Origin of the sequence: Methanothermobacter sp., assembly GCA_030055615.1 — an archaeon.
Lineage (GTDB): Archaea > Methanobacteriota > Methanobacteria > Methanobacteriales > DSM-23052 > Methanothermobacter_A.
The window spans coordinates 135,453-184,369 of the sequence record JASFYN010000004.1 but is presented as its reverse complement, the minus strand read 5'-3'; the positions used below and the strand labels follow the sequence as shown (position 1 = coordinate 184,369).

At 40.4% G+C, this 48,917-nt stretch carries 47 protein-coding genes (1 of these 47 only partly in view); 27 read left to right on the top strand and 20 right to left on the bottom strand.

Going from position 1 to position 48,917, the window contains the following annotated elements:
• A partial coding sequence (locus QFX38_07835) for a pseudomurein-binding repeat-containing protein (protein MDI9624778.1) occupies positions 1-848 on the top strand: 848 nt, incomplete at its 5' end.
• Between the two features lie 58 nt (positions 849-906).
• Complete coding sequence (locus tag QFX38_07830) at positions 907-6,999, top strand: cobaltochelatase subunit CobN (GenBank protein ID MDI9624777.1); 6,093 nt, start codon at positions 907-909, stop codon at positions 6,997-6,999.
• Between the two features lie 7 nt (positions 7,000-7,006).
• Here QFX38_07830 and QFX38_07825 read toward each other — a convergent pair whose 3' ends face one another.
• Positions 7,007-8,038 (bottom strand): SPOUT family RNA methylase, encoded by a 1,032-nt coding sequence (locus QFX38_07825; protein ID MDI9624776.1) that lies wholly within the window; start codon positions 8,036-8,038, stop codon positions 7,007-7,009.
• Between the two features lie 150 nt (positions 8,039-8,188).
• Here QFX38_07825 and QFX38_07820 point away from each other — a divergent pair, with 150 nt between their 5' ends.
• From QFX38_07820 to QFX38_07800, 5 genes are read left to right on the top strand one after another with little or no spacing between them, the layout of a single operon-like run.
• A complete protein-coding gene (locus tag QFX38_07820) occupies positions 8,189-8,908 on the top strand; it encodes a DUF2162 domain-containing protein (protein ID MDI9624775.1) in 720 nt (239 codons plus the stop codon).
• Between the two features lie 17 nt (positions 8,909-8,925).
• The gene (locus QFX38_07815) at positions 8,926-9,606 is read left to right on the top strand and encodes a MotA/TolQ/ExbB proton channel family protein (protein ID MDI9624774.1); all 681 of its coding nucleotides are present in this window, start codon (positions 8,926-8,928) and stop codon (positions 9,604-9,606) included.
• Positions 9,563-9,904: a DUF2149 domain-containing protein gene (locus tag QFX38_07810; protein MDI9624773.1), complete on the top strand. Its 342-nt coding sequence runs from the start codon at positions 9,563-9,565 to the stop codon at positions 9,902-9,904. The genes QFX38_07815 and QFX38_07810 overlap by 44 nt, the downstream gene beginning before the upstream one ends.
• A 4-nt stretch (positions 9,905-9,908) precedes the next feature.
• A complete protein-coding gene (locus QFX38_07805; protein MDI9624772.1) occupies positions 9,909-10,595 on the top strand; it encodes a HisA/HisF family protein in 687 nt (228 codons plus the stop codon).
• 6 nt (positions 10,596-10,601) lie between these two features.
• Entirely contained in the window at positions 10,602-11,426 is an 825-nt protein-coding gene (locus tag QFX38_07800; protein MDI9624771.1) for a PfkB family carbohydrate kinase, read from the top strand.
• Here the strand turns inward: QFX38_07800 and QFX38_07795 are convergent.
• Positions 11,415-11,618, bottom strand: a complete 204-nt coding sequence (locus tag QFX38_07795) for a hypothetical protein (GenBank protein MDI9624770.1) — start codon at positions 11,616-11,618, stop codon at positions 11,415-11,417. The two genes, QFX38_07800 and QFX38_07795, sit on opposite strands and share 12 nt — an antisense overlap.
• 139 nt (positions 11,619-11,757) lie before the next feature.
• On the opposite strand from QFX38_07795, the gene pdxS reads away from it, so the two are divergent.
• Positions 11,758-12,639 (top strand): pyridoxal 5'-phosphate synthase lyase subunit PdxS, encoded by an 882-nt coding sequence (gene pdxS / locus QFX38_07790; GenBank protein MDI9624769.1) that lies wholly within the window; start codon positions 11,758-11,760, stop codon positions 12,637-12,639.
• 64 nt (positions 12,640-12,703) lie between these two features.
• On the opposite strand, the gene QFX38_07785 is transcribed toward pdxS, so the two are convergent.
• The 3 genes from QFX38_07785 to QFX38_07775 form a co-directional block, all read right to left on the bottom strand.
• Complete coding sequence (locus QFX38_07785) at positions 12,704-13,042, bottom strand: P-II family nitrogen regulator (GenBank protein MDI9624768.1); 339 nt, start codon at positions 13,040-13,042, stop codon at positions 12,704-12,706.
• 13 nt (positions 13,043-13,055) lie between these two features.
• Positions 13,056-14,279: an ammonium transporter gene (locus tag QFX38_07780; GenBank protein MDI9624767.1), complete on the bottom strand. Its 1,224-nt coding sequence runs from the start codon at positions 14,277-14,279 to the stop codon at positions 13,056-13,058.
• Positions 14,280-14,387: 108 nt separating this feature from the next.
• Positions 14,388-15,260, bottom strand: coding sequence for a 4Fe-4S binding protein (locus QFX38_07775; protein ID MDI9624766.1), 873 nt, complete (start codon positions 15,258-15,260; stop codon positions 14,388-14,390).
• Positions 15,261-15,342: 82 nt separating this feature from the next.
• Here QFX38_07775 and QFX38_07770 point away from each other — a divergent pair, with 82 nt between their 5' ends.
• From QFX38_07770 to priS, 3 genes are all read left to right on the top strand, one after another.
• On the top strand, positions 15,343-15,609 hold the full coding sequence (locus QFX38_07770; GenBank protein ID MDI9624765.1) for a hypothetical protein: 267 nt from the start codon (positions 15,343-15,345) through the stop codon (positions 15,607-15,609).
• Between the two features lie 100 nt (positions 15,610-15,709).
• Complete coding sequence (locus QFX38_07765; GenBank protein ID MDI9624764.1) at positions 15,710-17,005, top strand: DNA primase; 1,296 nt, start codon at positions 15,710-15,712, stop codon at positions 17,003-17,005.
• Positions 16,977-17,942, top strand: a complete 966-nt coding sequence (priS, locus tag QFX38_07760; GenBank protein ID MDI9624763.1) for a DNA primase catalytic subunit PriS — start codon at positions 16,977-16,979, stop codon at positions 17,940-17,942. The genes QFX38_07765 and priS overlap by 29 nt, the downstream gene beginning before the upstream one ends.
• On the opposite strand, the gene cca is transcribed toward priS, so the two are convergent.
• The 7 genes from cca to QFX38_07725 all read right to left on the bottom strand — a co-directional run bounded on the left by cca (position 17,939) and on the right by QFX38_07725 (position 24,619).
• Positions 17,939-19,315, bottom strand: coding sequence for a CCA tRNA nucleotidyltransferase (cca, locus tag QFX38_07755; GenBank protein MDI9624762.1), 1,377 nt, complete (start codon positions 19,313-19,315; stop codon positions 17,939-17,941). The genes priS and cca overlap by 4 nt on opposite strands.
• Positions 19,312-19,869, bottom strand: coding sequence for an RNA 2',3'-cyclic phosphodiesterase (gene thpR, locus QFX38_07750; GenBank protein ID MDI9624761.1), 558 nt, complete (start codon positions 19,867-19,869; stop codon positions 19,312-19,314). Before thpR ends, cca begins: the two co-directional genes overlap by 4 nt.
• Before the next feature lie 10 nt (positions 19,870-19,879).
• Entirely contained in the window at positions 19,880-20,800 is a 921-nt protein-coding gene (locus QFX38_07745; protein ID MDI9624760.1) for a hypothetical protein, read from the bottom strand.
• Between the two features lie 23 nt (positions 20,801-20,823).
• Entirely contained in the window at positions 20,824-21,948 is a 1,125-nt protein-coding gene (locus tag QFX38_07740) for a 3-dehydroquinate synthase II (protein ID MDI9624759.1), read from the bottom strand.
• Between the two features lie 244 nt (positions 21,949-22,192).
• Entirely contained in the window at positions 22,193-22,981 is a 789-nt protein-coding gene (locus tag QFX38_07735) for a 2-amino-3,7-dideoxy-D-threo-hept-6-ulosonate synthase (protein ID MDI9624758.1), read from the bottom strand.
• Positions 22,982-23,006: 25 nt separating this feature from the next.
• Entirely contained in the window at positions 23,007-23,537 is a 531-nt protein-coding gene (locus tag QFX38_07730; protein ID MDI9624757.1) for an SAM-dependent methyltransferase, read from the bottom strand.
• Positions 23,538-23,761: 224 nt separating this feature from the next.
• Positions 23,762-24,619 carry a pantoate kinase gene (locus QFX38_07725; GenBank protein MDI9624756.1) on the bottom strand — a complete coding sequence of 286 codons (858 nt, stop codon included), beginning with the start codon at positions 24,617-24,619 and terminating at the stop codon, positions 23,762-23,764.
• 119 nt (positions 24,620-24,738) lie between these two features.
• Here QFX38_07725 and QFX38_07720 point away from each other — a divergent pair, with 119 nt between their 5' ends.
• Together QFX38_07720 and QFX38_07715 are read left to right on the top strand one after the other, a co-directional pair.
• Complete coding sequence (locus QFX38_07720) at positions 24,739-25,404, top strand: histidinol phosphate phosphatase domain-containing protein (protein ID MDI9624755.1); 666 nt, start codon at positions 24,739-24,741, stop codon at positions 25,402-25,404.
• Positions 25,405-25,496: 92 nt separating this feature from the next.
• The gene (locus tag QFX38_07715; GenBank protein ID MDI9624754.1) at positions 25,497-26,450 is read left to right on the top strand and encodes a zinc metalloprotease HtpX; all 954 of its coding nucleotides are present in this window, start codon (positions 25,497-25,499) and stop codon (positions 26,448-26,450) included.
• Here the strand turns inward: QFX38_07715 and QFX38_07710 are convergent.
• Positions 26,443-27,057: a S24/S26 family peptidase gene (locus QFX38_07710; GenBank protein ID MDI9624753.1), complete on the bottom strand. Its 615-nt coding sequence runs from the start codon at positions 27,055-27,057 to the stop codon at positions 26,443-26,445. The genes QFX38_07715 and QFX38_07710 overlap by 8 nt on opposite strands.
• A gap of 2 nt (positions 27,058-27,059) precedes the next feature.
• On the bottom strand, positions 27,060-27,725 hold the full coding sequence (aroD, locus tag QFX38_07705; GenBank protein MDI9624752.1) for a type I 3-dehydroquinate dehydratase: 666 nt from the start codon (positions 27,723-27,725) through the stop codon (positions 27,060-27,062).
• A 98-nt stretch (positions 27,726-27,823) separates the two neighbouring features.
• On the opposite strand from aroD, the gene QFX38_07700 reads away from it, so the two are divergent.
• The 4 genes from QFX38_07700 to QFX38_07685 are packed head-to-tail and all read left to right on the top strand — an operon-like array spanning position 27,824 to position 31,226.
• Positions 27,824-28,552, top strand: coding sequence for a hypothetical protein (locus QFX38_07700; protein ID MDI9624751.1), 729 nt, complete (start codon positions 27,824-27,826; stop codon positions 28,550-28,552).
• A 21-nt stretch (positions 28,553-28,573) separates the two neighbouring features.
• Positions 28,574-29,431 carry a succinate--CoA ligase subunit alpha gene (gene sucD, locus QFX38_07695; GenBank protein ID MDI9624750.1) on the top strand — a complete coding sequence of 286 codons (858 nt, stop codon included), beginning with the start codon at positions 28,574-28,576 and terminating at the stop codon, positions 29,429-29,431.
• Between the two features lie 9 nt (positions 29,432-29,440).
• Positions 29,441-30,646, top strand: a complete 1,206-nt coding sequence (gene hmgA, locus QFX38_07690) for a hydroxymethylglutaryl-CoA reductase (NADPH) (protein MDI9624749.1) — start codon at positions 29,441-29,443, stop codon at positions 30,644-30,646.
• A 1-nt stretch (position 30,647) separates the two neighbouring features.
• Positions 30,648-31,226, top strand: coding sequence for a TIGR00267 family protein (locus tag QFX38_07685; protein MDI9624748.1), 579 nt, complete (start codon positions 30,648-30,650; stop codon positions 31,224-31,226).
• On the opposite strand, the gene QFX38_07680 is transcribed toward QFX38_07685, so the two are convergent.
• Both QFX38_07680 and QFX38_07675 read right to left on the bottom strand, forming a co-directional pair.
• A complete protein-coding gene (locus QFX38_07680) occupies positions 31,218-32,054 on the bottom strand; it encodes a TatD family hydrolase (protein ID MDI9624747.1) in 837 nt (278 codons plus the stop codon). The two genes, QFX38_07685 and QFX38_07680, sit on opposite strands and share 9 nt — an antisense overlap.
• Positions 32,039-32,725, bottom strand: coding sequence for a DUF116 domain-containing protein (locus QFX38_07675; protein ID MDI9624746.1), 687 nt, complete (start codon positions 32,723-32,725; stop codon positions 32,039-32,041). Before QFX38_07675 ends, QFX38_07680 begins: the two co-directional genes overlap by 16 nt.
• Before the next feature lie 776 nt (positions 32,726-33,501).
• On the opposite strand from QFX38_07675, the gene QFX38_07670 reads away from it, so the two are divergent.
• A complete protein-coding gene (locus tag QFX38_07670; GenBank protein ID MDI9624745.1) occupies positions 33,502-36,912 on the top strand; it encodes an SBBP repeat-containing protein in 3,411 nt (1,136 codons plus the stop codon).
• Positions 36,913-36,949: 37 nt separating this feature from the next.
• On the opposite strand, the gene QFX38_07665 is transcribed toward QFX38_07670, so the two are convergent.
• From QFX38_07665 to QFX38_07655, 3 genes are read right to left on the bottom strand one after another with little or no spacing between them, the layout of a single operon-like run.
• Positions 36,950-37,441 (bottom strand): hypothetical protein, encoded by a 492-nt coding sequence (locus QFX38_07665; GenBank protein ID MDI9624744.1) that lies wholly within the window; start codon positions 37,439-37,441, stop codon positions 36,950-36,952.
• On the bottom strand, positions 37,408-37,563 hold the full coding sequence (locus QFX38_07660) for a hypothetical protein (protein MDI9624743.1): 156 nt from the start codon (positions 37,561-37,563) through the stop codon (positions 37,408-37,410). The genes QFX38_07665 and QFX38_07660 overlap by 34 nt, the downstream gene beginning before the upstream one ends.
• A gap of 12 nt (positions 37,564-37,575) precedes the next feature.
• Positions 37,576-37,710, bottom strand: coding sequence for a hypothetical protein (locus QFX38_07655; GenBank protein MDI9624742.1), 135 nt, complete (start codon positions 37,708-37,710; stop codon positions 37,576-37,578).
• Between the two features lie 179 nt (positions 37,711-37,889).
• Here QFX38_07655 and QFX38_07650 point away from each other — a divergent pair, with 179 nt between their 5' ends.
• From QFX38_07650 to polX, 5 genes are read left to right on the top strand one after another with little or no spacing between them, the layout of a single operon-like run.
• Positions 37,890-39,866, top strand: a complete 1,977-nt coding sequence (locus QFX38_07650; protein ID MDI9624741.1) for a VWA domain-containing protein — start codon at positions 37,890-37,892, stop codon at positions 39,864-39,866.
• 8 nt (positions 39,867-39,874) lie between these two features.
• A complete protein-coding gene (locus QFX38_07645; protein MDI9624740.1) occupies positions 39,875-40,384 on the top strand; it encodes a DUF367 family protein in 510 nt (169 codons plus the stop codon).
• Between the two features lie 5 nt (positions 40,385-40,389).
• Positions 40,390-40,536 (top strand): 50S ribosomal protein L40e, encoded by a 147-nt coding sequence (locus QFX38_07640; GenBank protein ID MDI9624739.1) that lies wholly within the window; start codon positions 40,390-40,392, stop codon positions 40,534-40,536.
• Between the two features lie 25 nt (positions 40,537-40,561).
• Complete coding sequence (locus QFX38_07635; protein ID MDI9624738.1) at positions 40,562-41,299, top strand: geranylgeranylglyceryl/heptaprenylglyceryl phosphate synthase; 738 nt, start codon at positions 40,562-40,564, stop codon at positions 41,297-41,299.
• Between the two features lie 35 nt (positions 41,300-41,334).
• A complete protein-coding gene (gene polX, locus QFX38_07630) occupies positions 41,335-43,023 on the top strand; it encodes a DNA polymerase/3'-5' exonuclease PolX (GenBank protein MDI9624737.1) in 1,689 nt (562 codons plus the stop codon).
• 560 nt (positions 43,024-43,583) lie between these two features.
• Here polX and QFX38_07625 read toward each other — a convergent pair.
• Positions 43,584-44,969, bottom strand: coding sequence for an amino acid permease (locus QFX38_07625; protein MDI9624736.1), 1,386 nt, complete (start codon positions 44,967-44,969; stop codon positions 43,584-43,586).
• 364 nt (positions 44,970-45,333) lie between these two features.
• On the opposite strand from QFX38_07625, the gene QFX38_07620 reads away from it, so the two are divergent.
• The 4 genes in view from QFX38_07620 to QFX38_07605 are tightly spaced (at most 33 nt apart) and all read left to right on the top strand, a layout consistent with a single transcriptional unit that may run on beyond the window.
• Positions 45,334-45,654, top strand: coding sequence for a heavy metal-binding domain-containing protein (locus tag QFX38_07620; GenBank protein MDI9624735.1), 321 nt, complete (start codon positions 45,334-45,336; stop codon positions 45,652-45,654).
• Positions 45,655-45,687: 33 nt separating this feature from the next.
• On the top strand, positions 45,688-46,764 hold the full coding sequence (locus QFX38_07615) for a DNA double-strand break repair nuclease NurA (GenBank protein MDI9624734.1): 1,077 nt from the start codon (positions 45,688-45,690) through the stop codon (positions 46,762-46,764).
• Positions 46,765-46,777: 13 nt separating this feature from the next.
• Positions 46,778-48,343, top strand: a complete 1,566-nt coding sequence (locus tag QFX38_07610; GenBank protein ID MDI9624733.1) for an ATP-binding protein — start codon at positions 46,778-46,780, stop codon at positions 48,341-48,343.
• A 12-nt stretch (positions 48,344-48,355) separates the two neighbouring features.
• Positions 48,356-48,917: the 5' portion of a DNA repair exonuclease gene (locus QFX38_07605; GenBank protein MDI9624732.1), read on the top strand. The gene runs 689 nt beyond the window's last position; the window shows 562 of its 1,251 coding nt (coding positions 1-562); the start codon lies at positions 48,356-48,358; the stop codon falls past the right edge of the window.

Below are 48,917 nucleotides of genomic sequence, written 5' to 3'. Positions count from 1 at the left end.
AACTTAAAGTGAACAACCAGGTAGTGGATGAGAAAACCGTTACAATAGGACCCGGAGCAACAGTGACGGTGGAATTCACAAGGACGTTGCAAACTGGAACTTATAATGTGACAGTTGACAACATGGCACCTGTGACGGTTACAGTCCAGAAACCGGCTACATTCGAACTTAGCAACTTAACAGTCACACCAGAATCTGGCTTGGCACCATTAAGTATTATAGTGAGGGTTAATGTCACGAACAGTGGTGATGTTGCAGGTGATTACACAGTCCAACTTAAAGTGAACAACCAGGTAGTGGATGAGAAAACCGTTACAATAGGACCCGGAGCAACAGTGACGGTGGAATTCACAAGGACGTTGCAAACTGGAACTTATAATGTGACAGTTGACAACATGGCACCCAGAATTATCAGTGTTAAGAGCGGTATTAGTTTGGTACAGCTTGTTAATGCTGCAACTAGAGTTAAAGCATACTATAACCGTTATGGTAGGCTACCTTCTACTGTTATTATCAATGGACAGAGATATACCATGAGTCAACTTCTCTATCTGCTCTGCATGGCCACAGTGAATATAAACAAGGGGGATTTGGGTCCTATCACCCTAAAGAATGTGAAGTCTCCTCTGAATCCAAGTGGAAGCTACAGACATGGCAGACTTTACAGGTCAAGTTATGTGCAGGTTGCCAACAACATCCTAACATTCATTAAGAGATACAATCGAGCGCCAAATTATGCAAGAACTATCCTTGGTAGGATACCATTCCAACGTTTAGTCTACATGTACAGTAAGATCATAGCATTTTACGGGACAAACAACAGATTACCGAGGTATGTCATGATCTAATTTAAATTTTTTTAATTTTTTTATATTAGGGTTAAATGGGGTTTAAAGGGGGAGGAAAATGAAAAAGTTTCAGAAACTAGTAAGTTTCATCACCCTAACGGTTGTAATATTCACATTAATTTCTTCATCTTACGCTGACCCATATTGTGGAGGCTTAAAACTTAAAACAATCAAAAACGGAACCGTAAGTGGCGGACTTTATATTGACACTTACCTCGGGACAAACGGATCGGCAGATTATAGCGTGAACGAACCTGGTAATTCCAGTGTATTATATACTTTCAAGGATCTGCCCAATAATGCAAGTGTTTCATGGGCCCAACTTTACGTACTCGTATACCAAGGCCATATGCAGAATGATTATCCACTTAATGTGAACATTACATATAATGGTCATCTACTAGAAAGCACACACCTATCTTCACGGTACGATTTTCCCCTCCTAGATGAAGAAGCTCCCCAATATCTTCAGATAAACGATCATATTGTGAGGGTTACAAGTGACTATCTACTATGGTATGATGTGACCAATATTACCAAGACTAGAAACTGGGCTAATGTAACAACCTTTAATTGCACCACAGATGGTCGTATAAAGCTTATAACCCTCGTAGTAGCTTATGATTTCCCAGGAAGCACTGATACTATTGCCTATTGGGTTAACATGGGCCATGATGTCGACAATTACTTTTACACAAGAGATACTGGGAAAAATTATATAGGGGAGACCATCTTCAAGTCGAGTATCGCAGGTGAAATAAAAAATGCCATGGTCACTGTAGTCCATGCAAGTAGTGTGGACGCCCAATACACATTTAATGGTAGAAGACTTTCAGGTTTTCAATTAACAGGTAGTTTTAGTGGCTTGAATAAATGGAATGTAACTAACCAATTCGATCCCACCGGAGAGAATGTTCTAACCTATGATGGTGCGTTATCTGGTGGTTATGGTGGGGGCGGTTTTTATAAGATAATTTTGGCTCTACTAGAGGTTAGGTATAAACCACCTGTCATTAAAATGCCAGATCTCTGGATACAATCCAAAGTTGAAGGGACATTCTATAGGGGTCTGGAATATACTATTAATGCTCTAGTTGGGAATGCAGGTGAACAAGATGCGAGTCAGGTTAGGGTTGATTTTTATGATAATGGTGTGAGGGTTGGAACTCGGAATATTCCGGTAATTGCCAGTGGCCAGACGGTTATAGTAGAATTTAATTGGACTCCAACAACGGTAGGCGTCCACACACTACAACTCATCATAGACCCTGAAAACCGAATACAGGAAATCAACGAAACAAACAATAAATTTAACAGATCTTGTACAGTTAAAAAAAGTGGTAATATCCTGGTTTTCATTATAAGTGATGAAGGACAAGCTATAGTCATCAACCAAGCAGCCCATGATACAAACGTTCTTGGGTACGCTCCTATACGAGAAAAGGTTCAGATACAGATCAGAAGCTGTGAACAATTAACTAAAATGTCAGATGTCGAGCTTCTGCAACTCTTATCAGCCTGTGACATATTCATTGGAGAATACCTTAGTGATAGTGCATCTCAGCGCCTACAAAGATTGCTCTCCACACATCCAAATATAACTAACAAGACAGATGGACTATTCCTCATACTAGAACCTGCAATAGTCTATAATCCGGCATATACAAGCCTTATGAAATATTCAAACATCAAAGGAGAATACATCCTCTCTAACATTTCAGATGAACTCCTAATTGACTATTATCAGAATACAAAAAAGGGCACCAATTTCGAAAGAGTATTAAATTATACATCATCTTCCAATGTCACCGGCATATTCCCAGTAGAATATAACATGGCAGTACTCTACAAGGACATCAATAATAAGAAAGCATTTGTCCACCAGATTGTTTGGGCCCTCAACTTGATAGGAGTTCCAAACACTGGCTACTGGAAACCTCCAACATGGGCAACCAGCGGCGAAAAAGCCTATGGAATATACCGTTATGGTTGGTACAATGACCTTGCAGAGTATGCGAATAAATATTTCAAAGCAAACGCCACGGGTTGCATAGGACTCTTAGAAAGTAAAATGTATGTGGACAACCAGAAACTACAGCCATATTATGCCCTCATCGACGCACTGGAGGCTAGAGGATTCAATGTCATACCAGTAGTGGCATATGGGGCCACACCAGAGCAATTAAAGGTTATGGTAGAATCATTCACAAATGCGCCTGACATTGAAAGTTTCTTCAAAAACCCATCAAATTATACGGTATATGTTGATGCTATAATAAGCATGCCAGCCTATGGCTTAGGTGGAGACTTATTCACGAATGTGACGAAATTTTTTGAACTCATAAATGTACCAGTATTCAAGGCCTTACATTCTGATTATCTGCTCGCTGAACAGTGGGAGCTCAGCACATTAGGATTAAGACAACTTACAGGTGACAGATGGTGGCACATAGCCATTTCAGAAGCTCAGGGGATCATAGATTCGACAATTGTAGCCACAAATTCTGAACCCGTCACTGACCCGGACACGGGATTGTCCTATAGCCTCTATGAGATAATACCAGCGAATATCGAGCATCTTGCCGACACGATAAGGAATTGGGTCAAACTGAAAAGGCTTCCAAACAATGAAAAAAAAGTGGCGCTGATCTATTACAATTATCCGCCAGGAAAGGACAATATCGGCTCAAGTTACCTTGATGTAATAACGAGCATTTATAATCTCCTCAATATCCTCCAAAAGAACGGGTACATTGTTAAGGGCATACCAGCCAATACAACAATACTCCATGACATGATACTGCAAAAGGCTATTAATGTCGCCCCCTGGGCCCCGGGAGAACTTAAAAAACTTGTAGAAAACGGGGCAATACTTTACCCGGTTGATAAATACATGGAATGGTTCTCCAAACTTGACGAGATCACAAAAATCCAAGTCATAGAAGGGCCAGTAGGATACATTGGAGAATTATGCAAAAAGGCAATAGAATTAAACTACACAACTGGCATGGAAGATCGTATAGACTCATGGTATGATGGGATAGTATCATTATTGCCAGAAAACAAATCAAATATAGCCATCCCATTATTGGATAAGATAGTGGCTTCACTCAAAAACTATATCTTAACAAAAGATCTAAGATACTATAACGAATTTTTAGCTTATAAAAGGCAGTTTTTTGCACTTAACATTAATGGCTTATCTGGTTGGGGAGAGCCGCCTGGCAATATAATGACAGTAGAAAAAAATGGTACAAAATATTTTGTAATCCCTGGGATATGGTTTGGTAATATTTTCATTTGCCCAGAACCCCAGCGTGGATGGGAAGGGGACATTAACAAACTCTATCATAGTATGGTAGTTGCCCCGCCACACCAGTACCTTGCAGTCTATGCCTACCTACAAGAGAATATTGATGTGATGGTCCATCTTGGAAGACACGCCACCTATGAATGGCTCCCAGGTAAAGAGGTTCTATTGGCATCCTATGATTTCCCAGAGGTCGTAGCAGGTGCCACACCCCAAATCTACTATTATATAGTTGATGGACTCGCAGAAGGCATCCAAGCTAAAAGAAGAGGATCAGCAGTGATAATAGACCACTTAACCCCACCATTAACATTCACAGCATTATACGGTGGATACGCCACATTAGCAGCCTTGGTAGGCCAATATGACAGTGCCGACGAATCAACGAAGACTGAAATAGTCACTAGGATAAAGAAAACGATAGAGGATAATAACCTCAAAAAACTCATAGAAATGACAATGGGAATATCACTCAACAAAATAGATGGGGATAAGCTAGTCAAAACAATAGAAGATTACCTAGGATTAATCCAGGATACATTATATCCTCATGGTCTACATGCTATTGGCAAAAATTGGACAAAAGATGAAGTGGCAATGCTCGTTTCCTCAATACTCTCAGTGCCATTCCAAGTCTCTGCCACAGAAGAGACAACACTACATAAAGAAGTGGCCCTCCTATTCTATAGAAAATCTTATGAGAACCTTACCAGTACACAGAAAGAGAAAGTGCAAGAAAAGTGCATTGAGATCGTGAAAAGTGTTATCACAAATGGATTGAATGCGACACTCAACAATCTAACTGGCACACCAACACCCGGATTAAAAAGGGCATTAGAATTAGCTCAAAAATATGCAACAGAGGTATACAAGAGTATAAATGCTGAAATAGAAGCGTTATTAAATGCTTTGAATTGTGGTTATATTCCACCGGGAGCCGGTAACGACCCTGTTAGCAACCCTGATGCCTTGCCCACTGGTAGGAATTTTTTCCAAGATCAAGCAGCGGAAATACCCACAAGGAGCTCATTTGAATATGGTAAAACCTTAGCATTACTAACACTGCAAAATCTTAATGAAACTGTAGAGAAAATAGCTGTTGGAATATTTTGTACAGAAACAGCACGTGACGACGCCGCATTAGTATCAATGGTACTAGTATTGCTTGGAATGGAACCTGACTGGTCAGATTCCCCAAGTGCTGGTGTAGGAGGTGCTAAACTCAAAGAAATGCCAAAGTATGTGGAACTTGAAAATTTAGTGCGACCAGAGGGTTGGAAGAAAAAAAGAATTGATGTTATAATTATAACAACTGGTCTATTCAGGGATCTTTACAGCAGACAAGCCGGACTACTTGATAAGGCATTCAGAATAGCCCTCGCAAGATCCTACTATACAATCCTAGATAATAGGATGCTCAAACAAAAATACGGAGACAAGATAGAAAAAGCTCTAAATTATGTACTAGGACCTGTTGGATTCTATGGTATTGGTGACGAACCATTAGATTACAATTATGTGGCTAAACATTGGGTTGAGGACTTCGAATATTACATGTCATTTAACATGACGCCAGAACTTGCTGGAGAATATGCGATTTCAAGGATATTCGCCCCACCAGAAAACGATTATGGGGCAGGCATATCAAAGAGCATACAATTAAGTTGGACATGGAAAGACAGAATGCAACTTGCAGACTTCTACCTTAACAGGATGGGCAACATATACTCAAGCACACAATGGGGGGCATCCAATCCACTAGTTTTCAAAAGAGCGCTAACAGGTGTTGGAACGGTATATACTAGTAGAAACACAAACCTTTACGGCGTGTTGGACAATGATGACTTCTTTGACTACTGGGGTGGACTTTCACTCGCCCTGGAAAAAGTGAATGGCCGTGCACCAACAATGTATGTTTTAAGTTATGGGAACAGGGCTACTCCAAAGGCATTAACAATTGAAAGTTTCATAAGTCAAGAGGCAGCAAGCCGTTATTTCAACCCTGAATGGATCAAAGGCATGATGAAAAGCGACCCCACTGGCAGATACATTAGTAGAAAATTTATTTCTAACTTGGTGGGATGGACAATTACGCGAGCTACATATACAAATGAAGTGGGTTCCTCACGAGAATTTTACAGTTCATTATGGCAGACAGCCTATAGTGTATACTTACGGGACAGCTACAATATTGGGGTTACAAGTCAGCTTTCAACTGGTAATAGGGTATATGCTATGATAAGCTCTGTGGGTGCAATGCTAAACATGGTTTATATGGGTTACTGGAAGGCTGATGAAAATACCATTAGAAGCATGGCTAATATGTGGGCTTCGGCGATTTCACAGTATGGTGTTTCCTGTTGTGATTGTAGCTGTGGTAATATTGCTATGATACGATGGGCTATGCAGTATGTAAATCCTAAGCTTTTAAGTGGGGTTAAAGCGAGAATTTATAGTGCTACACAAAATGCTGCATTTGCACCTACAGGATCCTCAAGTATTGGGACTCCGGGATCTCCTGGAGATACTGGGGTGAGTCCAGGTTATACTGGTAGCCCAGGATCCTCAAGTATTGGGACTCCGGGATCTCCTGGAGATACTGGGGTGAGTCCAGGTTATACTGGTAGCCCAAGGCAAGCGTATGATCAGGGATTATCTGGTGTTGCTGCTGCGGGTGCGGGTCAAGGTCCAGGGTTATCTGGTGGAGTTTATGAGGTGAGTAAAATTGGTGGAACGTCGGGGGCGAGCGCTGGCTTGCCAGTGTATGCAATCGCTGGTATAATGGTTCTCGTGGTTCTTGTTGGCGTGGGATATTTCCTTGGTGCTCGTGGTAAACTCTAATAGTATTTTATTTTTCTGTGTATATTTGGTAGAGTGTTGTGAGTGTTGCTGGTATTGCATGTTCTGTTGCGAAGGTTATGTAGGGTGTTAGGTCTATTATGTGGTCTGCGAATTTGAATAGTCCTCTGGGTATTCCTTCTCTTGATCCTATGAGTATGATTATTTCTTTTGATTTTCTCAGGTCTTCTTTTAGGTTTTCTTTTATGGTGTTTATTGTTTTTCCTTTGGGGTCTGTTATTATTATTGTCCTTTTTTTCCTTTTTTTGTCTCTTATTGCCTGGTAGAGGTCCCACAGGCTTATTGGGACTTCTTTTGTGGGCCATGGGTATGCTTCTTTTTGTATCATGTATCTTGATTTTTGCCCCTTTTTTATTCCCTTTATGAATTCTGCTATTTGTTGGGCGTCCATTTTTTCTTTTGGGGCTATTATGAGTTCTTTGATTTCGTAGGCTTGTGCTGCTCTTCCTATTTTTTCCCCGAATTTTTTGACTATTTGTGGTTTGCCCCAGTATGGCATTTGGATTATTGTTGTTTTGTGGAATAGTTTTCTTGCGTTTTCTTTTTCTGGTGTGTATTTTTTCCATTTTTCGCCTTTTATGATGGATATGTAAGTGTTTTCTCCGATTATTTCGACTTGTATTATCTTTTCTGGGAAGTTGAGGTCTACTGTAGCGTTTGCTAATTGTAATATTTTTTCTCCAAGTTTCTTGTTTACTTGGGGGCTTGTGAAATCGTGTTTTCCTCTTCTTTTTGTTTTAACTGCAAATGTTTCACCATCTTTTATGTGTTCTGCTATCTTTTCCGCTTTTTCTAAGATTTTTTCTATTTTGGATTTTGTTTTGTAATGTACTGTGATGGTTCTTTCTATTTCTGGGATGCTTTTGAGTTTTTCTCTGGCTTTTTCGTCTGATGTTTTTAGTATGATTAGGCCTGAGTAGCCTTCTGGTGTTATCCAAGTGTCTGCATTTTCGAGTTTTTCTTTTATGTAGGCTGCCGCGGTTCCTTCTAGGCCTTTCTGTGTTTTTATGATGAACTCCATGGTATTCCTCCTTTGTAGCAAAAAATTTATATTAAAATATATTTTAATTTTGTTTAAGTATACTTGAAAAGTGTTATTACGGCAAGGCTCGGATCAGCCCATCTAGTAATAATACAATTTATATATTAAATATTATATAACTTGAAAGGGGTGAAAAAATTGGATCTCGTAAACATCCTATGGGAAGCAGGAATACTCTCAGTCATACTATTATTTGGCGCCAAGATAGGATTAGCAATGGGACTTGCAGGACTTTCCAAAAAAAAGGCAGCAACCATAACAGTAGCCTATTCAACTGGAATATTAGTACTCTCAGCCTTGGCAAACCCCTACATGGAAACATTACACCAATACTTCACAGAATACGCGTCTATCATTACAATAATAATGGCAACAATCCTAATAGTAGCCGGGGCATACACCATCAAAGAATGGAAACAGCACCAAAAAAATACAGCCACAACTACTTGCCTGGCCATGATAGCACCATGCCCATGCTGCTTCGGAGCCGTAACCCTCAGCATAATACTAATAGCCCCACTAATAGGTGCAACAGCCCTCACAATAGGAAAATATGCCGCAATACTACTGGGAATATTCATAGCAATATTCTACCTCTCATCAAAAATCATAGCAAAAGCTTCTAAAAAACCCTACCCTATACTATTAGGTAACTTCATGCTATTCGTAGGCTTATACTTCCTAGCATCAGCCATAGTCCTACCCAACATAAACAGCGTACTATCATCAAAGATGAGTCCCATCACAATACCAAACCCCCAAACGCTAGCATATGCTATAATAGGCGCCATACTCCTTATAGGATCCGGAATATTCATAAACAGGAAAAATAGCATACTAATAAACTAAAATTGAGGTGATATACGATGGTCGCAGTACCAGGCAGCGAAATACTAAGCGCAGCCCTCCATGTAGTCTCCCAAAGCCTACTAATACCAGTCATAGTAGGACTATTACTATTCATGGGCTATGCCATAATATCACTAGGCGGCCTACTATCAGAATACTCAAACAGGATAAAAGTCGAAGTAAATGAAATAAAAAATGCCATATTCTCCATGTCAAACCCAGGCAACCCAGAAAAGATAACAGAAATAATAGAACCCCTAAAAATCCCAGAAAGCCAAAAAAAGATACTCACAGAAATCGCGAAAACAACAAATCTAACTTCAAATACGAGAGAAGCACTAGCAAGGAAACTCATAGAAGCAGAAGAACTAAAAATAGCCAAAAGCCTAGAAAAGACTGACATAATAACAAGACTCGGACCAACACTAGGACTCATGGGAACACTCATACCCATGGGCCCAGGACTAGCAGCACTTGGAGCAGGAGACATACAAACACTAGCACAAGCAATAATCGTAGCCTTCGACACCACAGTAGTAGGCCTCGCAGCAGGGGGAATATCATACGTCATATCAAAAATAAGAAGAAGATGGTACGAAGAATACCTCTCCAACCTAGAAGCACTAGCAGAGACAATACTAGAGGTGATGAAAGATGCTACGCCGACGACGGCGGAGGCTGCTTGGAGATCAAAATGAAGAAGACCCCATGGCAGGATCAGCCAACATCGTAGATGCAATGCTAGTACTCTCAGTAGGCTTCCTAATATTCCTAGTAATATCATGGAACATGCAAAGTGTTGTATTTTCTAACATGTCACCAGAGGAACGTAAGGCAGCCATGGAAGCCATAAAACAAGTAGTTGAAATCCAACAAGGACAAGAACTTAACACCACCCCAGAGGTTGTCTCAGGATCCGGCTCGGGCATGGTACAATTAGGCACAGTCTACCAAGACCCCCAGACAGGTAAACTTATCATGGTACAAGGAGCCTAACCAAATGATAGAAGTTATACCAGTCTTAGATTTAATGGGCTCATTAGCAGTCTCGGGCAAATCCGGGAAAAGAGAAGAATACAAACCACTAAAGAGCATATTCTCAGCATCACCAGACCCCTTGGAGATAGCATTATCCCTAAAGAGAGCGGGGGCCAGGAGAATATATATAGCCGACCTCGACGCCATCACAGGCCAAGGCTCAAACATCCAACTTATCCAAGAGATAAACCATGTAATACCAGTGATGCTAGACTTCGGAGTCCAAAACTTCAAAAGTTTTGAATTCGGTTTAAAAATAGCATGGCAGGTAATAGTAGCCACAGAAACCCTAAAAAACATTAACGAGTTAAAAAAGATTTTTAAAGTTTTCCCCAAATCTAGGATAGTGGTAAGCATCGATACAAAAAGTGGCCAATTATACTCCAAAAACCTAAACATGACACTAGAAGAATTCAGGGACACCCTATTCCAATTAGACCCTGGAGAAGTCATACTACTAGACTTGACGAGAGTCGGCACACAAAAAGGCATCAACAAAGAACTCATAAAAAAATTCGGAAAGTTTGACATAATCCCCGGTGGAGGTATAAAACTCCAAGACATACCAATATTATCATCTATGGGCATAAAGAAAGTACTCGTTGGCACAGCACTCCACCAAGGAAAAATCCCATTACATATAAGGTGAACCCGGTTGGGATATTTATTAATAGGCCCAATAACCCGAGACAAAAATATCATAAAAGGAGAGGAGATCCTAAAAATAGGCGGACCAGTATACTACCAATCAAAGGTCTTCTCAAAACTTGGAATAGAACACACAAGCATCATAACACTCTCAAAAGAAGACAAAAAACTCCTAGAAGAGTTCCCCCCAGAGACAAGGATAATACCCCTTTGGAAAAATAACACACTAAAATTTGAAAACATATACCTCAACCATGAAAAGAGAATACAGAAATCAAATTTCGCAAAAAACCCTATAACAACCAATGAAATAAAAAAATTGATCAGAGACAAATGGGATGCCATACTCCTAAATCCCCTACTACCAACTGACATACCAACCCAGACACTCGAATTTATAACAAACCAACAAAATAAAGTCTACCTAAGCCTACAAGGTTATCTAAGAACAGAAGAAGATGGTAGAGTATCCCTCAGGCCACCAGAGGATACAGAGAAGATTCTTAACATGGTTGATAAGGTGTTCCTCGATGAAGAAGAGGCCAAGATTTTCAACTCAAACATCGTAGAAGCTGCTATGCTCTTGGGATCCATGGGACCATCAGAGACTATAATCACATGTGGCGAAAGAGGCTCCATAATATACTCAAGTGGGAGAATATGGAAAATAAAGGCCGTCCCAGCAACTAGGATAGTCGACCCAACAGGACTAGGGGACATATACATGGCAGCCTACATACATATGAGGGAGAAAAGACCCCCAATGGAAGCTGGAGAATTCGCCTCCAGGATAGCCACAGAAAAAATAGAAGGTAAACTCCTAGACTCCTAACACGGCGCGGAGTATAATAAAGGGTAAAAGTCCCGCGCCAAAAAATAGTATTACCCCTAATAGTAACTGTTTTTTGTTCTCATCCATCATACCATTACAGATTAAAATTATACTCAGAAATCCGAGTATAGCTGGCATAACATGAGAATAAAATATTGAACCTGTAAGTGTTTCCCCGACCAAAAAAATCACTCCCATCCTGTATTAGAGGATAATCTTATATATAGATTTCCCCTCATCATAGGATTATTATGTGTGGAGGAATAATATTATATGCTTCCAAAGCCAACCTACTATTAGAATGTTATCTTAGTAGGAGGGTCAGATTATTATGATACATGGTACAGAAGTTCTCAAGAAAGGTTTTGCAAAGATGACCAAGGGCGGCGTTATAATGGATGTAGTGGACAGCGAACAGGCCATTATAGCAGAGGAGGCTGGAGCAGTCGCAGTAATGGCCCTTGAGAAGGTTCCTGCTGATATAAGATCCTCTGGTGGGGTTGCCAGAATGGCTGACCCAAACAAGATAGAGGAGATAATGGATGCAGTGACCATCCCTGTTATGGCAAAGGTTAGAATAGGCCATTTTGTAGAGGCCCAAATACTCGAGGCCCTTGGAGTTGACATGATAGATGAAAGCGAGGTCTTAACACCAGCAGATGAACGCTTCCACATTGATAAAAAGAAATTCAAGATACCGTTTGTTTGCGGTGCAAGGGATCTTGGAGAGGCTCTTAGGAGAATTGATGAAGGAGCCGCCATGATCCGGACAAAAGGGGAAGCAGGCACTGGTAACATTGTGGAGGCAGTCCGTCACATGAGGATAATAATGGGACAGATAAGAGAGGTTAAAGAGAAAGAGGAAGAGGAACTCTGGGAATTCGCAAGAAAAATAGAAGCTCCATTAAAATTAGTAAAGGAAACAGCTAAACTTGGAAGATTACCAGTTGTGAATTTTGCAGCTGGTGGTGTTGCAACACCAGCAGACGCAGCCCTCATGATGCAACTAGGCGCCGATGGAGTTTTCGTAGGATCAGGAATATTCAAATCAGAAAATCCAGAAGCTTATGCAAAGGCTATAGTAGAAGCAACAGCACACTATGACGAACCAGAGGTTCTATTAGAGGTTTCAAGGGGGCTGGGAGCGGCTATGCCCGGCATAGAAATAAGTGAACTCTCAGATTCTGAAAGACTACAAGAAAGGGGATGGTAAACCCTTCAGAATTCCTCTTTTCTTTTGGGAAAAAAAGTATTATAGAACCCCCAAGTGTGGGGGTTTAAACGGCTTTTTCTCCTCTTTCTCCTGTTCTTATCCTTACCACATCCTCTACTGGTAATATGAAAATTTTACCATCACCGATATCCCCTGTCTGGGCGCTTTTCACTATGGCATCCACGACTTTTTCGACCTTATCATCATTTACTATTATGTCAAGGCGCGTTTTCGGTAATAAGTCGATATGATATTCTTTTCCACGATAACTTTCCCTTATACCAAGTTGTCTGCCGCGCCCTTTTACTTCAGTGACAGTCATACCATAACATCCTGCCCCCACAAGGTTCTCTTTTACCTGTTCAAGTTTTTCAGGTCTTATTATCGCGATTATAGCTTTCAATTTAATTTCCCTCCTATAGTCTGTATCCTGTCTCTTCATGTAAGTTTGTGTCAAGTCCTTCTATTTCATCTTTCTCTGATACCCTTAATCCTATTGTCACATCCAACAATTTACCCATGATCAATGTCATTGTAAATGAATAGGCCATTACGATTACCACTGCTAATACTTGTATGAGTAACTGCTTTGGGTTGCCATAGAATAGGCCTGTTCCAAGTTCATTTACAAATGGAGCTGCGAATAAACCTGTTGCTATTGAGCCCCATAAGCCAGAGATTCCGTGTATGCCGAAAACGTCCAGTGCATCATCGTATCCAAGCTTTGTCTTTAATTTGGAGACTGCGAAGTATGAGAATATGCTGGTGAGTAAGCCTATTATTATGGCTGCTGGTACTGTTACGTAACCTGCCGCTGGTGTTATGGCCACAAGACCTGCTATAGCGCCTGATATTGCACCTAGTAGCGTGGGTTTGCCTGTTTTAAGACAGTCTAAGATTATCCATGAAATCATAGCGGCTGCTGCTGCCGTGTTCGTCACGAGAAATGCTGATGCTGCCAGTCCATTGGCTGTGAGGGCCGATCCTGCGTTAAAGCCGAACCAGCCGAACCATAGTAGTGATGCGCCTATCACAGAATATCCAAGATGATGTGGTAGAAGTCTTGTGTCTTTTCTTTTACCGAGTAGGTATACGAGGGCCAGTGCTGCTATACCAGAATTTATGTGTACTACTGTGCCGCCTGCGAAGTCGAGGGCACCGAGTTGGCTGAGGAAGCCCCCACCCCATACCCAATGTGCTACTGGTACATAGACTAAGCTTATCCAGAGTATGACGAATGCTGTCCATGCTGAGAATTTCATTCTTTCTACGACTGCACCTGATATCAGGGCTACGGTGATGGCTGCGAATGTTAATTGGAATCCTATGTAGATTAGGGCTGGTATTGTGGGTGCGAGTGTTGCAGGACTATTGATGTTGATATTGTTCATGAATAGGTTTGTTGGGTTGCCTATTAGGCCATGTATGTCCCCGCCGAATGCTAGGGGGTAACCATAGAGTACCCAGATTATGCTTGTTAGGGCGAATGCTATTAAGGACATAAACATTGTATTTAGTACATTTTCTTTTTTTGTTAGTCCGCCATAGAATAGTGCTACTCCTGGTACTGTCATGAGTAGTACTAAGGCCGTTGATATTAATATCCAAGCTGTGTCGCCAGGGTTTATTGGTGTGTTCATATTTTTTTCCCTCCCAAAACTTATCGGAAACCGGAAACCTTCTTCCGACATATTGTTTTAGAAAACACTTCATATATAAACCTTACGGACCATCCCAAAAAATAGAACCTAAAAAGTCCCATACTTTCTTACATGATCCCAAGCCCGCCTATACTCCAATGAACCGTCACCCTCATATATTGACATGTCCATCCGATCAAATAATCGTCTATCTTCACCCACAGGGCAAACCTTGATACAAATACCGCAAGGCGATTTATGCTTACTCCAAAGATCCGCACTCCTCATAGCACAAAGTTTCTTATCAATAGGTGGTGGGAACTCCCCCTTCACCTGTATAGCACCCACTGGACAACTCCTCGCACACCTAAGACACCTTGTACATAAATCCTCAACATTCAGAGGATCAGGATCTACAGAAGCACCAGTGAATACGGAAGTAAACCTGACCCTCGGCCCATACTCCCTAGTCAAAAGAAGATTACTCTGGCCAAAAGAGCCCAAACCTGCAAGATAAGCAGCATGTTTATGAGAGAAAAAAGCAAATGGCTTCTCAAGCAACACTTCCACAGTAGCATAACCATCCCGTGGCAGATAAATAGAAGGATAACCCCTCTCATTAAGAAAAATTGAAAGTTCATAAGCTCTCAAATCCAAAAGTGAATTCACAGTCTTATATAATTCATGATAATAGATAGATGGTGCAGTCTCCAAAATAGGCAACTGAATAGGAAATCCTATCACAATAACAGTAGCAACTTCTGGGTATATCGACTTAGGATGAAATTCCTCAGGTATCCACTCAGAAAACTTGTGAGGAAGCTCCCTTGGGGGGTTCTCCCACCTCTCAGCCGGCGCAAAACCCACAAGACCGACTCCAAACTCCTCACATTTCTTCAAAATTTCCCTCTTCAAAGACCTATAACCCATAAAAAAACTCTTATAATCACTCACATATAATCCCTTCCATGTGACTAACAAGATCTACTCTTCCATATGGAACTTTTTTTTCGGCCATCATATTTATAGAATAGAATCAAAAAAGAAGATAGGGGTTTGATAAATGAACCCAGGAAAACTTGGGAGAATATTCACCATATTAATGATAGCACTAATAGCCTACGGATCAGCATCAGCTATAATATTATTCGCAGAAATCCCAAGAATAGAAGCGCCACAAATCATAAAAACACCAGAAGAAAAAATGAACGTCATAGAAGACCCCACATTCCAACCAGTATGGTTACAAAAACGTGCAATCCCTGTAAAAAACAATACAACAACAATAATACAAAATGAGACCAATCAGACCAACAAATCAAAACAATAAAGCCTAAGATTCCCATACATGAATATTTTGAATCCTACAGCTACTTAAAGGATCGCACAGACGAAAATACCATACTACCAGTGAAGGTTGGGAGCGAAATATGATATCTACATTTTTCATAAACCCATTTTCACAAGAAGCAAAGAAAATTGTAAAAGCCAACGGAGACCTTAACAAGATCATAGAAGAGAATGAAAGACTCCTTAATATCATAGAATACACTACTGGCCAGATACTTGATGATGATTCTAAGATACCTGGAAGCCTCTGGGAACTTTCAATTAAAAGGATTGAATGGTACCTGGAAAAGAAGAACCGTCAAAGGTATCAGCCAGGATATTACAGGTTTCTTTTCAACCCTAAAATAGCAAAATTTGACGTTATAACATTCCATATACTAGCACAGGCCATAGGCGCAAAATTCAACCCAAATTCCAGGGAAAGCCGCATATTCATAGAATCAGAGGGTGAAATCGTTAAAGAAAGGATTTTAAGGATCGAACACCAAATAAGGGATGATATAATATCTAAGATCCTAAGGGAGCTGTTAAACTGTGAAAAACCACACTGGATCCAACTAGAAAAACTTCTAGAAAACAGAAGAATAAAACTAACCGAGTTAATCCTCAATGATGGTAAAGTCATCCTAGACAAATCAGCCCCTAAAAGAATCCAACAGATAATCAACCCCATAAGAGAAAATATCATACCAGCACTTATAATGCAAGAAACCCAAGAATACCTCCATAAAGTCCATGAGATGGCTGCGAAGATCGAACCACACCCCATACTAGTAGAATTAGCGGACAAAATCCAGGAAAAGATAAGCCAGGAGTTCTTCATCCCCAAAAAAACCGGGCCTGGAACAATAAAAGCCTCCAAATTAGACTTTGACGCTTTCCCACCTTGTATAAAAAATACTATGAAAGGCGTTAAAGCCGGTAACAGAAACGATGCTATAGTACTATTACTCACAAGCTTCTTATCCTATGCAAGATTATACCCAGCTGTTTTCAAAGAGAGAAAACCTCACAAGGTTTCAGACTTCGATCCCACACTCAACATAACACTAAATGAAATACTACCAATTATATATGAAGCCGCTGATAACTGCGAACCACCACTATTCCAAGACGACCCACAAGAAAAACTTAACATCACGGCAAAACTCGGATTTGGATTACATGAAACACCAAAACTAGAAAATGAAGGGGAAAGCAAATGGTACACCCCAATGAGCTGTGAAAAAATAAAAATACACCTACCAATACTGTGCAAGCCCGATAATTTATGCGAAAAAATCCAAAATCCACTCACATACTACAACAGGAAACGATGGCAAAAAAAGAAAGAAAAGGGTGATAAGGATATTCCAGGAAGCAACACCAAAAGATAGAAAAAAATATTATACAAGAGAATGGAGAATAGAAAAAATACCAGATTTTATAAGGGAAAATATCCACCTTAGAGAATTCGGATTCGACCATACAGGCCAAGGCCCAAATGACAGATACAAATTCTTCCCTAATGAAAAACTTCTCACAAAATTCATAAGATATAGAGCCCCCTATGCAGCCTACTCCTCTGTGGCATTATATGATAGGCCATGGAAACGTGAAGGTTGGATATCATCAGAACTAGTATTTGATGTCGACGCCAAGGACATCCCAGTAAGACCATGTAAATGTGATAATGTATGCGAAAAATGCCTCGATCAGGCAAAAGAGATAGTGGCCATGATCATAGACACCCTAGAGGATGATCTCGGCCTAGAAGAAATCCATATTATATACTCTGGTAGAGGCTACCATATACGTGTATTAGATCCCATCATACTCAAATCAGATTCCGAGGTTCGAAGCCAGATATTAAAATATGTTATAGGTGGAGACGTCCCAAGGTTATCATACACAGATTTTGACGGTAATATACGCAATTTAGACCATTTCATGGTCCCATTGGGTTATCCTAAGGTTTTCACAGAAAGGAGTCGTTATATTATATTGCATTTGAACGGGGATGAAAGAATTGAGGATATAACACGTCAAACAATGAATAAAATCCTAGAATATAGGAATCTTATAAGAGCCGATAGATGGGGAGAATTTAAGGGTATCATAGGACCCATGGTATATAAAAGGCTTATAAAAGGTGTTGCCAAGTTAAACCTTCAACTGGTGGATGCTAGGGTGACAGTTGACCTTAAAAGGATATTGAGACTTCCCAGTTCATTACACTCTAAGGTGAGTATGATCTGCACCCATGTAGATGATCTTGAAAGTTTTGACCCTCTGAGGGATGCTGTGCCAGATTTTGTGAAGGAAAAATCCTAGGATCTCCATAGGTGTTTTCCAGGGTTTAGGAAAGCATCCAAGAATTCCAAGACCTCTTGTGAATGTTCACCCTTGAAGTATTCTTTTATGTTAAGGATCTTGTAACCTTTTTTGAGCTCCTCTTTCACATGTTTACCAACTCCTAGGTATTCTATCCTCTCTAGTAGGTTTTTAAGGTATGATTCTGGTTTAGTGGTTTTTCTTTTCCTCTCTACGAAAAGGCGGTCATCTTCTATCCAGATCCTCTCACCATACTTTTTATAAAATCTCTTCGTGTGCCTCCTTGACCAAATCTTCGGCCCCATATGCTTCTTATAGGCTGGTAGCTTCCATGTTTCGAATTCGAATATGATTAGGCTAATTTTTTTCTCATCAGTCCAATAAGCGCTTCTGTTTACCTTGAACCCTTCCCGTGAAAAATGTGATACTAAAGTGTCCATGGTTTTTTTCAGTTGAGGATACAAGGTATCTGCTGGCACACTTGGGGGGTTAAATTCTAGGATGATGCATTTGCTCCCCCTTTCCATGAACCTGGCCTGGAGTTTCCCCTTATCATGTGAATATTTCACTTCTTGGAAATATTCTTCTTTTGGGTTCTCTAGGAAATTGCGCGCCACTATTATGAACTCTGAAAGTTTTTGTTGGGTGAGTGCTGCTGCAACATTCCTATTCTTGTCTGTGGGGTCTATAACAATTAGTGGGTCGTCGAAATATTTACCAGTACCATGCCCTTCGATGTCTATTATTTGGCCCTTTCTCCATTTCAATGCAGCAGCTTCCAAAACGCTTTGAAAGCTTCCATATGCTATTATGAGTAGCTCGCAGAGGTAACCTGCGAATCCGCCTACCTTGAACTCTGATCCGTATGCTCCTATGGCTTTCATGAACTTTTTAAGTAATAATACTTCTTTTATCTGTTCTTTTTTTAAATTTTTTTTGATGTATCTTGTATGTAGTATTGTCCGGTCTACTGCTGATTTGAGCTGTGAGGCATCCTCTATATCGTAGCATGGTACAAGGTCAACCTCATATCCTTTCATGTGACCGGTAACATAGGGGTGTGCAGCGTATCTTTCCTCTGCTTGGCCTCCCATGGCTTTTATGCATTCATAGCCGAGGTATAAGCCATCCTCTTTGAGTTTTTCTTCTGGCGTTTCAAGGGGGAATTTTATAAATATGTCTATGTCTGCTTCTCCCCTGAGCCAAGTGCCCTTGGCAACTGATCCTACAACTGTGGCCTTAGCTTTTATGTTCTCTTTTTCTGCTATGTTGTTTATGGTTTTGATTAACTTATTGGTGAATCTTCTAACAGCTTCTTTTTCTTGTTTTTTTGGTGTTATCTTTGAGATTATTTTCTCATAATCCATTTTCATAGTTTGAATGTTTTGATGGTTGTGTATTTTGGTCCTTCTGGTCTTAGTTCGCTTTTTTTAAGTTTTAATTCTTTTATTTGCATTTCCCCTATTTTAATGTCCTCAATTTCTTCTATTTTTTCCAGTAGTTTGTCTTTGTTTTTCCCCCCTTTGACCCGGGCTATGGTGAGGTGTGGTATGTAACTTTTCTCTTTTTTAAATCCTAATTTTTTGAATTCCTCGTCAAGTGTTTTTTGGATTTTTGAAAACTCATTGGGATTTTCGGCTCCTAGCCAGATCACCCTCATATAATTTTTATTCGGGAATACCCCCACGCCTTCTATTTTAAGCTTAAATGGCTTGTATGATCCTATACTTTCCTTGATTACCCTTGAGAGTTCTTCTATCATCTTATTGTCTATTTGGCCGAAAAATTTTAGGGTGAAGTGTAAATTTTCTGGTTCTACGAATTTTAATTGGGCATCAGCCCCCTCTAGGACTTTTTGGGCTTCTATTATTTTGTCTTTGAGTGTGTTGTCCACGTCAATTGCAAGGAAACTTCTTATTTTCTCCATACTTTTAACCTCATAGTATGTTTTTTATCCTTTCCAAGCTTTCCTTTGGCGTTTCTATAGTATTGAGTAGGTAGACTTCCGTTTCATGGAATATTTCCTTGAAAAATTTTAGTCTGAGCCTATATTTCCTCTCATCCCTTATAAGTTGGTGTGGGTTGCAGAAATCATTATCTTTCATATAATTGATGGCTTCTCTCCTTGTAAGCCTCCTAAATGGTTCATCATTAGGATCTCTTTCAAGGAGTACTATAGCCTCGAGATTGGATGATTCCCTGATCCTACCATTAAATAATCTGTTAACATCAGCAATACCCCTCTTCTTCTTGTCTAGTTTCACCTCCGCTATAAGGGTCTTGTATTCACTCCAAGAATCTGCTATATCATCACGTATATAGGAGTTCTTTTCTGAGGAGTATACCATTATACCATTCTCAAATATGCGGGTGAAAAACCAGTCATCAGAAACATAACTATACCTATGATCTAACAAGAGACCATAAGTGAGTGTTGTTTTCCCAGTTCCAGGGGGTCCTATGATCGCCAGGGACCGTCCTCGGCAGTCAACAGCTGAACCATGGACAGAATATCTCCTATGCTCTGAATGGTAATCTTCGAAGAAGTCTGCGATTGTGGCAAGTGCTATGCTCTTAACCCAACCATAATAGTCGCAGTTGAGGATTATACTAGTCTTGGATAATGGCTCATAGAATACCTTGAAGGGTCCACCATCCTCCACAGTGAATACTTTAGCATGTGGTCTTATATCCTCGTTCATGAACTTGAAATTGTCCTCCCACTCTTCTTTGAAACTTTTATTGTCTGTTAAAAGTTTGACACAAGCACCATGAATGTTAGCCTTCCTCTCAAAATATACCTTCTCCGCAAGCTCCTCAAGCCTATCATCCTTCTCTTGGGGGCTTATAATCTCCACCTTATACGTAGATCCACCCCACACTACTTTTCTATTATGGCCTCTTTTATGGCCATTCCAAAGTGTCTCGCAGCCTCCTCAACATATACTAGTATCTTATCACCTTCTTTTAACTCTGAGACCGACACGGGCTCGCCTTTTTCACTGACTAGGCGTATTGTCTCAGCGTTCTGTAATAGTGTTCTTAGTTTCATGCCCTCATATTCTGCCTCCACAAGGAGCAAAGGTCTCTTTTCGATTTTAACCCTGCCAACTATAGCTGGTCTTGTCTTACCATCTTTGTCAACAATTAAAACCTCATCGCCTGCTTCAAGTTCTGAAAGATACTTGGTCTTATGGTCTGGTGTCATCACATACGCATGTACTGGGCCCGCGTTAACCCGGAATGGTCTTGATTCCACGTATTCGCTTTCTAGGGATTCGCTGTGAACTAGGAATAATCCTTGGGAGTATGAGCCTATGAGCATTCCTTCTCCTATGTCCATTATTGAGCAGGTGTCTACGCAGACCCTGTCACCAGAGCCTACTGGTTCTAGTCTTGTTATAGTGGCTGGTTTGAGTTCATAGTAGCCCATTTTTATATCTTCGATTAATTTCGCGATTTTTTTTATTTGTGATGGATTTTCTGGTTCTATGAGAACCCCATCGGTTCCATGTTCCAGTGTTTCTAGGGCTGTTTTTGCTTCTTTTTCATCTGATACTGCGGCTACTAGTTTAACATCTTCTTCTTGGAGGTCTGCTATTATATTCTCAAGGGGTATTATCTTCCAGTCTTTTCCTACTAGGATGAGGTAGTCTACTGTCTTGCCTAGGAGTCTTGCAAGTTCTTCATACCTTTTACCTTTTATCTCCACGTAGGCTGCTATGGGTTTGCCTTGCCTTTTAAGGCTCTTTGCTGCCATAAGGTCCTTTGAATCTTCTAGGTCGCTGGGTAGTGGAAATGTGCCGTCTCCTTCACCATTAACCCCTACTAGTATGATGTCAGCATCTTCGTCATCGGCTATGACTTTTATGTTTCCAAGTTTGTGTATCCTTTCAACGTCTTCCCGGTCTAGTATATGGTCTATGCCTGATTCGAGTGCAGTTGTTATGAGGGTTTTTTTCTCTTCCCATTCAGCTTCTGGTGTTTTTATCCAAGCAAATTTCATCTTCCATGCCCCACACATATTGGGAACTTTATCCCAGGGGCTTTTCACCTCCGAAAAAACTTTTTAAAACATTATATACCTTGAAGGTGCTTTATTTTTTTGAACAAAAAATTGCAAATGGGACTCAAAAGGAAACTCTGTATGGGGGGCATACTTCACAGTCCATTGATGGGTGTGTTTTAGATTTGAGTTCATATGCAGTCCCCCCATAAAATTGTGGCGCGTTAACACACTTTCCATCCCATTATAGCATCTTTAGCGCTTCTTCAACGTCTATTTCATCGTGTACTATGGCTGCTATGGCCTTTGTCATCTTTTCTGGGGATTCTGCCTGGAATATGTTCCTTCCTATCGCTACTCCAGCCCCGCCAGCTTCTATTGAATCTTTAACCATCTGTAATAGTTCTTCTTCTGTTTCGACTTTGGGCCCTCCTGCTATGACTACTGGCACGGGGCATCCTTCTACAACTTCTTTGAATGTGTCAGGGTCTCCTGTGTAGTTTGTTTTTATTATATCTGCTCCGAGTTCGGCTCCGGCTCTTGCCGCGAGTTTGACGACTTCTGGGTCGTGTTCGTCTTTGATTTTCTTGCCTCTTGGGTACATCATTGCTATGAGTGGCATCCCCCATTCGTCACAAGTTTCCGCTACTGTTCCAAGTTTTAATAACATTTCGGGTTCTCTTTCGGATCCTACGTTGACGTGCACGGATACTGCGTCAGCTCCAAGTTTCAGGGCTTTTTCTACTGAAGTTACGAGGACTTTATGGTTTGGGTCTGGTCCTAGGCTTGTGCTGGCTGAAAGGTGGACTATCAAGCCTATGTCTCTCCCGTATCCTCTATGTCCTGTTACAACTATCCCCTTATGTATTAGAACTGCGTTGGCTCCTCCTGTAGCTACCTGGTCTATTATCTTGGTCATGTCCAGTAGGCCGGGGACTGGGCCTATTGAGACTCCATGGTCCATTGGTACTATGACCGTTCTGCCTGTTTCACGGTTTATTATTCTCTCCATTCTAATTATTTTACCTATCATATTATTTACCTCCCCGATCATTTTTTTAGTATAATTTTTCAGACCAGAGCTTGAATTCTTTTAATCTTGGAGGCACGCCACCTTGGCTGCTTGATTCGAGCCAACCCTTGGTTGATGCTATGTTCTCATCCATTCTCGAAGAGTTTGCAAAATCTAGCAAACCCTTGTTCCTTATAATGGATGCTCTTGGTTTTAGTGTTGAGGACCATATGAAGTATACTTTGAATGTTGTGTCTGGATGATAGCCACCCCCAAGGTCCACTGCCAGGACATCACATGATCCTATGTCCTTGTGGACTGCTTCTAGGGTTTCATGGCGTCTAACATCCCCCATGATGAACTTGAGGTGGGGGTATTCCCTTTCAAGGTTCTTCATGGCCTCATATGCTTGCGGGCTTTTGTCGACGGCTATAATCCTACCTCTTGGGGTTTTTTCCGCGATTATCCTCGTTGAACCGCCTATGTGGGGTCCTAATTCCACTACAGTATCGTCTTCCCTTATAAGATCCCTGAGGTTTTTCCTATAAATTTCAATGTCATATACTATTTTTATCATTTTAGAGGATCCCCCCACACACAAGGGAAAATCCAAGTTTTTTTGGATTAATCCCCATAACTATAAGTGTGGGTTGATTAACAATATATAATTTTTTTAACCCCCCCACGAGAGGATCCTCATATAACAGGGGGGTAGTTGTCTAGTCCATTAGGATAAGATATAAGTTACAATATTCTTTTATAAGCTGGTATTTGCACTTTACGGTTTCCAATGTTAGTCTATTATTTGAGAAATCTGGCGCCTTTTGGGTCTACTTTGGCTATTATGGGATCTGAAAGGCTTGTGTCAGGATGCTTTGAGAGTGCGAATATTGTATCCCCAAGCATTGCCATAGAAGCCCCTATAACCTCTTCTTTGACTATTTCAAGGCTTTCTTTCACATTTGAGGTTAAAAGTTTAGTCTTCTCTGCGAATTCATATGACAATCGCATAAAATTTTCTGGCTTGGGATCCTTTAGTAGTTTTGGGAGCATCCCAGAACCTATAAGATTTATCATCCTTTTTTTCTTAGGATCTTTAAGTATCATGGTGGTGTCAAGTTCACCAAAGGCCTTGCATACCACATATAATGGTTCATGGATTATTCTATCGGTTAAACCATAACCCGGAGCACCCTCCTTCAACCTTAAAACTATACCACCAACCGATTCTCCCATAACATCCCCCAATCCTGTTTTAAGTTCTACCTCTGCTCGGTGGGCGATTGAAGCAGCCTCATTAAAGGTTATGGGGATTTCTAGCATCCTAGCTATGCCAAGGACTGTTCCAAGTGCGCAGGCGGCTGATGCGCCGAACCCGCAACCCATGGGAACTTCAAAATTATAATGGATCATAAGCCCCTCTATGATCTGTGATTTCTCCCTAAGCAATTCTATTACTTTAAACGTTATATTAGAAGGATCATAATCACCATCAACCCTTACTTGGATTTTATCAGACCTTGATGATCTGACAGTGGTTATAACACCCTTGTCTATGACAACACCAGCACCCCTTGACCCTGTAAAAAGAGGATTTTCATGCTCCACTATCTGAAAAAAGCCTGTTATATGTGATGGGACAAAAATCCTAGTCTTCATGTTATCCTCCCTTGCAAAAGGGCGTGGGCTTGATAAACTATAAATACTTTTATACTATAAAAGTGGTTAGTATCCACCCCACACCCTCCCAGTGTGGAATAAACTCTTGGGGGGAGACAATGAAAAGGATAGATTTGCACACCCATAGTCTATTAAGCGATGGTGAACTTCTACCATCAGAGATTGCAAGGCGCGCCTGCGTACTAGGACACAAGGCAGTTGCCATAACAGATCATATAGACGCATCTAACATAAATACTATAGAGTATCTCATAGATGCTGTCTCTGATGTGAATGAAAACTGGAATATCCAAGTAATCCCAGGGGCTGAGATTACACATGCACCTATAGAGATAATAGACAAACTCGCGTCAAAGGCTAGACAATTAGGGGCTGAGATTATAGTAGTTCATGGTGAGACACTAGTCGAACCCGTTATAAGTGGAACAAACCGCGCAGCCCTAGAATCTCCCGAAGTTGACATACTAGCCCACCCCGGCCTTATAGGCTATGAAGAGGCTGAAATGGCCAAAGATAATAATATAGCCTTAGAGATAACTGCAAGGAGTGGGCATTGCCTAGCTAATGGCCATGTTGCATCTGTTGCAATGGAAGTAGGGGCTCCCCTTGTGATAAACACTGACACTCACCATCCAAATGATCTTATAGACTATAACATGGCATACCAGATAGGTCTTGGCGCCGGACTCCCAGAAAAAGAACTTAAAAAAATCCTAGAAGATAACCCCCAGAGTATACTCAAAAAGAATAGAATAAAAGTTTAAGCCCACCACACTTCTTTTAGTTACAGAAAGTAATAAATACTAAAAAAATTATATAAAAATAATAGAATTCAAAAAGGAGGTAATGACCCAAAATGAAAAGAATAAACACTTGGAAACTGAAACTTAGAATGTTCCTAGCCACAATATTCCTATTCGCCATAATCTATCTTATACTAATATTGATAGGGTCCATCATAGGATTAGGAGGCCCAATATTCTACACACTACTCGGCCTTGGCATCATACTACTACAATATCTTATTTCACCAAGTATAGTTGAGGCCACAATGCGCGTAAAATATGTTTCACCCCAAGAGGCCCCGAGACTGCATGCGATGGTGGAAGAACTCGCGATGAAAGCAGGCATACCCAAACCAAGGGTTGGAATAGCTGATATAGAAATACCAAATGCCTTTGCATTCGGAAGAACGAAATCCGATGGGCGAGTTTGCGTGACAAGCGGGATATTAAATCTTTTGGATGATGAAGAGCTTAAGGCAGTGTTAGGACATGAAATATCCCATATAAGGCACAATGACATGATAGTCATGACCCTTATAAGCGCAATACCCCTAATATGCTACTACATCTACATAAGTTCAATATTCAGCAGAGACAGGGACATGAGCCTAATAGGACTCTTAGCCTTTGTAGCTTACCTCATCGGACAACTGATAGTCTTATTCATTTCAAGGGTCCGGGAATACTACGCAGATTATGGTAGTGTTGAGATAGGGGGCCAGCCACACAAACTGGCAAGTGCACTCTACAAGCTCGTATACGGATCGGCAGTTTCAAAAGAGGATGAAATAAGAGAAGTTGAAGGTTTAAAGGCCTTTTTTGTGAATGATGTTTCTCGTGCAACCGCTGAGATAGAGGATCTGCGTCAAGTAGACCTTGATATGAACGGGACCATAAGTGAAGGGGAACTACAACAGATAAAATACAGGGATGTGAAGATAGGTGTCGCTGCTAGGATAATGGAATTGCTTTCAACACACCCCAACATGTTAAAGAGGATAAAGAGACTATCAGAGCTTACATAACCTCTTTCACAACCCCTATTATATCTGACCTATGAACCCATGTGTTCAATGGTACCATAATTACAATGGAAGTTCCTGTATAGACTCTTTCAACATTTTTATTGTCACTTATGAGATATACCATGTCCCCTTCTATTTTTCCCACCCTTTTCACAATCAAACCATATTCCGGGTGTTTTGCCACTACGATATCCCCGACTTTGAAATCTTTCGTCTTTAGGACTATTAATTGTTGACCATCCTTTAAAGTCGGATACATTGAGTTCCCTTTGACCTTGGCTGGCATGGGTAGTTGGTCGACGCCGAACTGTGACCTTAACTGGACATTAACCACACTGTAACCATATCTTAAGGCTATATTTTTCACGTCAGCTTTTATGGAATCTACTGTGCTTTCAGGGTCATCTATGACACTTTCCATGTAATCTGCGATCTCCTCTTCCATGCCAGGTGGTGTTGGAGTAAAAAATAACGTGGAAGTTTTAACAGTGACAGTAGTACCATCAGTTTCTATGATTATGTTCACTGTCTTATTCTCATGGATGTATAGACCAGTTCCAATTGCAACAACCAATAATAATAGTATTAGAATATATGATTTTTTCATGATTACACTCCTTGAGGTTTTAGTTCTTCGAGTATTAGGCGAGTTTTTTCGATCTCTAATTGGCCCGGTGCTGAGGGTTTTCCACCAGTTGCATATGTTATGGGTGATCCGAATAATGGTGTGATGATCCTAGTATATTTTCCAAGCTCGCCCATTGATATTGCGATCAGATCATCCTCTCTAGATGATAATTCTAATATGGTTAATGTGTCCTTTATTGTCTTGGGCATCACAGCTATCTTGGCTATATCCCCTATCTTTTTTTCCTCTATTACGATCCTTGATAATCTTTCTAGGGTAGGGGTCTCATGGAAATTGTGATAGGATATGATTTTCTTTACTGGAAGTTCTATGATTTTTTCAAGTTCTTCTTTTTTGGTCTGTAATTCTATGTCAACATATTCTGCTTCTTCTGAAGCCGCGATTATTAATTCTATCCTCTCTTTCTCCGAACCTTTAAAAAGTCCACCTTCATCTGGAGATCTGTTGGTGGCTATGAAGGGATATTGGATGTTACTTGCAAGTTCCCTGATCTTGGCCTTGGAAGGGTTTTCTATGGCGTCTATTCGAAGTTCTAGTATGTCAGCACCCCTTTCAATATATTCAGTGGCGATTTCGGGTATTTGTTCCATGTTTTTTTCGATTATTGGCGCGCATATCAAAGTCAAAGTTTACCCTCCACACACAAAAAAATTTTAGGAAAAGATAATATTATATTTTAATCTAAAATTATCTACGAGGTGTTATTAGTTATTGGGTGATCCTGTTGAAGATAGTTTCTATTGGAGCTGATATATCAGCAAATGATACAAGTTGTAGCAAGGAATTGATAAGGAAATTAGAGGCTGACATCCCAATACTAGTAGACTTGGGAGCTTACAAGGCGGCTCTGACTAACATAACAGGGGATGATGTTGTTATAAGCGCTTTCGTAGAGGATAGTATCACCGCCAAGATAAACAGGGCCATAATCCACATCCTAAAGGAGAATTCGGAGGATATGGGGGATCTTAATGGGATATCAGGCACTCCCGAGGGTGCTGGTGAAGGCATATCCTATGCAGAGGCTAAAATAAGACAGGACAGATACCCAGATGCCATAATATTATCATTCGATACATACGGTGGTGAAGAATTCGTCTCAAATGTTGCGAATTCAACAATCAAAGCCGCCAAAGGCATGGATGGTGTTACAGATGTCAGCGAAAAGATAAAACCTAAAACCAGGAAAATACCAGGAGTTGGATACGTATCAGAGAAAACAGACGACCCAGTCGTAGTAGCCACAATAGAAGACATGGAAAGTATAGGTGTAGTCGCAGGGGCCATGCTAGGCGCTGCACTAGGCAACAAAAATGTCTACCTCGTAAGAAGAGGATCACCATCACATATAATACCAGGAAGCGTTATAGTATCAGCAACAGCCTTCCTAAACGGTAACATAATAGACCTAGCCCCAGCCTTCGAAGAAAGAACAAGAATATTAAAAGTATAAATTATCCTGGGGGTTTTTAGTATGATAATTTTAGATGAAAATACCAAATGCCTCGTGCAAGGCATAACAGGGAAACAAGGATCATTCCACACCCGCCAAATGCTAGAGTACGGTACAAAGATCGTGGCCGGTGTAACACCTGGCAAAGGAGGCCAGGAACTCCTAGGAGTTAAAATATACAATTCAATAGAAGAAGCCAAAGAAGAAACAGATGTAAACGCATCCATAATATTCGTACCAGCACCCTTCGCAAAAGACGCGGCTTATGAGGCCATAAAACACCTAGACCTCGTCGTTATAATAACAGAACACATACCAGTCCATGATTCAATGCAAATCATGGAATATGCCAAAAGAATGAAAACAACAATCATAGGCCCCAATACGCCAGGTATAATCACGCCAGGAATAGGAAAATTGGGTATAATGCCCGGACACATCTTCCAAGAAGGTGACATTGGCATAGTTTCAAGAAGTGGAACATTAACCTATGAATTCGCCTACCAAATCACAAGCGCCGGCATGGGCCAAAGCACATGTATAGGTATTGGAGGCGACCCAATAATCGGCCTAACCTTCACCGATGTCCTTAAAAAGTTTGAAGAGGACAAGGACACAAAGGCAATGCTCATGATAGGAGAAATCGGCGGTGACGCAGAGGAAAGAGCGGCAGAATACATAAAAGAGCACATATCAAAGCCTGTAATGGCATTCATAGCAGGTAGAACAGCCCCACCAGGAAAAAGGATGGGACACGCCGGCGCGATCATAGAAAGGGGCGCTGGAACAGCTGAAAGCAAAATAAAGGCCCTTGAAAAAGCGGACGTACAAGTAGCTGAAAAGCCATCAGACATCCCAGAAATGCTAAAAGAACTATAAAGGGATCATATGATAGAAGAAGAGATAATAAAAGGACTAGAAGAAGGAAAAATAAAACTTCACGAAATCGAAAAATATACAAGCATAGAAGAAGCAGTAAAATTGAGAAGACTATTCATAGAAAGAATAACAGGAACAAAACTAAAACACATTTCCAATTATTCCATAAACATGGAAGAAGCCCAAAAAAGGAACATAGAAAATCCAATAGGCACAATACAAATACCATTAGGAATTGCCGGGCCCATCAAGATCCGCGGAGAACATGCAAGAGGCAAATTTTATATTCCACTCGCAACATCAGAAGGAGCCCTTGTAGCATCAGTAAACAGAGGATGCTCAGCTATAACAGAAGCAGGGGGCGCCACAGTAAGGATAACAGGGGACAAGATGACAAGAGCCCCAGTAATCAGAACAGAATCAATAGAAGAAGCACTAAAAGTCAGAGAATGGATCCGAGAAAATTTCAAACGGTTAAAAAAAGCTGCAGAGTCAACAACACGCCACGGAAAACTGATAAAAATAGACCCAATATTAATAGTAGGTCCCTACCTCTACCCAAGGTTCGTTTTCACAACAGGAGACAGCATGGGAATGAACATGGTAACAATAGCCACAGAAGAAGCCATGAAACTCCTAACCAAGGAAACAGGAGCTCACCTCATCGCCTTAAGTGGAAACGCATGCGTAGATAAAAAACCAGCAGCCCTAAACCTTATAGAAGGCAGGGGAAAAAGTCTCACAGCAGAAGTGAAAATCCCAGCCGAGATAGTGGAAAGAATACTTAAAACAACACCAAGGGCGATACAAGAAGTCAACCTCGCGAAAAATTTCGCAGGATCAGCCATATCAGGGAGCATGGGATTCAACGCACACTATGCAAATATAATAGGGGCTATATTTTTGGCCACAGGACAAGACGAAGCACACATTACCGAAGGAAGCCTAGGCATCACAATAGCTGAAGAAATCAACGGAGATTTATACTTTTCAGTCACACTACCTGATGTTCCACTAGCCACTGTAGGTGGAGGCACAAGACTAGAAACCGCATCAGAATGCCTTGAGATAATGGGAGTCAGAGGATCTGGGAAAGTCCACAAGTTCGCTGAGATAGTCGCCGGGGCCGTTTTAGCAGGAGAATTGTCACTTATGGGCGCATTAGCGGCGGGACACCTTGCAAGGGCACATATAAGATTAGGTAGAGGATCCTAAAATGGGGTTGAGGGAATTCATCCATGAATATCTTACCATGAGCAGATACATCGCACTAGGAACCCTCGATGGAATACTAGCTGTTATGGGTGTTACATTAACCGCCAGTGGAGTTGCAGGCATAGGCGGCGTTGAAATAGAAAATTATCTTATCGGTCTCACAGGATTAAGTGGGGGTATAGCCCTTGCAATGTCCAATGCCTTCGGTTCATTCATCGGTGAAAGAGCCGAAGAAACCCGTACAATGAGAGAACTTGAAAAAAAGATGATAATGGAAAAAGGCAGCCTAAACGACACGATAATACACCAACAAGCCAAAAGAAGGATATACATGAGCATGTTCACCCATGGATTCTCAAGTTTTCTCGGCGCATTCGTACCCACCATACCATTCTTCTTCATAAAAGATAGGATAACAGCCACAATACTCACAATACTACTATCCATGATAGCACTAATTATACTTGGAATCTACCTCGGGATAATATCAAGAGAAAACATCTTCAAAACTAGTATAGAGATCGTAGCCATAGGCCTCATGATAACTTTTATAAGCATATTCCTTGGAGGTTCACACTAAACCATAAACCTTTTCTATGTTCTCCTCATGGATTTTATAAGCATCCTCTAAATCCATAAAACCCTTCTGGATAAATTCCCTCGTACGCCTTGGAACGGTCTTAGGACCTAGTACTGCTCCAGGCCTGCCCAGATCATCCAAATAGTCGGTCTCCATAAGGAAACTGTCACCCTTCTCCAAGCCTTTTTTTATAACGTCACGTGAAGCTATCAAAGATGGTGTGAGCCCATAATTTTCATCCTCACTGACATAAGGGCCTGAAAAATGTTTTATAACCTTATACTTTTTCATACCAGCCTTTTCAGCCATCTTGGAAAATTCTTTGAACTGTCTAGGGGTTGAACTTTCGGTATGAAGTTGCACTGGACAATCCACTTCCCTTGCAAGTTCCAATGTATATAAAAGTATCCTGTTGTGGGCTTCCCATTCACTTTCTTCTACAGGATAATGTGGCCTTCCAACTTCGCCAATACCTATAGCTTTTCCATCCGATACTAGCCTCTGGGCGTATTCAAGCCCTTCTTTGACGAGTGCTTCAGCTTCTTTGATTGGCGTGCCGGATTCTATGAGCCTTGAAAGTTCTGCCGGGTGCACTCCTACTATGGGATATGCTTCTACTTTAGTTTGAGAGTTTATTATCTCCGCATACTTTATGACGAGATTCATGGCCTCCTTAAAATTTGATGGCTTCTGGATGGTCCAAGTGGGCTTATTGGGTATTATCATCCTTTTGCCACCTGCTCTGTGGAACTTTTCAGCCACTTTCACAGGCCCTTCACCATTGACGTGATCAACATGGATATGATTGTCTGTTATTTTGATGTCCATTTATGATCAGCCCCACATTCTAGGCGGATTCTCTTCGGTTTTTTTATCCCCATCTTCTCTAATACCATGCTGATATCCACTTTGGTCTTGTAGCATCCGTCCTTAAGGAGTGGCACGCCTTGGGGTGCGAATTTGGATAATTTCATCATGGCCATGTTCAGGTCCTGGTAGCAAGCGACGCCAAGCACCGACTTGAATTTGTTCTCTTTCACTATCTTTTTAAGGAATGTGGAACCTGGTATTATGAATACGCGGTAGCCTATTTCCTCCGCCTTCTTCTTTAATATGCTGATTATGCACTTTTTACAATTTTTGCATTGTAAACCTGAAGGTTCTAATGGTGCTTCACACTTTGGGTGCCTTAGACAATGTGGGAGTATCAAGAGCTTATCCTCTGCTTTTATATTATTGAATCTTTCCTCGTTAACCTTGTTCCTAACTTCAACCCCTATCTGATCCACTATACTCTCATCAATTCCTAGGATGCTCGCAAACCGTTTAAAAGGCCCATAGAACAAGTCTACTGTTACAAGGAGTAGTCTGGGAAATATTAGACGATCACTCTTTAATAATATCCTCCCAAGGAACAAGCTCAACAAGAGCAATAATAGAATGCCCATTAACACAAGGATGATGAGCTGGCCAAATAATTGATAAATGTCTACCATCATGACATTGGATAGATTGTTACAACCGTATATAATAGTTTTTTGTAAATGGAAAATATAACATGGTATACATATTCCCTAAAACTTCTAGGATAATCAGTTGTATATACCCATGGAGGGTAATAAAAAAAGCTATTTATTCCCCCATATTTAATAATTTGTTTATTTTCATTTGAATAAAATAGAAACCTATATATACAACAATGGCTTTTATCTTTTTATGTTTAGGGGGTGATATCATCCATAAAAAGATGTTCTATATACCCTTAACACTTTTTTTATTCCTGGCAATAAGCTCTGCTAGTGCTGCTGAATCCAATACTACAATGAAAGGCTTTTTAGACATTCCATTCATCGAAAAACCATGGCCAATTAAATGACAGCACATACTATGCCAAAACCTTTTATGGCACAGCCTATGTCTCAGAAAGTGGTATAAAACACGAAATAAACCCTAAAATTACCATCACTGAAACATTCGTAGATTCCAATGGAAACCCCATAAAATTAAATGCCACAGGCTTCGAACCAGCCTCCACAAAAGTTAACATCTATGAAAAGGATAATAACTGGACAAACATTAAAACATGGAAAACCATCAGCCTAGGAGAAATATGGCCAGGTATAAGAGTAAATCTAAAAACCCATGCCAATAACATAGAGAAGATATTCATCATAAACGGGGACCCAAACAATATCAGGGTAAAAATTGAGGGAGCGCAACTTGCCATAGGAGAAAATGGCCAACTCATAATCACAAAGGGTCCCAAAGCGTGGAAATGACAAAACCAATAGCATTCCAAGATGATGAAAATATCCCAGTAGAATACACAATTGAAGGTGACACATACAGCTTCAAAGTTGGTGATTACAATAAAAACAAAGAACTTATAATAGACCCAAAATTAGATCATTCAACCTATATTGGTGGCGGAAACCTAGATTATGCATGGGACATTTACGTTGACGAGTTCGAATGTGCATACATCACAGGATCAACCCTAAATTTAAACACAGGATCACTGGATGTTTACTTGGCAAAGTTCGACCAAAATGGGAATCTAATCTACTATACGATGATATGGAATCCAGGTGATGACTACGCCCTTGGAGTGGTCGCTGATAACATTGGAAACGCATACATAGTCGGTGAAACAAGATCCACAGAGAGTGACGCTTTCATACAAAAATTCAATCACGAAGGAAACCGAATAGACTGGAAAATGTTCGGTGGATCAAACTATGATGAAGCTACTGGGGTCGCACTAGACAGCCAAGGTAACATATATGTTACAGGGACAACTAATTCAGCCGATTTCCCAGTAACAGCTGACGCATACCAGAAAACAATAGGAGGACAAGACGCTTTCATAATAAAACTCCATCCAACCAATGGTATAAAATATGCAACCTACCTTGGTGGCACGGGAATCGATGAGGGCCAAGGTATAGAAGTTGACTATCTGGGCAACATATACGTCACAGGGATTACAAGCTCACAGAATTTCCCAGTAACATGGAACGCGTACAACAATAGTATTTCAGGGTTAAACGATGCATTCCTAACCATATTTAGAAATTTCATACTAAGCAACCTTACAGTAACACCGACCAATGGTACAACACCATTAACAATACAAGCCAATGCCACAATCCAAAATATTGGGGAGACAAGCGGCGAATACACCGCAACCCTTTATATAAATGGTCAACCGGTTAACAGTACCCTAGTATATGTTCCCAGTGGGGAATCAAGGACGATAAGTTTAAATTACACTCTTAAAAAGGCCAAAGAGTATAATGTTACCATAGGAGATCTTCCCCCAGTCAAGGTAAAAGTCGTGGAACCTGCAAGGCTAGAAATCAGCGACTTAAAGGTAAGCCCAGTCCAAGGTGTTGAACCATTAAATGTAATAGTATCCGCGAAGATAACAAATTATGGTGGAGTTGCGGACAATTATACTGCAAGATTATACGTTAATGGTGAAAAAAAGGATGAAAAGGAGGTAACAGTAGATCCCTACACTTCGAGGGATGTGTCTTTTAACATCCAATTACTCAAGGGAGAATATCAAATCGGCATTGATGATCTCCCACCAGTAAATGTCACAGTTACAGAACCTGACAAGTTTGTTTTAAGCAATTTCACAGTAACCCTTGATTCTGGTATAGCACCACTTGAAATCACAGCAGCTTTCAACCTGACAAACACTGACACGCAAAAAAGGGATTACACAGCCATACTATACGTTAATGGCATTATATTCGACAACAAAAAAGTCACAGTGGATCCCATGACAACCATTAGAATAGAAATAAAAGCCTTAATCACAAATCCGGGAATCTACAATGTTACAGTGAATAGTATGACACCATGCATAGTTAATGTGCTTGAAAACCCAAATATAAGGATTTCCAATGTGACAATAAAACCAGAGAATGGTACAGCACCCCTAAAAGTAAATGTTAATGTTACACTCACAAACACAGGTAACTTGGCGGGCGATTACACCATAACACTTTACAAGGAGAATATAGCATGGGAGACACGCACAGTAAACATACCAGGAGGCGGGAGAGTCACACTATCCATGGATAAAACATTAGAAGAACCCGGAACTTATATTCTGCGGGTGAATGAAGAACCACCAGTAACAATTGAAGTCTATGAGCCACCACTACTTATAGCAGACTACAGTATACAACCCCAAAGTGGCGCGGCCCCATTAACCATACAAGCATTAATGAACGTCACAAACCCCTATGATAAGATAAGATCATACGTAGCGAGACTCTATATTGACGGTCTACTAGTACAAGAAAAATCCAATAATATAAACCCTAGAGGAACCTGGGAAGTTAAAATGGAAGCCATGCTAACAGCAGGTTCACATAATGTGAGAATAAATGACCTTCCAATGGTAATAGTCAATGTTGGGAAACCTGCAGAATTCACACTATCAAATCTCACAGTAACACCAACCAGTGGAACAGCACCCCTCAATGTAACAGCAACAGCTAAAATAACTAATAAAGGGGACATAGCAGGAGATTATACCGCAACATTTTATGTTGATGGTGTGGCGGTCTCAACAAAGACAATAAATGTTGCAGCTGGAAGTACGAGCACAATAATCTTTGAACATACGCTCAACGAGATAGGTAATCATCTTGTGGGTATATCATACCTACCACCAGTAAATGTTAAAGTTCTAAAACCTCCAGTGTTCATATTGACCAATTTCACTGTCACTCCAAAAAGTGGAGTTGCTCCATTAAATGTAAATGCAAGTGCCTTAATCATGAACATAGAGGAAGGTGGCGGTGATTACACCGCAAAATTATATGTCCAAGGAGTTCCAGTGGCCAAAAGGATCATTAACATAGCAGGAAATTCTAATACAATAGTAACACTAAATTATACTATAACACAAAGGGGCAACTATACCATCTGTATAGGAAATTCAACGCCTTTAAATGTTAATGTATTTAAACCAGCGACGTTTGAAACTTCAAATCTTAGAGTGACACCAACAAGCGGCATGGCACCATTAAACATAACAGTAACTGCTAATATCATCAATACCGGCGACTTGCCAGGAGAATGCGCAGCAAGACTTAAAATAAACGGTCAAGTAATCGAAGAGAAAAGCTTAATGGTTCAACCTGGAGAAACAAGAACAGTAACATTTAATAGGCTGCTGTCTAAGGGAACTTATGACGTGACAGTAAACAATTTAAACCCGGTAACTGTTCTCGTCAATGATTTAATAACATATAATGAAATCCTTGAAGCTTCAAAAATAATAGCAGATTATATAGCTAAAACAGGCAAACTACCCTCCAAGGTTACGGTAAACAATAAAAATATTACCTTAGATGATTACTTGTATGCGGCGGTACTCACGACAATAAACTTAAACAACAACAAGAAAACTAGTGTAATAACAAAAGATTATAAACCACCAACCAGTCCATTAAAGACCACTGCGAGGGGTAAACTTACAAAAACTGGATACCTACAAGCGGCCCAGAACATCAAAAAATACATGGAAACCTACAAGCGTTCACCAAATTATATCAGTACAACAATTGGGAAAGTAAACTATCACAACATTATCTATGCCTACGCCCGAATAATAAACTTTTACAAAATCAACAGAAAACTGCCAAGTTACGTGAAAATATAATCTCCAATATTTTCTTTTTTTTGAGTTTTATTATGGTTTAAGGGGATTTGAAGTTTTCTATTTTTTCTATTCTTGTATTCTCAACTTCTCCTTGGATTATTATACCATCCTTCGCGGCTTTTATAATTGTACCTGATAATTCTGGGGCTGAGCAGAGCAGATCCTGTTCTGGGTGCGTTCCGGGGGTTATGTTGCAGTCTAGTTTTATGGTTTCGCCAGCTGATACAACCATTTTAAGGCGCTTGGAGGTTGGATGACCTTCTTCCAAGACTATCAAGGGGGCTCCTATTTCTCTTAGGAGGTGTATCATACATTTTATAGCCTTCTCTATCCTGGGGCCTGTTTCAAATGCTGAGACGGCTATAAGGTCATCCTTATCCAATGATAGTACTATCTCATCCTGTGGGGTGCCCATGAATATGTTACGGGGTTCTGCCGATTTCACCACGCCAACGAGACCATTGTATCCGCTGATGAATAATATCTCGTCTTTTTTTATTCTGAACATTCTACGTTCTCTGACTGACATGATGGACATCTGACCTTTTTACCGACACCCTTGAACTCATTACCACAATCAAGACACTTACATTTCCGACTTGTGACCTTTTTAAGGTCTATGTCTACCATGGGCCCTCCTACGCTACACACAAGATCACCCCCCTACTCGGAGCATTCTATGTTATCTGATTGGCATGATGGGCATATGATCCTTTTACCGACACCCTTGAACTCATTACCACAATCAAGACACTTACAGCGTTTGGTTTTGAGTTTCCTCATTTTTATATCAGCCATTGGCCCCCCTACAGTACACAATTTAACTCACCTCAACCTTATATTTTTGATGTTTATTATTAATAATTTTTATTCTTAAAAAATGGGCTTAGAGTATGATCCTAGGGGAAATGACTTATTTTATAAAAGGGATAATAATAGTATAGTTATTAGGATATTTTTTCCTTGTGGTGAGTATAGTGAAGAATTTGATTTTCCCATTCACGGCAATAGTAGGACAAGAAAAAGTGAAAAAGGCCCTAATATTAAATGCAATAAACCCATCCATTGGTGGGGTTCTGATAAGGGGCGATAAAGGTACAGGTAAGACAACAGCAGTCAGGGCACTGGCAGACCTACTACCATCAATAAAGACTGTCAAAGGATGCCCATTCAACTGCAACCCAGATGACAAGGAGTCACTCTGTCAACTCTGCAAGTCAAAGGATAATATTGAAGTTGAAGAGAAAAAGATGAGAGTCGTTGAACTACCATTAGGTTCAACCGAAGACAGGGTAGTTGGGTCATTAGACATAAAAAAAGCTCTCAAGGAGGGTATAAAAGCCCTAGAACCAGGTATACTAGCAGAAGCCAACCGTAACATACTCTACGTTGATGAAATAAACCTCTTAGACGATCACCTCGTAGACGTGCTACTAGACGCGGCAGCCTATGGGATCAACTATGTTGAAAGAGAAGGCATCTCAATATCACACCCATCCAGATTCATACTAGTAGGTACAATGAACCCAGCAGAAGGAGAACTAAGACCACAACTAGCAGACCGTATAGGCCTACACATTAATGTAGAGACCATCCAAGACATCAAAGAAAGAGTGAAGATCATGGCACGCAGAGAAGAATTCGAGGAAGACCCAGAGGCCTTCAGAAGAAAATTCCAAGAAAAACAAGAAAAACTATTAGAGAGGATACTCAACGCAAGGAAACTACTACCTCAAGTTAAAATAGATGAAAGACTTTTAGAACTCATAGCAAGAATATGCGTTAACGTGGGCGTGGACGGTCACAGAGCAGATATAGCTATCCTTAAAGCTTCAAAGACCATAGCAGCATACAATGGCAGAACAAGGGTCTTGCCAGAAGACCTGGAAGAGGCTGTTGAACTAGTCCTAGGAGAAAGAATACCCGAAAGATCATACGCCCGCCAGGACGTGAAAAGGCAAATACAAAAAGCAAAAACAGAAATGGAACAAGAATCTAGTGAAGCGGTTGAGGGCGAGGCCACGGGGGGTGAGAACCCCCCGCCGGATGAAAAGGGATATGGTGGTGAAAGCAAACAACCCAGCCTAGGCTCAGCAGACTTGAAAATGACACCCAACCCAAGTGAGAGGACAATACAAGAAGAAGAAGAAGTTGACATAGACATCAAAAACATCCTAAAGTTTAAAGGCAAAAAGAACAGGAGACTCTACGGAAGCAGAGTAGAATCAAAGACAGAAAAAGGAAAATACGTGAAAAGCAAGATGTTAAAGGGAAAATCAAAGGACATAGCAATAGACGCAACCCTAAGAGCCGCAGCCCTCAAATCAGAAGACCATATAAAAGTAGAACCTGAAGATCTCCGAGAAAAGATCAGAAAACATGGTGCAAGGGCCAGCATAGCACTGGTAGTAGATATAAGCGGGTCAATGTTCACAGACCAGAAAGCAGCTAAGATAAAAAACATACTAAACAAGATAATACAAGACGCACAACGCCACAAAGACAAACTAAGCGTAATAGGATTCAAAGGAAGAAAAGCAGAAATAATAATACCCACAACCAAGAGAGCCCAGTCATTCCAACAAAAAGTAGACAATATCAGAGTAGGTGGCACAACACCAATGGCCCACGGAATAAAAAAAGGACTCGAAATACTTAAAGAAGAAAAGAAAAAAGAAGAATACGTGCCAGTGATGCTAATATTAAGCGATGGCATGCCAAACGTCGGTATCGAGGGCAGGCCAATCCAGGACGTCATGGAACTTGGAAGAGAACTTAACAAAAATGAAATACACACAGTAGTTATAAACTTTGAGAGAAAATTCCAACAAGGCCGCAACATAAACATGGAACTTGCAATGCTATCAGGTGGAAGATACTACGACCTAGACAAATTAGAAGACCCATCACTCGCAATACCAAAGATAATGGACTACGAAAGAAACCAATTCTAAAAAAAATTATGAGGATCATCGTATACCATGCAGAGGAATGTGACAGGAAAAAATGTACAAGCCTAAAATTGGCCAGGATGGGAAAAATCAAGATAGTAACAAGCCCCCGAAGGATACCAAGGGGTAGCATAGTACTCAACCCATTCGCGGAGAAGGCATTATCCCCAGCAGACAAGGACAGGATCCTCAAATGGGGTGTTACAGCCCTGGACTGTTCATGGAAAGAGGTTAAGAAGTCTTCACCAATTTTCGCAGTTAAAAGGTATCATAGGGCGCTACCATACTTAGTAGCCGCCAATCCAACAAACTATGGCAAACCCTCTATATTGTCAACTGCAGAAGCCCTAGGGGCAACCTTTTATATAATCGGATTAAAAGATATAGCAGTCAATATAATGTCATCATTCAAATGGGGTCTCCACTTCTTAGACCTCAACAAAGAATTACTAGAGGCATACTCAAAGGCTAAAAACAGCCGAGAAGTTGTTAAAATCCAAGAAGAATTCATAAGGAGATGATATTCATGGCAAAATTCGAAGTAGCAGAGGAGAGACTATTCAATGTCAAAATATGCTTCAAATGTAACGCAAGAAACCCGCCAAATGCTACAAGGTGCAGAAAATGCGGCTATAAAGGTCTAAGGTTCAAAGCGAAAGACCCAAGAGGCTAAATACCCCACTCTTATCGTGTCCAATATGAAAGTTGAAAATTACTTCAATAGCATCCTCAAAGAGAGGAAAATACACCTCACCCTCATCGACCCAGAAAAGCAAACATCACAAGAAGCACTCAAAATAGCAACTGCGGCGATCCAAGGAGGATCAGATGGGATAATGCTCGGCGGGTCAACAACCAACAGCATAGAACTAGAAACGACAGCAAAAACTCTCAAAGAAAACCTAGAAGTCCCCATAATATTATTTCCTGGTAACATTTCAGGCATAACAAGCCACGCTGACGCCATTTTCTTCATGACACTTTTAAACTCCGCAAACCCATATTGGATAATAGGAGCCCAAGCACTAGCAGCCCCCACCATAAAAAAGATGAAAATAGAACCACTACCCATGGGCTACCTTGTAATAGAACCAGGAGGCACAGTAGGATGGGTTGGGGACGCCAAACTAATCCCAAGGGACAAACCAGACATAGCAGCAGCCTACGCAATGGCAGCAGAACTACTAGGAATGAGACTATTCTACTTAGAAGCAGGATCCGGAGCAAACAAACCAGTACCAGCAGAAATGATAAAAAAGGTGAAAAAATCCACAAACTTGACACTCATAGTAGGCGGCGGGATAAGAACCGGAGAAGACGCTAGAAGAGCGGCGAAAGCCGGCGCAGACATAATAGTAACAGGGACAATAGTAGAAAATGCTACAAACATCAAAGAAAAAATATCAGAGATAGTAAAATCCATAAGAAAACCCTAAACTCCCATTACCCTCTTTTTTTGTGCGTGGAGATAATGAAAAATGCACTAATCGCCAAAACCCTAAACAGGGTGGCGGACTTCCTCGAACTGAAAGAAGAAACATTCAGAGTCAAAGCCTACAGAAGAGCAGCCCACACCATCCAACTCCTACCAATAGACATAGAAGAATACGCCAAAAAAAGAAAACTAACAGAACTGCCAGGGATAGGTAAAAACATAGCCGAAAAAATAGAAGAAATATTAAAAACAGGCAGACTATCCTACCTAGAAAAGCTAGAAAAAGAATACCCCATAGACATTGACAGCCTACTCGCAGTAGAAGGAATAGGCCCCAGGACAATAAAAATACTCTATGAAAAACTCAAAATCAAAAACCTCCAAGACCTAGAATACCATGCCAAAAAGGGCAACCTCCGAAAAATAAAAGGAATCGGAGAAAAAAAAGAAAAAAGGATACTACAAAGTATAAAATTCGTCAGATCAACCCTAGGAAGAAAGCCCCTAGCCTATGCAGCGCCCATAGCAGAATATATAAAATCCCTCATCGAGGAGCACCCAAAAACAGAAAAAGTAAAAATAGCAGGATCCATAAGAAGAAGTAAAGAGACAATAGGAGACATAGACATCCTCGCAACAACCAAAAACCCAAAAGAAGTAATAGAATATTTCACATCCCTCGAATTAGTTGATAATATAATAGCGAAAGGTCCTAAAAAGGCCATAATACGCCTAGAAGACGGGCTAGAATGCGAACTGCGCATTTTCAAAAAAGAAGAACTCGGAGCAGCCCTATTATACTTCACAGGATCCATGGAGTTTAACATCGAATTAAGGAGACTAGCACGCTCAAAATCCATGAAACTAAACGAATACGGATTATACAAAGACAAAAAAAGGATAGCATCAAAGACCGAAAAAGAAATCTTCAAAGCCCTCGAACTAGAATACATCCCACCAGAACTCCGAGAAAACAATGGAGAAATAGAAGCAGCAACCCAAGGAAAACTCCCAAATCTAATAAAAGAAGACCAAATCAAAGGAGACCTCCACATCCACACAATATGGAGCGACGGCACAGAAACCATAAAGACCATGGCCAAGGCAGCTGAAAACCTAGGATACGAATATATAGCCATCGCAGATCACAGCAGCTCCCTAAAAATCGCCGGAGGCCTTGACGAGGAAAAACTCCAAGGACAGATAAAGGAAATAGAAAACTTAAACCTCAAAATACACATTTTCAAAGGTATAGAAGCTAACATAAGATTAGACGGCCAACTAGACATCCCAGATGACATATTATCAAAATTAGATATTGTGATAGCAAGTATACACTCACCCGGAAGGGAAGACATGACAGAACGTATACTATCAGCAATAGAAAACAAACACGTCCACATAATAGGACACCCCACCGGCAGAAAATTATTCAGAAGAGACGAATACCCCCTCAACCTCGACAGGATATTCGAAGAAGCGGCTGAAAATGGAAAAATCCTCGAAGTGAATGCTAACCCAATCCGTTTAGACCTCAAAGACATCTACATAAAAAAGGCCATAGAATACGGGTGCAAACTAGCAATAAATAGTGACGCTCACCGCCTCCCAGACCTCCACAACATGAAATGGGGTGTTAAAACAGCCAGGAGAGGATGGGCAACAACCCATGATATAATAAATACCATGAATCTGAAGGAAATTAGAAAATTCTTAAAAAAATAATAAGATTTGTCCCCTTTGAACCTCTTTACCTTGAATTGCCACCCATTGGCGAATTTACAGGGTGTGTGCTTGACTATCCCAGTGTATATTGTGTTGCTACTAACTATCAAGTATTTTATGATCATGTTCTTGTCCAAGATTATCGGGGAAGTATAAATTGTATTTTTATTTGTTGGTTGTCTGCCATTAACTGTATATAGATTCAGGGAAAATCAACAAAGCTGCTTTACCAAGGGAATACTGTCCGATTTTTTTTATTCTTGGTTATTTCATGGCTGATTATCCTATACTGGTTTATTATCCTTTATCATGTACTTTATTTACATGGTCTTATTAAGAGTTATTGGCATCGTATAAAAGGTGCTCTTTTCTGTTGGCATGGGACCATTCACAGTATGAAGCTGCCGATCCAACACCCATCCCGATAAATATCATAAGGAATGCTAAAAGAATGTTTAACTTTTTCAATGCTAACCAATCCCATCCTCTCCTATATTCACTTATACTATGCCCTTTTTTGTCACAAAAAAAAAGATTTAAAAAGATGAAGATTCCAGTGATCAGAAAGCCATTACCTTTTTCAATTTTTTTATAAGAATGAACATTAATCTCAAAAATCTTGCAAGGAATCTCCTCTCTCTCCTTACCAGTATGCTCTCTTGTAGTTGCCCTGCTATTCTCCTAACATAAATATCAGGTTGATGAGTTGCATACCTCAAATATAATGGGATTCCAATAAAAGTTAAAAGCAGACCCCAAAGTATAGAGTCAACTGAACAGTTCACCATAAGATAAACACATACAAAAAATCCTAGGATAGCCTTAATAGGTATCCTCCCCTTCTTGAGTAAAGGTAATGAAATACAAGTTAAAATGTAACAGAAGAGTAAAGTGAACACAGAAATATTAATAAGTTGCGTGGCCGTTCCTAAAATCGCCGCTACCATCGCTGTTAAGTTCTGGAAAACCAAACTAACATGGGGTGTTCTGTACCTTGGATGTACCGAAGCGAAGACCTTTGGAAGAAGACCATCAGAAGCCATAGCATATAATATCCTCGCAGTAGAAAGTATACCTGCCTCCTCAGAACCAGATATTGAAAATAGAGCCCCCAATGCCATGAGAAGAGCCCCACCGGGTCCTAGTAGCATGTAACCTGCAAGTGCCAGGGGTGCCTTGCTACCTGCAAGAAGACCCCAAGGGACAACACCTAATATGACAAAATTCGTTAAAAGATAAAAGAACATTATAAATACCATCCCAATGATTATAGCCCTCGGTATTGTCCTTTTAGGGTCTATAACCTCATCAGATGGTACTGTTACAAGTTCAAACCCAACATAAGCCCAGAACACTAATACAACAACACTACCCATTCCTCCAAGACCATAGGGTGCGAAGGGCGTATAATTAGCCAGGAGAACATCAGGTTCCATTAAAAAATAAACCAAACCAGCAAGGGCAAAAATAAAAAGTGGAGCCAGCTTCAAAACAGTCAAAGCATCATTAACCTTACCAGCCATTTCCACGCCCCTATAATTTACCAAAGTTAAAGAAATTATGAAAACGACCTTAACAACAGCTTGTAGAATAGGATCCAATGACAGAAAATGGAGCAAATATGAAACAAATGCAACAGGAAAAACCGCTATAGCCACCCATGATGACACCCAAAGAGACCAGCCCACAAGAAACCCTATAAAATCCCCAAATACATGCCGAGCATACGCATAGGGTCCGCCTACACGAGCTAATACTGATGAAGATTCGGCAAATACAAGTGCAATTATAATCGCCATAACCCCGGCTATAAACCATGATAGTATAGATGCGGGTCCAAGGACCCCTGCACCAACAGCAGCCACAATATAAATATCAGCACCGATAATAGTCCCGATTACAAGGTTCACCACATCAAATAATGTAAGAGCCCTTCGAAGCTTCATAGAATAACATTTCTAGCAAAGCTAATATTTAAGAAATTGTACACCCATCACGGTGCGCCATCGATTACAATAATAAAAACCCCAGCGGTTACCCATATATACATTGAAAATTAGAAAAATAAATTTGGTGAACACTATGGTATCAACCGAAGAGATGAAAAGAAGATTAGAAGAAAAAAGAAAAAAAGGAATGGTTAAACCCTCAAACCTCCCAGAAGAAGGAGTAGAGACGCCCATAAAGTATTGTCCAAATTGTAATAGAGAATATGGGCCTGAAGCCAATTTTTGCGAAGAATGCGGCACCAAACTTGAAGAAAGACGCTTAGAAGAAGAAAAACCACCAGCACCTAGTAAATATGAGGATATTATTGTTGTAAGTTCAAATTATGTCCCAGGGTATCGTGCCGTTGAAACCATAGGCTTCGTTTACGGTCTTACAGTCAGGAGCAGAGACCTTGGAGGCCAAGTAGGGGCCGGTCTAAGATCCTTAGTCGGCGGGGAAATCAAAGAATATGTTACTATGATGGAACATGCACGCCAAGAAGCTATTAATCGTATGATAGAGCATGCAAGGGAACTTGGAGCTAACGCTATTATAAGCGCACGATTTGACTCTGATTCCATATCCAATGTCATGCAAGAGATTCTAGCTTATGGTACAGCCGTTATAATAGAAAAAGAATAAAACCCCACGTATTACGTGGTGGGGGTTATAGTATTGGGGGTTGTTGAAAAGATAATTAAAGCCCTTGAAGAAGATGTTAACAGGGGACTTGGCAAGCCATATATACAATCAAGGGATTATAAGGTTTATGATTTCAACAAAGACAATTTCAAACCCCTCAAAGATGTTGAACCGCGTTTAATGGCCTTCGTCGACGGGGGGAACAACACCATACTAGAAGCTCCGACATTCTCACTCCAAATAAACAGAGTATACTTTAACCTCTTCAAGGGTAAAGAACGTCAAAGACCATTCTCTGGGATGCCCGAGAAGATAGAGTTCCTATCCTATCTCAATGTCCATGAATCCGAAGATAAGCAGATAGGTAAAGTGAAAATATTCCCACTATCAGAAGAAGATAGAAAGTATCTCCCCAAGAATTTAAAGGTTACGCTTCCAGGCCCCCCAGACTTCTACCAGAGGAGTAGAATGTTTTCAGTTGCCCGCAGATTCGCTGAATGGAGCCTCAGCACGCATATAGTAAAAAAGGAGCTCGATGATGGTGACATACTCGTGAAGGATGGTTCACTCCAAGCATCATTTGAACGCGAAAACGAATACTTAAATAAAGTAATGAAAACCGCCTATAAAATGGGGGTTAACTTTGCAGGCCTTTCAAAAACATCAACATTATCAACAAATACAGGAAATTCTCTAATAGCATCCATTAAAAAATTTGCCGAATATAACGATTATGATAGGTGGTGCTATTATCCAATAGCAGAAGAAAAGGTGAAGAGTGAACATCCAGGTTCTATTATAATGGCTGTTAAATTACACAAGCTCACAGATTATATTTTTCGCATGGACCTTCTTAAAACAGGCCATGATGAAGTGGAAGTAGTATCTGCTATTAGCGAAAACACAGTTGATCCCACATTCCCTGGTTACCCATATGGTCTCATAGACGCTGATCTTAATGCAAGAGTACGTATGGATGAAGTGAAACTGTACAGGACAAGAATACTTTCAGCGTTATCAGATGATCTCCTAGAAGAGTTGAAATCTCATATAAGGGCGCTTGATGCTCATGAAAGATTAAACATGATAGCGAATATAATCAAAGATTAAAGATCCAACAATTGTGGGGGGGTCAAAAATCGATGTTGTAGGCCAGATCATAGGAGGAGAGACTTCCAAGATTTTTATAAGGGAAAAGAGTGGTTCAAAGATAGAACTTGGAGACTTATTAGTCGCAGAAGAAAGTGATGGCAATTATAACATCCTGCAAGTAAAAGATTTAGTTTATCATTCACAAATCCCACAGATCATGAGAGAACTTGCTTCAGGACTCCAACTTGAAGGTCACGGCTCCCACATGGAATTCCTAGACGAGAAGCTTAGAAATTATATAATTGCAGAGGCTAAACCCATACTCCAAATACGAGATGATAAACCGCAATTGCCCAAAACACTCCCCAATTTTTTCAATTCTGTAAGACGCATAGAGGATGATGATCTTAAATTTCTAATGGAAGAGAAGATAGAAAATCCACTCTACCTAGGTAATGTGAGAAGCGGCTCCAAAGAACTTAAGACAAGTATACATGTTGATGCCAAAGAAGCAATACCACATCATATCCTCATACCGGCGACAACAGGTAGAGGAAAAAGTAACCTAGTAAAAGTGATGCTCTGGGAACTCATGGACATAGAAAACATAGGCATGCTAGTCCTCGACCCCCATGATGAATACTATGGCAGGAACGAACAAGGATTAAAAGATCATCCCAACCAGGAAAAACTCATATATTATTCCCCAGACGCATCCAACGTCCAAGGGATGGTAGAGTCCCTAAGGATAAACCTTAAATCCATAAAACCAGAGCATTTCGATGGTATAGTTGAATTTACAGATGCACAAAGAGACGCTCTAAAACGTTACCATAACATATACAAAGAAAACTGGATACCAAGCATAATCCAAGAAGAAGAAATTGAAGGAGTAAACCCCAGAACATTAGGCGTTATAAAGAGAAAATTCGACAATATACTAGGAATCTACACGAAAAACGGTCAGCTAAAATCCCGTGGGAACGTATTCAATACAGATCGTGGAGAATCAACAATCAAAGACATTATAAAATCCCTAGAAGATGGTAAGATTGTTATAATAGACACTTCAAGACTAACAGGAGAAGCAGAACTATTAGTAGGTAGCATAATTGTCGGGGCAATATTCAACAAGTACCAAAAATACAAAGCAAAGGGCACATTAAAGTACAAACCCATCATCGGTATAGTGATCGAAGAAGCTCCAAGAGTCCTTGGCAAAGAAGTCATAGAAAAACAAGGCCATAACATTTACAGTACAATAGCAAGGGAAGGCCGGAAATTTAACATTGGACTCGTTGCCATAACACAACTCGTAACCTTAATCCCCAGGACAATCCTTGCAAATATGAACACAAAAATAATCCTAGGAAATGAAATGTCACAAGAAAGATCCGAGATCATAGCAAGCGCCTCACAGGACCTTTCAGATGATAATAGGACAATAGCAAGCCTTGACAGGGGAGAGGCTATAGTGACTAGTGTATTCACGAAATTTGCGGTGCCCATCAAAATACCACTATTCGAAGAACATATTAAGGGCAAAATAAACAAAACAAAAGAGAAACCCCCACTCTTATCCCCTGAAGACTTATAACAGGTGCAGATCATGTATAAGTTCGCTCATTTAGCAGACTGCCATCTCGGAGCCCACAGATACACAGAACTAAAAAACATAGAAATTGAAAGTTTCAGAAGGGCCATTAAAAAATCTATCGATTCAAAAGTTGATTTTATCATAATATCAGGGGATTTGTTCCATTCCAACATACCCAATATGGAAGTTGTCAAAGAAGTCGCTAAAATACTAAAAGGACTCAAAGAGGCTGGAATACCAGTATATGTATGTTATGGGAGTCATGATTACAGTCCAACCAGAACATCAATGATCGACGTGCTTGAAAGCGCAGGCCTGCTAAAAAAGGTGGACAGAATCCGCCAAGGAAAAAAAGGGTATACTCTTGATTTTACCGTCGACCCAAGGACCGGGGCGAAACTTACAGGTATATCAGCCCGTAGAATGAGCATGGAAATAGAACAGTTCAGACACTTGGACAAGAGCCCATTAGAGGCCGAAGAAGGGTTTAAGATATTCCTTTTTCATAGTGCCATAACAGAATTTAAACCAGCACATCTTTCAGAAATGGAGTCTATACCATTAAACCTTTTCC

Bases quoted from the DNA above. Each gene is read 5' to 3' on its own strand.
- QFX38_07830 (MDI9624777.1), top strand. From the start codon at position 907: ATGAAAAAGTTTCAGAAACTAGTAAGTTTCATCACCCTAACGGTTGTA.
- QFX38_07825 (MDI9624776.1), bottom strand. From the start codon at position 8,038: ATGGAGTTCATCATAAAAACACAGAAAGGCCTAGAAGGAACCGCGGCA.
- QFX38_07815 (MDI9624774.1), top strand. From the start codon at position 8,926: ATGGTCGCAGTACCAGGCAGCGAAATACTAAGCGCAGCCCTCCATGTA.
- QFX38_07810 (MDI9624773.1), top strand. From the start codon at position 9,563: ATGCTACGCCGACGACGGCGGAGGCTGCTTGGAGATCAAAATGAAGAA.
- QFX38_07805 (MDI9624772.1), top strand. From the start codon at position 9,909: ATGATAGAAGTTATACCAGTCTTAGATTTAATGGGCTCATTAGCAGTC.
- pdxS (MDI9624769.1), top strand. From the start codon at position 11,758: ATGATACATGGTACAGAAGTTCTCAAGAAAGGTTTTGCAAAGATGACC.
- QFX38_07780 (MDI9624767.1), bottom strand. From the start codon at position 14,279: ATGAACACACCAATAAACCCTGGCGACACAGCTTGGATATTAATATCA.
- QFX38_07770 (MDI9624765.1), top strand. From the start codon at position 15,343: ATGAACCCAGGAAAACTTGGGAGAATATTCACCATATTAATGATAGCA.
- QFX38_07765 (MDI9624764.1), top strand. From the start codon at position 15,710: ATGATATCTACATTTTTCATAAACCCATTTTCACAAGAAGCAAAGAAA.
- cca (MDI9624762.1), bottom strand. From the start codon at position 19,315: ATGAAAATGGATTATGAGAAAATAATCTCAAAGATAACACCAAAAAAA.
- thpR (MDI9624761.1), bottom strand. From the start codon at position 19,869: ATGGAGAAAATAAGAAGTTTCCTTGCAATTGACGTGGACAACACACTC.
- QFX38_07740 (MDI9624759.1), bottom strand. From the start codon at position 21,948: ATGAAATTTGCTTGGATAAAAACACCAGAAGCTGAATGGGAAGAGAAA.
- QFX38_07735 (MDI9624758.1), bottom strand. From the start codon at position 22,981: ATGATAGGTAAAATAATTAGAATGGAGAGAATAATAAACCGTGAAACA.
- QFX38_07730 (MDI9624757.1), bottom strand. From the start codon at position 23,537: ATGATAAAAATAGTATATGACATTGAAATTTATAGGAAAAACCTCAGG.
- QFX38_07725 (MDI9624756.1), bottom strand. From the start codon at position 24,619: ATGAAGACTAGGATTTTTGTCCCATCACATATAACAGGCTTTTTTCAG.
- QFX38_07720 (MDI9624755.1), top strand. From the start codon at position 24,739: ATGAAAAGGATAGATTTGCACACCCATAGTCTATTAAGCGATGGTGAA.
- QFX38_07715 (MDI9624754.1), top strand. From the start codon at position 25,497: ATGAAAAGAATAAACACTTGGAAACTGAAACTTAGAATGTTCCTAGCC.
- QFX38_07710 (MDI9624753.1), bottom strand. From the start codon at position 27,057: ATGAAAAAATCATATATTCTAATACTATTATTATTGGTTGTTGCAATT.
- sucD (MDI9624750.1), top strand. From the start codon at position 28,574: ATGATAATTTTAGATGAAAATACCAAATGCCTCGTGCAAGGCATAACA.
- hmgA (MDI9624749.1), top strand. From the start codon at position 29,441: ATGATAGAAGAAGAGATAATAAAAGGACTAGAAGAAGGAAAAATAAAA.
- QFX38_07685 (MDI9624748.1), top strand. From the start codon at position 30,648: ATGGGGTTGAGGGAATTCATCCATGAATATCTTACCATGAGCAGATAC.
- QFX38_07680 (MDI9624747.1), bottom strand. From the start codon at position 32,054: ATGGACATCAAAATAACAGACAATCATATCCATGTTGATCACGTCAAT.
- QFX38_07675 (MDI9624746.1), bottom strand. From the start codon at position 32,725: ATGATGGTAGACATTTATCAATTATTTGGCCAGCTCATCATCCTTGTG.
- QFX38_07670 (MDI9624745.1), top strand. From the start codon at position 33,502: ATGACAAAACCAATAGCATTCCAAGATGATGAAAATATCCCAGTAGAA.
- QFX38_07665 (MDI9624744.1), bottom strand. From the start codon at position 37,441: ATGTCAGTCAGAGAACGTAGAATGTTCAGAATAAAAAAAGACGAGATA.
- QFX38_07655 (MDI9624742.1), bottom strand. From the start codon at position 37,710: ATGGCTGATATAAAAATGAGGAAACTCAAAACCAAACGCTGTAAGTGT.
- QFX38_07645 (MDI9624740.1), top strand. From the start codon at position 39,875: ATGAGGATCATCGTATACCATGCAGAGGAATGTGACAGGAAAAAATGT.
- QFX38_07640 (MDI9624739.1), top strand. From the start codon at position 40,390: ATGGCAAAATTCGAAGTAGCAGAGGAGAGACTATTCAATGTCAAAATA.
- QFX38_07635 (MDI9624738.1), top strand. From the start codon at position 40,562: ATGAAAGTTGAAAATTACTTCAATAGCATCCTCAAAGAGAGGAAAATA.
- polX (MDI9624737.1), top strand. From the start codon at position 41,335: ATGAAAAATGCACTAATCGCCAAAACCCTAAACAGGGTGGCGGACTTC.
- QFX38_07625 (MDI9624736.1), bottom strand. From the start codon at position 44,969: ATGAAGCTTCGAAGGGCTCTTACATTATTTGATGTGGTGAACCTTGTA.